At 71.2% G+C, this 46,587-nt stretch carries 46 protein-coding genes and 1 pseudogene; 17 read left to right on the top strand and 30 right to left on the bottom strand.

Annotation, left to right across the window (positions count from 1 at the left end):
* Positions 1–504 (bottom strand): annotated as a pseudogene (locus ADK41_RS43525) (transposase); the annotation flags it as partial.
* A gap of 377 nt (positions 505–881) precedes the next feature.
* Between ADK41_RS43525 and ADK41_RS28650 the strand changes: the two are divergent.
* From ADK41_RS28650 to ADK41_RS28635, 4 genes are all read left to right on the top strand, one after another.
* Entirely contained in the window at positions 882–1,709 is an 828-nt protein-coding gene (locus tag ADK41_RS28650) for a glycoside hydrolase domain-containing protein (protein ID WP_030835032.1), read from the top strand.
* A 551-nt stretch (positions 1,710–2,260) separates the two neighbouring features.
* Positions 2,261–2,347, top strand: coding sequence for a putative leader peptide (locus tag ADK41_RS44130; protein WP_313896904.1), 87 nt, complete (start codon positions 2,261–2,263; stop codon positions 2,345–2,347).
* Between the two features lie 86 nt (positions 2,348–2,433).
* On the top strand, positions 2,434–2,982 hold the full coding sequence (locus ADK41_RS28640) for a cysteine dioxygenase (protein ID WP_051843561.1): 549 nt from the start codon (positions 2,434–2,436) through the stop codon (positions 2,980–2,982).
* A complete protein-coding gene (locus ADK41_RS28635; RefSeq protein ID WP_030835022.1) occupies positions 2,979–3,368 on the top strand; it encodes a rhodanese-like domain-containing protein in 390 nt (129 codons plus the stop codon). Before ADK41_RS28640 ends, ADK41_RS28635 begins: the two co-directional genes overlap by 4 nt.
* Positions 3,369–3,519: 151 nt before the next feature.
* On the opposite strand, the gene ADK41_RS28630 is transcribed toward ADK41_RS28635, so the two are convergent.
* From ADK41_RS28630 to ADK41_RS28580, 13 genes are all read right to left on the bottom strand, one after another.
* On the bottom strand, positions 3,520–4,446 hold the full coding sequence (locus ADK41_RS28630; protein WP_030835020.1) for an ABC transporter permease: 927 nt from the start codon (positions 4,444–4,446) through the stop codon (positions 3,520–3,522).
* Complete coding sequence (locus ADK41_RS28625; protein WP_106979591.1) at positions 4,433–5,239, bottom strand: ABC transporter ATP-binding protein; 807 nt, start codon at positions 5,237–5,239, stop codon at positions 4,433–4,435. The genes ADK41_RS28630 and ADK41_RS28625 overlap by 14 nt, the downstream gene beginning before the upstream one ends.
* A 29-nt stretch (positions 5,240–5,268) precedes the next feature.
* Positions 5,269–6,375, bottom strand: coding sequence for an aliphatic sulfonate ABC transporter substrate-binding protein (locus tag ADK41_RS28620; protein ID WP_030835013.1), 1,107 nt, complete (start codon positions 6,373–6,375; stop codon positions 5,269–5,271).
* 465 nt (positions 6,376–6,840) lie between these two features.
* Complete coding sequence (locus tag ADK41_RS28615) at positions 6,841–7,299, bottom strand: RrF2 family transcriptional regulator (protein ID WP_030835010.1); 459 nt, start codon at positions 7,297–7,299, stop codon at positions 6,841–6,843.
* 82 nt (positions 7,300–7,381) lie between these two features.
* Positions 7,382–8,281: a TauD/TfdA dioxygenase family protein gene (locus tag ADK41_RS28610; RefSeq protein ID WP_030835007.1), complete on the bottom strand. Its 900-nt coding sequence runs from the start codon at positions 8,279–8,281 to the stop codon at positions 7,382–7,384.
* Positions 8,278–8,778, bottom strand: coding sequence for an FAD-binding protein (locus ADK41_RS43520; RefSeq protein WP_234319087.1), 501 nt, complete (start codon positions 8,776–8,778; stop codon positions 8,278–8,280). The genes ADK41_RS28610 and ADK41_RS43520 overlap by 4 nt, the downstream gene beginning before the upstream one ends.
* On the bottom strand, positions 8,775–10,130 hold the full coding sequence (locus ADK41_RS28605; RefSeq protein WP_030835004.1) for an LLM class flavin-dependent oxidoreductase: 1,356 nt from the start codon (positions 10,128–10,130) through the stop codon (positions 8,775–8,777). The genes ADK41_RS43520 and ADK41_RS28605 overlap by 4 nt, the downstream gene beginning before the upstream one ends.
* Positions 10,131–10,256: 126 nt before the next feature.
* On the bottom strand, positions 10,257–11,207 hold the full coding sequence (locus tag ADK41_RS28600) for an ABC transporter permease (RefSeq protein ID WP_030835001.1): 951 nt from the start codon (positions 11,205–11,207) through the stop codon (positions 10,257–10,259).
* Positions 11,204–12,040 carry an ABC transporter ATP-binding protein gene (locus ADK41_RS28595; protein WP_030834999.1) on the bottom strand — a complete coding sequence of 279 codons (837 nt, stop codon included), beginning with the start codon at positions 12,038–12,040 and terminating at the stop codon, positions 11,204–11,206. Before ADK41_RS28595 ends, ADK41_RS28600 begins: the two co-directional genes overlap by 4 nt.
* A gap of 4 nt (positions 12,041–12,044) precedes the next feature.
* The gene (locus ADK41_RS28590; protein WP_030834994.1) at positions 12,045–13,088 is read right to left on the bottom strand and encodes an ABC transporter substrate-binding protein; all 1,044 of its coding nucleotides are present in this window, start codon (positions 13,086–13,088) and stop codon (positions 12,045–12,047) included.
* 270 nt (positions 13,089–13,358) lie between these two features.
* A complete protein-coding gene (locus ADK41_RS44125; RefSeq protein WP_324604920.1) occupies positions 13,359–13,448 on the bottom strand; it encodes a putative leader peptide in 90 nt (29 codons plus the stop codon).
* Positions 13,449–13,660: 212 nt separating this feature from the next.
* Positions 13,661–14,896 carry an acyl-CoA dehydrogenase family protein gene (locus ADK41_RS28585; RefSeq protein WP_030834991.1) on the bottom strand — a complete coding sequence of 412 codons (1,236 nt, stop codon included), beginning with the start codon at positions 14,894–14,896 and terminating at the stop codon, positions 13,661–13,663.
* A gap of 13 nt (positions 14,897–14,909) precedes the next feature.
* Positions 14,910–15,479, bottom strand: a complete 570-nt coding sequence (locus ADK41_RS28580) for a winged helix-turn-helix domain-containing protein (protein ID WP_051843559.1) — start codon at positions 15,477–15,479, stop codon at positions 14,910–14,912.
* A gap of 769 nt (positions 15,480–16,248) precedes the next feature.
* Between ADK41_RS28580 and ADK41_RS28575 the strand changes: the two genes are divergently transcribed.
* From ADK41_RS28575 to ADK41_RS28555, 4 genes are all read left to right on the top strand, one after another.
* Positions 16,249–16,440 (top strand): hypothetical protein, encoded by a 192-nt coding sequence (locus ADK41_RS28575; RefSeq protein WP_051843557.1) that lies wholly within the window; start codon positions 16,249–16,251, stop codon positions 16,438–16,440.
* A 146-nt stretch (positions 16,441–16,586) separates the two neighbouring features.
* Entirely contained in the window at positions 16,587–17,153 is a 567-nt protein-coding gene (ssuE, locus tag ADK41_RS28570) for an NADPH-dependent FMN reductase (RefSeq protein ID WP_030835041.1), read from the top strand.
* A gap of 519 nt (positions 17,154–17,672) precedes the next feature.
* Positions 17,673–18,416, top strand: a complete 744-nt coding sequence (locus ADK41_RS28560) for a sulfite exporter TauE/SafE family protein (protein ID WP_420706786.1) — start codon at positions 17,673–17,675, stop codon at positions 18,414–18,416.
* Between the two features lie 440 nt (positions 18,417–18,856).
* A complete protein-coding gene (locus ADK41_RS28555; RefSeq protein ID WP_030834979.1) occupies positions 18,857–20,542 on the top strand; it encodes a ribonuclease J in 1,686 nt (561 codons plus the stop codon).
* Between the two features lie 74 nt (positions 20,543–20,616).
* Here the strand turns inward: ADK41_RS28555 and ADK41_RS28550 are convergent, their stop codons facing one another.
* Positions 20,617–21,516 (bottom strand): MBL fold metallo-hydrolase, encoded by a 900-nt coding sequence (locus ADK41_RS28550; protein ID WP_030834976.1) that lies wholly within the window; start codon positions 21,514–21,516, stop codon positions 20,617–20,619.
* A 22-nt stretch (positions 21,517–21,538) separates the two neighbouring features.
* Positions 21,539–22,807 (bottom strand): MFS transporter, encoded by a 1,269-nt coding sequence (locus ADK41_RS28545; protein WP_051843554.1) that lies wholly within the window; start codon positions 22,805–22,807, stop codon positions 21,539–21,541.
* A 130-nt stretch (positions 22,808–22,937) separates the two neighbouring features.
* Between ADK41_RS28545 and ADK41_RS28540 the strand changes: the two genes are divergently transcribed.
* Both ADK41_RS28540 and ADK41_RS28535 read left to right on the top strand, forming a co-directional pair.
* Positions 22,938–23,147: a hypothetical protein gene (locus tag ADK41_RS28540; protein ID WP_030834970.1), complete on the top strand. Its 210-nt coding sequence runs from the start codon at positions 22,938–22,940 to the stop codon at positions 23,145–23,147.
* A complete protein-coding gene (locus ADK41_RS28535) occupies positions 23,134–24,525 on the top strand; it encodes an amidase (protein WP_030834967.1) in 1,392 nt (463 codons plus the stop codon). The genes ADK41_RS28540 and ADK41_RS28535 overlap by 14 nt, the downstream gene beginning before the upstream one ends.
* 67 nt (positions 24,526–24,592) lie before the next feature.
* On the opposite strand, the gene ADK41_RS28530 is transcribed toward ADK41_RS28535, so the two are convergent.
* Positions 24,593–24,859: a creatininase family protein gene (locus tag ADK41_RS28530; protein ID WP_030834965.1), complete on the bottom strand. Its 267-nt coding sequence runs from the start codon at positions 24,857–24,859 to the stop codon at positions 24,593–24,595.
* A 171-nt stretch (positions 24,860–25,030) separates the two neighbouring features.
* Here ADK41_RS28530 and ADK41_RS28525 point away from each other — a divergent pair, with 171 nt between their 5' ends.
* A complete protein-coding gene (locus ADK41_RS28525) occupies positions 25,031–25,606 on the top strand; it encodes a TetR/AcrR family transcriptional regulator (protein ID WP_051843553.1) in 576 nt (191 codons plus the stop codon).
* A gap of 339 nt (positions 25,607–25,945) precedes the next feature.
* On the opposite strand, the gene ADK41_RS28520 is transcribed toward ADK41_RS28525, so the two are convergent.
* From ADK41_RS28520 to ADK41_RS28495, 5 genes are all read right to left on the bottom strand, one after another.
* A complete protein-coding gene (locus tag ADK41_RS28520) occupies positions 25,946–27,184 on the bottom strand; it encodes a serine hydrolase domain-containing protein (protein ID WP_030834958.1) in 1,239 nt (412 codons plus the stop codon).
* Positions 27,185–27,454: 270 nt separating this feature from the next.
* A complete protein-coding gene (locus tag ADK41_RS28515; RefSeq protein WP_030834955.1) occupies positions 27,455–28,126 on the bottom strand; it encodes a response regulator in 672 nt (223 codons plus the stop codon).
* Positions 28,113–29,294, bottom strand: a complete 1,182-nt coding sequence (locus tag ADK41_RS28510; RefSeq protein ID WP_030834952.1) for a sensor histidine kinase — start codon at positions 29,292–29,294, stop codon at positions 28,113–28,115. Before ADK41_RS28510 ends, ADK41_RS28515 begins: the two co-directional genes overlap by 14 nt.
* Positions 29,295–29,657: 363 nt before the next feature.
* Positions 29,658–30,467, bottom strand: coding sequence for a sulfite exporter TauE/SafE family protein (locus ADK41_RS28500; protein ID WP_030834949.1), 810 nt, complete (start codon positions 30,465–30,467; stop codon positions 29,658–29,660).
* A gap of 199 nt (positions 30,468–30,666) precedes the next feature.
* Entirely contained in the window at positions 30,667–31,443 is a 777-nt protein-coding gene (locus ADK41_RS28495; RefSeq protein WP_030834946.1) for an alpha/beta fold hydrolase, read from the bottom strand.
* A gap of 111 nt (positions 31,444–31,554) precedes the next feature.
* On the opposite strand from ADK41_RS28495, the gene ADK41_RS28490 reads away from it, so the two are divergent.
* Positions 31,555–32,382, top strand: coding sequence for a helix-turn-helix domain-containing protein (locus ADK41_RS28490; RefSeq protein WP_030834944.1), 828 nt, complete (start codon positions 31,555–31,557; stop codon positions 32,380–32,382).
* A gap of 131 nt (positions 32,383–32,513) precedes the next feature.
* Positions 32,514–33,395, top strand: a complete 882-nt coding sequence (locus tag ADK41_RS28485) for an AraC family transcriptional regulator (RefSeq protein ID WP_078662170.1) — start codon at positions 32,514–32,516, stop codon at positions 33,393–33,395.
* Here ADK41_RS28485 and ADK41_RS28480 read toward each other — a convergent pair.
* The 7 genes from ADK41_RS28480 to ADK41_RS28460 all read right to left on the bottom strand — a co-directional run bounded on the left by ADK41_RS28480 (position 33,302) and on the right by ADK41_RS28460 (position 41,843).
* Positions 33,302–37,849, bottom strand: a complete 4,548-nt coding sequence (locus tag ADK41_RS28480; RefSeq protein ID WP_030834938.1) for a caspase, EACC1-associated type — start codon at positions 37,847–37,849, stop codon at positions 33,302–33,304. The genes ADK41_RS28485 and ADK41_RS28480 overlap by 94 nt on opposite strands.
* A gap of 3 nt (positions 37,850–37,852) precedes the next feature.
* Positions 37,853–38,245, bottom strand: coding sequence for an effector-associated constant component EACC1 (locus ADK41_RS28475; protein WP_051843551.1), 393 nt, complete (start codon positions 38,243–38,245; stop codon positions 37,853–37,855).
* Positions 38,246–38,436: 191 nt separating this feature from the next.
* Positions 38,437–38,598: a BBE domain-containing protein gene (locus ADK41_RS39930; RefSeq protein WP_234319083.1), complete on the bottom strand. Its 162-nt coding sequence runs from the start codon at positions 38,596–38,598 to the stop codon at positions 38,437–38,439.
* A gap of 351 nt (positions 38,599–38,949) precedes the next feature.
* The gene (locus ADK41_RS43985) at positions 38,950–39,078 is read right to left on the bottom strand and encodes a hypothetical protein (protein WP_267883157.1); all 129 of its coding nucleotides are present in this window, start codon (positions 39,076–39,078) and stop codon (positions 38,950–38,952) included.
* Positions 39,079–39,080: 2 nt separating this feature from the next.
* Positions 39,081–39,473, bottom strand: coding sequence for a DUF3159 domain-containing protein (locus ADK41_RS28470; protein WP_234319081.1), 393 nt, complete (start codon positions 39,471–39,473; stop codon positions 39,081–39,083).
* Entirely contained in the window at positions 39,470–41,080 is a 1,611-nt protein-coding gene (locus ADK41_RS28465) for an alpha/beta hydrolase (RefSeq protein ID WP_030834932.1), read from the bottom strand. Before ADK41_RS28465 ends, ADK41_RS28470 begins: the two co-directional genes overlap by 4 nt.
* Before the next feature lie 115 nt (positions 41,081–41,195).
* Positions 41,196–41,843 (bottom strand): hypothetical protein, encoded by a 648-nt coding sequence (locus ADK41_RS28460; RefSeq protein ID WP_030834929.1) that lies wholly within the window; start codon positions 41,841–41,843, stop codon positions 41,196–41,198.
* A gap of 130 nt (positions 41,844–41,973) precedes the next feature.
* Between ADK41_RS28460 and ADK41_RS28455 the strand changes: the two genes are divergently transcribed.
* Positions 41,974–42,585 carry a TetR/AcrR family transcriptional regulator gene (locus ADK41_RS28455; protein ID WP_030834927.1) on the top strand — a complete coding sequence of 204 codons (612 nt, stop codon included), beginning with the start codon at positions 41,974–41,976 and terminating at the stop codon, positions 42,583–42,585.
* A 327-nt stretch (positions 42,586–42,912) separates the two neighbouring features.
* Positions 42,913–43,569 carry a MerR family transcriptional regulator gene (locus ADK41_RS28450; RefSeq protein ID WP_030834924.1) on the top strand — a complete coding sequence of 219 codons (657 nt, stop codon included), beginning with the start codon at positions 42,913–42,915 and terminating at the stop codon, positions 43,567–43,569.
* 16 nt (positions 43,570–43,585) lie between these two features.
* Here the strand turns inward: ADK41_RS28450 and ADK41_RS28445 are convergent, their stop codons facing one another.
* Positions 43,586–44,119, bottom strand: a complete 534-nt coding sequence (locus ADK41_RS28445) for an alpha/beta hydrolase (protein WP_030834920.1) — start codon at positions 44,117–44,119, stop codon at positions 43,586–43,588.
* A 311-nt stretch (positions 44,120–44,430) separates the two neighbouring features.
* Here ADK41_RS28445 and ADK41_RS28440 point away from each other — a divergent pair, with 311 nt between their 5' ends.
* Together ADK41_RS28440 and ADK41_RS28435 are read left to right on the top strand one after the other, a co-directional pair.
* The gene (locus tag ADK41_RS28440; RefSeq protein WP_030834917.1) at positions 44,431–45,000 is read left to right on the top strand and encodes a TetR/AcrR family transcriptional regulator; all 570 of its coding nucleotides are present in this window, start codon (positions 44,431–44,433) and stop codon (positions 44,998–45,000) included.
* Positions 45,001–45,073: 73 nt separating this feature from the next.
* Positions 45,074–46,252, top strand: a complete 1,179-nt coding sequence (locus ADK41_RS28435) for a GDSL-type esterase/lipase family protein (protein WP_030834915.1) — start codon at positions 45,074–45,076, stop codon at positions 46,250–46,252.
* Positions 46,253–46,587: the final 335 nt, after the last annotated feature.

The following is a 46,587-nucleotide window of genomic DNA, read 5'->3' as shown; positions in this document are numbered from 1 at the left end:
CGCCATCGCGCGCGGCGTGGATGGCGCGGATCTCGCTCACGGTCCGCTTCTCCTCGGCCTGGCGCCCGGCGCGGGCCTGCCCGGTGGCCAGATGGCGGTAGTAGCCGGCGCGGGACACACCGAGCACCCGGCAGATCCGCTTGACGCCGAAATCGGCGCGGTTGTCGGAGATGAAGTCCCAGCGGCGAGGGCTCACTTCACCTCCCGAGCGAAATGCGCGGCTGCCCGGGGCAGGATCTCGCGCTCAAGGCGCCACTCTTTCTCAGCCTTCAGCAGCCGGGCGTTCTCCGCCCGCAGCCGGGCCGGCTCATCCACCTCACCGCCCGCGTCACGGCGTCCGGACACGGCCTGGTTCTCATCCTTGCGCACCCACGTCCGCAGCGACTCCGCGGTGATGCCGAGATCCGCGGCCACCGCCGCGTACGTCCGCTTCCCGGCCGCGGCACGGTAGAGCGCGACCGCGTCCTTGCCGAACTCCTCCGGATACGGAGACTTGCCTCCCACTTGGTCATCCCTCCCTGGACCAGCAAGATCCATTGTCAGGGTGTCCACTCCGACGACTCCACCAAACTCAGGACACTCCGTGCTGGCACACCAGGAGTGGGAAGTCAGCGACGCCTTGGACGAATGCTCCGACGAATATCTGGACGCATAAGGAGAATGAGCCGGACTGACGACCCCGTGCAAGATCGAGGGTGGGCTCCACCACCGAGCAGCGGCGGCTTGGGTAGAGTGCGGGAGCGCTCCGACTGCCGGAGCTCAACCGCGCCGCAACAGAACGCGCCGAGCGCTGCAGCCTCACCCCACGGTGTGTCGCCGCGTTCGCAAGCCTTCCGCCGGCGCACGTATGCGGCCGGGGCAGCGATCCGAATGGGGTGGGAATGACCAAGCACAGGTTGTCCAGGAGAGGCCGTCACATCGCGTGGGCCACGACAGGCGTCGTCGTGGTCGCCGGTGCCGGGATCGCGGCGCAGACCTCCATGGCCGCCTCGAGCTGGCCGACGCAGAAGACGTACACGGGCCGGGCCTTCGACACCTGCACGGCGCCCTCCCTCGCCGCGATGAGGGCGTGGAAGACCGGCTTCTACGGCGCCGCCGCGGTCTACATCGGCGGGAAGAACCGCGGCTGCGCCCAGCCCAACCTCACCGCGTCCTGGGTGAAGTCGGTCAGCACCGCCGGATGGAAGCTCATCCCGCTCTACGTCGGCGCCCAGCCGCCCTGCCAGACCAGCAGAAACCCGGAGAGGTTCACGGCGACCACGGCAGCCGCTCTCGGCAAGAGCAACGCCGAGGACGCCGTCGCCAAGGCATCCGCACTCGGCATGAAGCCCGGCAGCCCCATCTACCTCAACATGGAGTCGTACGACACCACGAACAAGGCGTGCAACGACGCCACGCTGACGTACGTGCGCTCCTTCTCGAAGACCCTGCGGGCCAAGACATACCGCGCCGGGCTCTACGGCTTCAGCAGCTCCAGCGCCAAGGCCATCGCCACGGCCACCGACCGGACCGATCTCCCCGGCAACCTCTGGTACGCGCTGTGGGACAACAAGAACACCACCACCGCCGACTGGCCCTGGAATCCCAAGCTCTACACCGACCACAGCCGCGCCCACCAGTACATGGTCAACAGCAAGGAGACCCGCGGCGGCCACACCATCACCGTCGACCGCAACGCCTGGGACGCCCCGGTGGCCATCACCGGATAGAGGCCGGATGGGCCGCGCTGCCCGGGCATCAAGGCGTCTGGGAGTCCTCCTGCGTCGGCAAGCGCAAGGTCCTGCGACTTTCTTGGGTCTTGCAGGTGTGGTCGGTGGTGCTCGACTTGTTTTCCGAAGTCCACCGCGTGTCGTGGGGCCACCGGTCGGCGAGCGCCTGCACGGCCGCCTGTCGCAGTCCCCGGTCGGAGTCGTCGGCGGCCCGTTCCCGAAGCAGCACCTCGGTGACGGGGTCGTGGCGGCGGCGGGGGCGGGTTCGGCCGGCATGACAGGGAACGTACAAGGGGAACCGCTCCGATGGTGTTGCCGCGGTATTGCGCCACCTGATGCGCTCTCCGCACCGCTTTGAGCCGCGGTTTCATCGGCGGAGTGCCGCGATCCGCCACCCTGTCGCCCATAACGCGGACTCCGGTTGCCCACGATGCGGTCGGTGACCTCTCCTTTGCATGTCGCCGACAGAGCCCCGGCACCGGTTGGAGTCGCCCGCCGCCACACGGTGAGATGCGGTTGCCCCGGCGCACGTCCTGCTGTACTCATGGGGCATGAGCGACACTGCCCCGCACCTGTGGCGAAGGGTCCACATGGACCTCCTCCGCTACGCGGGCTGCCTGTGTCGTCCGTCCTGCTGAAATCGCCTTCCCTCCTTGCGCCGCGCCCTGTGCGATGCCCGCGCGCCCCCAGCGAACCCAGGACGGTACCCGTGTCCCTCAGGACGATCACTTCTGCGCCGGTTCAGGCCACCTCTCCCACACAGAGGTCCGCCGACTTCCCGGGCCCCACCCCTGCCCAGCTTCTCGAATTCGTGCGCCGCACCGCAGCGGACGCCGACCTCGTCGCCGCGCTCCCACTCGACCCCGAAGGCCGTACCTGGGTACGCCTTGGGGGCCCGGGTGGCAGCGAGGCATGGCTCATCGGCTGGCCGCCCGGCGCGGGTACCGGCTGGCACGACCACGCTGAATCGATCGGCGCCTTCACCACGGCGGTGGGCGAACTGACGGAGAACGCGCTCGCGGTACGGCTTCCCACCGAGGGGTGGAGGTCCCTGGAGCTGGCCGAAGGCAACGACCGCCGACGGAAGCTGCCACCCGGCGGGAGCCGGGCCTTCGGCCACCACCACGTGCACGAAGTGGTGAACGAGTCCCCTACCGAGCACGCCGTCTCCGTGCATGCCTACTACCCGCCGCTGCCGCTGATGCGCCGTTTCAGCCGGACCGGTTCGGTGCTCCGGCTCGAGCGGGTCGAGAGGCCGGAGGACTGGCAGTGAGCGAAAGGCTGTCCATCGACGAGCACCTGGCGCGGGTCCGCGCCGGGCTCGACCGCGTCGGCCCGCAGGAGGCGTACGCGGCGGCTGCCGACGGGGCGCTGCTGGTCGACATCCGGTACGCCGAACTGCGCGAGCGCGACGGGCTGATTCCCGGGGCTCTCGTGATCGAACGCAACGAGCTGGAGTGGCGGCTGGACCCAGTGGGCTCCCACCGCGTCCCGCAGGCCACGGATCACGATCTGCGGATCGTGGTGGTCTGCAACGAGGGGTACGCCTCGAGCCTGGCCGCCGCATCGCTGCACCGGCTGGGGCTGCACCGCGTGACCGATCTGATCGGTGGCTTCCAGGCGTGGCGTGCGGCGGGCCTGCCTGTCAGCGCACCGTAGGACCGTGCGAGGCGGGAAACGGCCCCTCCGCTCACGGCGGCACCGGCCCCGCTGTGGAATCGTCCACAGCGGGGCCGGTGCCGCCGTGAGCCGGGTGTGTGACTGCGTGGTGGGACGTGTCGGTATCCCGTGTCGACCGGGGGCCGCTCGTTCAGCGGGTGACCAGCAGGCCACGGCTGCGCAGCACCTGCCGCTCCAGCGGGCTGAAGATCAGCAGATCGATGGCGATACCGACGAGCAGGATCAGGAAGATGGCCAGGAACACCTGGGACATGCTGGCGTTGTTCCGCCCGTTCTCCAGCAACTGGCCGAGGCCGACGCCCAGATCGGGCGAGGAGGCGATGATCTCGGCGGCCATGAGAGAACGCCAGGAGAACGCCCAGCCCTGTTTGAGCCCCGCCAGATAGCCGGGAAGTGCGGCCGGCATCACGATGTACCGGGCCTCTCGCAGACCGGTCGCGCCCAGCGTCCGCCCGGCCCGCAGGAACAGAGGCGGGATCTGGTCGATGCCCGCGACGAGGCCGTTGGCGATGGACGGGACCGCGCCGAGCAGGATCACGGCGAACATCATCGAGTCGTCCAGGCCGAGCCAGATCACGGCGGGGGGTACCCAGGCGACCGACGGCAGGGACTGGAGGCCGGACAGGATGGGGCCGATGGCGGCCCGCACGAACCTCACCCGGGCGACGAGCAGGCCGAGTGGGGTACCGATGGCGAGTGCCAGCAGGAAGCCGAGCAGACCGCGTGAGACGGATGTCCAGATGTAGTCGAGGAGGGTGCCCTGCCGCCAGGCAGCGGTCACCTCGTCCCACACCGTGAAGGGCGAGGGCAGCTTGTAGGCGGGGGCGACCTCGGCCCACACCAGCAGCTGCCAGCCCACCAGCACCAGCGCGACGGCGGTGACGGGCGGCAGCACCTTGCGGATCAGGGTCTCGCGCAGGGGTGTACGGCCGACCTCCACCGAATCCAGGGCGTCGAGACCTGCCTCCAGTCCCGCCAGGTCGTGTGGGTCCTGGGGTCCCCCGGCCGCCGGGGAGCTGTGCTTCTTGATGTGGACGCCGGTGTCAGTGCTGGCCATGGCGGCGGATCTCCCCACGCAGTTCTTCGGTGATCCCGACGGACAGTTCGGCGACCGCGGCGTCCTCGATGCGGCGCGGCTGTGGAATGCCGACCGTCCACTCCCGGGCGATCCGCCCTGGCCGTGAGGACAGCAGCACCACCCGCTGGGCCAGCTTCACCGCCTCCCGCACGTTGTGTGTCACGAACAGCACCGACAGTCCCGTCTCCCGCCAGACGCGGGTCAGCTCGTCGTGCAGGACGTCACGGGTGATCGCGTCAAGTGCGGCGAACGGCTCGTCCATCAGCAGCAGCCGACTGTCCTGGGCCAGCGCGCGGGCCAGTGCGACGCGCTGTCGCATCCCGCCCGACAGCTCGTGCACCCGCTTGCCGTATGCGCCCTGGAGCCGGACGAGTTCCAGCAGTCGTTGCGCCTCGTGCCGACGCTCCGGCTTGGCGACCCCACGCAGTTTCAGGGCCAGCTCGATGTTCTTGCCGGCGGTCAGCCACGGGAACAGCGCGTGCTCCTGGAACATCAGGGCGGGCCGGCCGTCCGTGTCGATCGAGCCGGCGGACGGCCGGTCCAGCCCCGCGACCAGGTTGAGCAGGGTGGACTTGCCGCAGCCCGATGCCCCCAGGAGGGTGACGAACTCACCCGGAGCGACGTCAAGCGTGATGTCGTCCAGCACGAGTTGTCGTCCACCGGGCACGCCCGGCGCGGGGAAGGACTTCGAGACATGCCCGATACGGGCGGCATGCGTCACCGCTGTGGCGTCCGCGGCAGCTGTGGCGATCGTCGTGGCCAAGGTCGTCACCTCCTGGGAATCGTGGGGCCGGGTTGTCGTTACCTGGTTCCGAGACCGGCGTCGTCGACCGCGTCCTTGCCCTCGGCCTTGAGGATCTTGTTGAGCGGCGCGAGATCGTAGATACCCTTGAGGCCGGGCTCCTCCAGCAGACCGGCCTTCACCGCGTGCTTCGCCTGGGTGTCGAGGGTGGCGGCCAGCGGGTCGTCGAGGAAGGTGATGGACTCCCAGGCCGGGTCGATGACCTCGGCCGGCAGAGCCTTGCCGGACAGCTTCTTCAGTGCCGCGTTGGCGGAAGCCTTCGCCTCCTCCGGGTGGGCATTGATCCACTCGTTGGTCTTCACGGAGCCGCGCAGCACGGCCTCGACGACGTCCGGGTGCTCCTTGAGGAACTTCTGCGACACGATGATGTTCGTGATCACGAACTTCTCGTCGGGCCACAGGGTGGACTCGTCGAGCAGGACCTTCGCGCCCTCGGCGACCAGCTTGGACGCGGTCGGCTCCGGCACCCACGCACCGTCGATGGAGCCGGACTTGTAAGCGTCCGGGGCGATCTTGTTGTCCGTGCGGACGACGGAGACGTCGCCCTTGCCGCTCTGTGCGTCGGCCTTCCAGCCCTTCTCCGCGATCCAGTTGAGGAACGCGACGTCCTGGGTGTTGCCGAGCTGCGGCGTGGCGATCTTCTTGCCCTTGAGGTCGTCCAGGGACTTGATCCTGGCCGGGTTGACGACGAGTTTCACACCGCCGGAGGCGGAACCGCTGATGATGCGCAGGTTCTCGCCGTTCGACTTGGTGTAGCCGTTGATGGAGGGGGAGGGGCCGATGAAGCCGATGTCGATGGAGCCGGCATTCAGAGCCTCGATCTCGGAGGGGCCCGCGTTGAAGGTGGTCGCCTTGATCCTGGTACCGCCGAGCTCCTTCTGGAGCAGGCCCTCCTGGACGCCCACCAGGGCGGTGGCGTGCGTGAGGTTGGGGAAGTAGCCGATCCCCACTTCGCCGGCGGACAGCTTCTTGGCGCCCGCCGCGACCTCGGCCTGCTTGCCGTCGTCAGTGGACTCGGAACCGTAGCCGCAAGCGGTGAGCAGGAGGGGAAGCGCGGTGATGACGGCGATGGTGCGCAGGGCGGTGAGCGGTCTTGCGGCAGACACGGAGGTGTCCCTTCTGGGGATGGGCGATCAGGGAGGCACGCAAACGCGAGGCGTGCTGCTTCTCGGCACCGCGCCGACACTCCGCTCCCCGGGAAGCTGCGGTCGGCATGCCGTCGCGGGCTGAGGACCGTGGTGCGTGGGTGGCGGAGGACGTCCGGTCCGCGGCAGGCGGAGCGAGAGCAGGAAGCGGCGCTGGTGAGAAGCGAGTGTGCTTCTGCGGCGTCAGAGGGGCCGACAGATGGCGCTGGCCGTGTGGCCGAGGTCGATGTGGCGACGGCGGGTCAGCAGGGGCAGCGACTGGGCTGCACGGTCGAACGTTCCCACGACTCCCCTCCCCAGGATCCCCAGTTTTCCTACCTGATTGATAGGGATCGTGGCAGAAGGCAGCGCCCGCCCCAAGGGGTGTTTCGCATGATGGACGTCGCTATCCCGCCATGTGGGACGAGTGACACGTGGCCCGGTGGGTCAGGGGTTCACCCAGGCTCTGGGGGTATTCGTCAACGCGGTTACGTCCGGCGGTAGTTGGGCCGATGCGACGTCGGCGAGCGATACGCCCTCGAGGATCTCGCGCACGTTGGACCGCAGTGCGATCCACAGGGGGAGCAGTGATTCGGCGGGGCCGGTGTAGGAGAGCTCCGGCGGGCGGACCCCGCGTACCGACACCAGTGGACCGTCCACGACGCGGATGACGTCGGCGATGCTGATGGATTCGGAGGGCTTGGCCAAGCGGTAGCCGCCGTTTCCGCCGCGCCGGCTGAGCACGAGGCCGCCCCGTCGCATGTCGTTGAGGATGCCTTCGAGGAACTTGTGCGGAATGTCCTGAGCCTCGGCGATGGCCTCGGCCTTCAGTGGACCGCCGTCCTGGGACGCGGCGAGCTGCAGTGCGGCACGTACCGCGTAGTCCGCCCTGGCTGAGATCCGCATACGCACATTGTCCCGCACAGCTCGGTCGGTGTCCGGGGCGGGGGCCGCAGGGCAGGGTGCTCCTGCCCTGCGGCCCTGGGGCTCAGACCGCGGCGGGGGTGTAGTGCGAGGCGTCGTCGCCCTCGACGAGGTGGCTGAGGACGCCGTCGACGCCGGCGGGCACGTCGCCGGCGACGGTCACCCGGTGCAGCAGTCGCGGCAGGTCACCGTAGTCGTCGGGGGCGTAGTGCTGAGTGATGCGGTTGTCGAACAGGACGAGGTCGCCCGGCGCCCATGCCACCCGCACGATGTTCTCCGGTCGGGTGACGTACGACTGGAAGATACGCAGCAGGTCCCGGGAGTCGGACGGGCCCAGGCCCACGATGCTCTGGGCGAAGCCGCCGATGAACAGCCCGCGCTCCCCGGTCTCGGGGTGGACGCGGACGACCGGGTGGGCGGTGCGGTACGTGCGGGAGACGAACCGTCTGCGGTACTCGGCCGCCTTCTCGTTCTTCGGGGCGGCGTAGTCGTAGTCGTTGGTGTGCACCGCCCACAGCTTGTCCGCGAGCTCGCGCAGCGGCTCGGGCAGGTCCCGGTAGGCGGCGCCCGAGTTGGCGATGAGGGTGTTGCCGCCGTAGGGCGGGACCACGATGCTGCGCAGTGTGGACGCCTTCGGGGGCGTACGGACGAAGGTGACGTCGGTGTGCCACTGGTTGGCCCGGATGCCCTCGTCGCCGTCGACGGGCAGGATCTGGGGCCGGCCGTCGACGGAGGGGACCGTCGGGTGCGCGGTGGTGAGTTCGCCGAAGAGGGAGGCGAAGCGGAGCTGGCCCTCGTCGTCGAGGTGCTGGTCGCGGAAGACGAGCGCCTTGTGTTCCAGGAGCGCGGAGTTGATCTCGGTGACGACGGCGGGGTCGAGGCCGGTGGTCAGGTCCACGCCGTGGATCTCGGCGCCGATGCGGCCGCCGATCCTGCGGATGTCGAAGCCGGTGCTGGTGGTCATGCGTGGGTGTTCCTTTCGGGGGTGGTGAGCGGGAAGGTGATCGGTCGGGAGGTCGTCAGGAGGTGACGGGCGGGGAGGCTCCCTCGGACCCCGGCGGTCCGGGGGGAGGGCCGACGGCTCGCAGGGAGCCGGGGGTGCGGCCTCGTCCCCAGCCGATGTGCCGGCGGTGGCTGCCGAGCAGGCCGGTACGGTCCAGGTGCTCCTCGTCCCGGGTGGTGGAGTCGTCGGGCCACGGGCGGGCCAGGGGTGCGACGTACAGCGCGTCGGCCGGGCGGTTGGCCCAGGGCCTCCCGGCTCGTCATGGCCGCCTCGCGCGCGGCGGGCTCCGGGAGGACGTACCGGACGCCGACGGAGGCGGTGGCGCCGCTGGTGCCGCAGTAGCCCTTGTCGGCGAGGACGAGGTCCGCCCCGTCCTGGGCTGCCTCGAGCGCGGCCCAGGTGGCGGCGGGGCCGCCGCCGACCACCAGGACGTCCGTGGTGAGGTCGAGACCGGTCATACGGTCACTTCCTCTCCTGTGGCTGTCGCGGTCAGCCGGTTGGCGGGGCGGGCCAGGCCGTAGTTCTCGCGCAGGGTGCGGCCGGTGTACTCGGTGCGGAAGAGGCCGCGGTGCTGCAGGATCGGTACGACGTGGTCGACGAAGTCCTCCAGGCCGCCCGGCAGGTGGGGCGGCATGATGTTGAAGCCGTCGGCGGCACCCTGGGTGAACCACTCCTGGAGCTGGTCGGCTATCTGCTCGGGGGTGCCGGCGAAGACGCGGTGGCCCCGTCCGGCGCCGAGGCGGGCGATGAGCTCACGCAGGGTGAGGCCGTCGCGGCGGGCGAGTTCGGCGACGAGGGTGAAGCGGCTCTTGTTGCCGTTGATGTCCCGTTCCTCGGGAAGTTCGGGCAGCGGACCGTCCAGAGGCAGTCCGGTCAGGTCGGTGCCGAGCATCCCGGACAGCTGGGCGAGCCCGTACTCCGGTACCTGGAGGTCCGTCAATTCCTCCTCCAGCGCGCGGGCCTCGGCCTCGGTCGACCCGATGACGGGCGCGATGCCGGGAAGCACCAGCAGCTGGTCCTCGGAGCGGCCGTAGCGGGTGAGTCGTGACTTGAGGTCCTTGTAGAAGGCTTGTCCGTCGGCGAGGGTCTGCTGGGCGGTGAAGACGGCCTCGGCGTACTGGGCGGCGAACTCCTTGCCGTCCTCCGAGGAACCGGCCTGCACCAGCAGTGGGTATCCCTGCGGGGTGCGCGGTACGTTCAGGGGGCCCCGCACCCCGAAGTGCTCCCCGCGGTGGTTGATCTCCCGCACCTTGTCGGTGTCGGCGTAGACACCGTGCTCACGGTCGAGCAGGATCGCGTCGTCCTCCCAGCTGTCCCACAGTTTGGTGGCGACCTCGACGAACTCCCGCGCCCGCTCGTAGCGCATCCGGTGCTCCAGGTGCTCGTCCTGCCCGAAGTTGCGGGCCTCGTTCACGGTGCCGGAGGTGACGATGTTCCAGCCCGCCCGGCCACCGCTGATGTGGTCCAGGGACGCGAACTTGCGGGCCGTGTGGAATGGCTCGTTGAAAGTCGTCGAGACGGTGGCGATCAGGCCGACGTGCTCGGTGACCGCCGCCAGGGCCGACAACAGGGTGAGCGGTTCGAAGCCGCCGAGCGCGTTGTGCCGGACCTTGCCCCACAGGGCGAGGCCGTCGGCGAGGAAGACCGAGTCGAGCAGGCCGCGTTCGGCGGTCTGCGCGAGCTGCTGGAAGTAGCGCAGTTCGGTGACGCGTTCAGGCTGGGTGCGCGGGTGGCGCCAGGCCGCGTCGTGGTGGCCGGCGTTCATCAGGAAGGCGTTGAGGTGCAGCCGACGGGGGCTGGTCGCGGTCATGGCGTTCCTCGGATCGGGGGAGTGAGAGCAACGGGGCGGGAGACGGCGGGGAGGGAGATGAGCGGGGCAGTGTGACGACACCGGGTGGCGAGGAGACGAGCGCGGCCGTTCAGCCGTTGTCCCGGGTCAGCCGCCGGCTGGTACGCGCCAGGAGCTGAGCCGCCGCTCCACGGCCACCAGGAACTGGTTGAAGGCCACACCGATGGCGGAGATCGTGATGATGCCCGCGTACATCTGCGGGATCGCGAAGTTGTACTGCGAGGCGTTGATCAGATAGCCGAGGCCCGCCTTGGCGCCGATCATCTCGGCGGCGACCAGTACCAGGATCGACACCGCTCCGGCCAGCCGGATACCGGTGAACATCACCGGTACCGCGGACGGCAGGATGACCTTCTGAAAGAGACGGGGTGCGGGCAGATCCATCGACTTGGCCAGCTTCAGCAGGGTGGGGTCGACGTTGCGGACCGCGCTGATGGTGTTGAGCAGGATCGGCCAGGTGCACGCATACACCACGATGGAGATCTTCGAGGTCTCGCCGATCCCCAGCAGCAGCACGAACACCGGCAGCAGGGCCAGTGCCGCCGTGTTGCGGAACACCTCCAGAAGTGGTCCGAGAAGGTCGGCGACCGGCCGGTACCAGCCGATCAGCAGGCCGAGCGGCACGGCGACGGCCACGGCGAGACCGAATCCGCTGAACGAGCGCACCAGGCTGGCACGGGCGTTGTCGGCGAGCTGCCCGTCGGCGGCCAGCTCCCACCAGGCGCGGGCGACCTCGCTGAACGGCGGCAGGAAGGTCCGGTCGACCAGACCCAGTCGCGGTGCGGTCTCCCACAGCAGGACCAGAGTCACGATCGCAGCGGACCTGGTCGCCCCCCTGACCAGCAGGTACGGCAGTCGGCGCACCGCCGGTCGGACGCGGGCCGCCCTGGGGCGGACTGGACGCCGGCTCGACGACGATGCCCCGGGCGGCGCGGACGCGGCGGAGGGAGCAGGGGCAGAGGCTCGGACGGACTCGGCGGCGCTCACCGAGTCCAGCGCCGTGGTCTTCTCGGTGGCCGTGCCGGCTGTGGGGCTCATACGGTGGCCTCCTCCTTCTCCAACCGCTGGGCCCTGGCCACCTCGTCGTGCAGCAGCGACCAGATCTCGTGCCGGTACCGGGCGAAGTCGGGACTGGACCGGAGGTCGTCCGTCGCCGTACGGGAGTCGAAGGCGACCGGCACGATCTGCTTGATGCGGCCCGGCCTTGATGTCATGACGGCGACGCGCTGTCCCAGGTAGACGGCCTCGTCGATGCCGTGCGTGATGAAGACGACGGTCTTGCCGGTGCGTTGCCAGATGCGCAGCAGCTCGTCCTGCAGCGACTCACGGGTCTGGGCGTCCAACGCGGCGAACGGCTCGTCCATCAGGAGCACGTCGGGGTCGTAGGCGAGGCTGCGGGCGATCGCCACCCGCTGCCGCATACCGCCGGACAGCTCATGAGGATGGCGGTCCTCGAACCCGATCAGGCCGACGAGATCCAGGAACTCCCTGGCTCGTGCGGCACGTTCGCGTCGAGGGACGCCGGTGGCCTCCAGGCCGAACTCGACGTTGCCCTGGGCCGTGCGCCACGGCAGCAGCGCGTACTGCTGGAACACGATGCCGCGGTCCAGGCCCGGCCCCGTGATGGGTGTGCCGTCCAGCAGGATCCGTCCGCTGGTGGGTCGGGTGAGGCCGCCGAGCAGGTCCAGCAGCGTCGACTTCCCGCAGCCGCTGGGACCGACCAGGACGACGAACTCGCCGGCCGCGATCTCCAGATCGATGGCGTCGAGGGCGGTGAACCGGGTTGCCTGCCGGCTCCGCTTCCGGTCGTTGACAGTGAAGTCCTTGCTCACGTCCTCGAACGTGATCTTGGGAGTGGTGGATTCCGGCATGGGATCAGCTCCCGCTCTTCGCCGCGGAGGAGGCCTTGTTGTCGTTGAACTCATTGGTGTAGAGGCCCGACAATGTGACCTGGCCCTTCTCGAGGTCGCCGCGATCGGCCAGCCAGTCGATCCACAGCTGGAGTTCCCCACCGGTGATCAGGCCCGCTCTCCCGGCGACGCCGTAGGACCGCCAGTACTTCAACGGTGCGGTGTCCTCGTTGCGGCTCCGCTTCTTCACGATGCCGGTCATCCGGGCGATGACCTCCTCGCGCGGAGTGGAACGGGACCACTCGATGGCCCGCCCCACGGCGGTGACGAAGACGCGGGCAGTGTCGGGGTTCTGCTTCAGGAAGCGGTCCGTCATCACGTACGTGCCGGCGCTGAACGAGCCGAGCAGCCCATGGTCCGTGAACAGCGGGCGGATGCCCCCGGTCGCCAGGGCCTTGTCGCGCAGAATGCCGCCGAGTACGGCCACCTGGATCTGCTTCTGACGCAGCGACTGCTCGGTGTTGACCGGAGGCACCACGAGTGGCTCGACCTCGTCGATCTCCGCCCCTGACAGACCGCCTCGCTGCAGATAGATGTCGAGCATGGCCTCGGAGTGGGCTCCGAGGGTGTTCATCCCGACCTTCTTGCCGAGCAGGTCCCGGGGCGAGCGGATGGGACTGTCCTCGAGGACGTAGAAGCCGTTATAGGCGTGCTTGTCGGAGCCGTAGTAGCTGATGACGGACTTGATGGGGGCTTTGCCCGCGGCGAGTTTGACGACCGCGCCGTTGAAGGCGCCGCCGAAGTCGGTCTGACCCGTGGCCGCCGACTGGATGTCCTGCGGTCCGCTGATGGTGTTGCCGACCCACTCCAACTTCACGTCCTCCAGATAGCCGAGATCCTCGGCAAGCTCGGGCAACGTGACCTGACCCGCCCAGCCCTGGTACCGGAGCGTCTTGGTCTGGCCCTTGCCGGAGGTGACTTCCGTCGCGGTGGTGCCGCAGCTCACGGCCACCGCCGAAAGTCCGAGCAGGGAGAGGAATCGGCGTCGGGTCGATGCCGTAGTGGCCATGGCAAGGTCCTGTTCAAACGAATGCGGACTGAGTGGAATCGACGGATTGCTTCCTGAAACGGAGACAGGCAACGCGTGCAGGGGGTCTTCGGCATGAGGAAGCGCAGCCGGAAATGTTGCCCGAAAGTTGAGCGCGCTGAGGCGGCCACGAAATGGAGAGGAGTCGCGTCAGGAACTCCTGCGAGAAATCAGTGGTCTACGACAGGAGCACCACGGTCGTAGCTGCCGACTTCGACATGGACCGGGAGAGCAAAGCGCCCGTCGGCGGGTTCAGTGGCCGGCGGCACAGATGGCGCTGGCCTGGCGTCGCAGGTCGACGTGCAGGCGAGCGGCGAGGTTCTCGAAGTTGCTCACAGTCATGAGAATCGCAGTGAAATCCGGCCACGTCAATGTCGCGTGCGCGTATGTCTCATATCCTGAGCCATTCGACATGCGGGCGAAGTGCGGCGTTCATAATTACCGGGATGTCTGGGCGGATGGCGAAATCCGATCCCGCTGATTTCACCCCTGAGGTATTCAGCCCGATGGGCTTCGAGGCGGGCGCCTTGTCGTTGGCGCGAAGCTTCGACGCCTCAGGAACGGGCAGGCAGAACGAACGGAGGGTGCGCACCGTTCAGGAAGTAGTCCCCGACGTCGCGGAGCCGGGGGGCGACGGGCTCGTACAAGGCGAGGGTCCGGGCATTGCGCCAGAAGCGGTCGAAGCCCAGACGTGACGACGTGGAGCGGAAGCCGATGATGTCAAGGGCGCGGGAGGTGCACTCCTGCGCAGCCCTGGAAGCCGCGGCTTCGGCCATGGCCACGAGGATGGAGATATCCGCGCACTCGTCGTAGGTGAGGCCTTCGCCGCGCGTCAGCCCGCCGTGCACGGCTTCCCGTGCCTGATCGGCGAGCGCGGAGGCGGAGCGGACCAGGACGGTGAGTTCGCCGTAGACGGTCAGCACCTGCGGGTCCTGGGGCGGGCCGTCCGGCCAGGAGGAGTGCCAGGGCGAATGGCATACCCGGCTGTACTCGCGGGCTTCCGCCAGCACTCCCTCAGCGACGCCGAGAAGGAGTTGCACCGAGAGGAGACGCCCGACCGGTGATGCCAGCGCGGCCAGGGGTGAGGGAACGTCCTCGTCCGCGGCCAGGGAGCCGAGGATGTCGTGGGCAGCCACCGGTACGGCGTCGAACTCCACGCTCCCGCCGGCCGCGAGCCGCTGGCCGAAGGTGTCGGCGTCGCCGTCGACCCTCACGCCGTTGCGGGTGGGACGGACGACGACGGCGAGAGGTTCACCGGTGTCGGCCAACTCGGCTCGCACGGCGAGGTGGTCGGCGACCAGCGCCCCGGTCGCGTAGCTCTGCCGACCGTCGAGGACATAGCCGCCGGCTTTCCTGGCCAGCGTCAGGGGCAGTTCCTGGCAGGCGAAGCCGCCACCCCAGCACCATTGCTCCGCCGCGGACCTCCGTTCGACCTGAGCGGCGAGGGCCGGCTCGCCGAAGAACCGGGCGCTCGACGAAAGGAAGTAGTGACAGCCGAGCAGCTGACCGATCGCGCCGTCGGCGGCGGCGACCTCCCGAACGACGGCGTAGGCGGTGGGCCAGTCCGCGCCGCCTCCCCCGAGCTCCGCCGGTACGAGAAGCGTCAGCAGTCCTGCTTCCCGCAGTCGGGCCACCTCGTCGAAGGGGGCCTTGCCCGCCTGCTCCCTGGCCACCGCGTCCGTGGCCAGGTCGTCAGCGGTTTCGCGGCCCACGCGCAGCCAGTGCGCGCGGCCGGGCCCGGTCCGGTCGGATGCCGGGGCGGGGCCGGACGGCGCGGTGGCAGCACCCATGGTGGTGGTCTCCTCAAGGCCGGTGGCGGGATGTGATGTCGGTGCCCCCTTGCCGGTCGGGCACGTACTTGTAGCCCACACGCCGTACGGTGACGATGCGGTGCCGGTGAGCCCCGCCCAACTTGCGGCGCAGACGCGCGATGTGAACATCCACGGTGCGGCCGTCGCCGATGTGGGCGTAGCCCCAGATGCCGGCCATCAGCTGCTCGCGCGAGTGCACCTGGTGAGGATGCTGAACGAGATGGGACAGCAGCCCGAACTCCAGGTAGGTGAGGTCGAGTTCGCGTCCGTCCAGTTCCGCGGCATGCCGCGCCGGATCGATGCGGACGACGCCGCCTCCCGTCTGTTGCGCGGGAGGTGAGTCCGTGTAGGCGACCGGTCGGATCTCCGGCCGTGTCACGTCCTTGGCGAAGATCTGGGCGGGATCGGTGCCCTCGGGGATGAGCACGAGGTAACCGACGAGGGGAGAGGGGCCGTTTCCCCCGTCGCCGAACTGCGTGGCATCGCCCACAAGGCGGAGGCGGCGCATGTCGGGGGAGGGCGAGTCCGATGGAGCGGCCTGGGCCGGAAGTGCCGTGGTCATGGCGTTCGTCCTTCAGGGGTGTGTCGGGCCATCGGGCACACGGGTGGGTTCGCCTGATGACCCGGGAGGAGAGAGAACGAGCGGAGAGGCACGCGCAAGGTGTGAGCCGCGTGCCCTACACGCGACGGCAGGCGGCGCTGACGACGTGACCAAAGTCGACATGCCGACGACGAACGAGTCGCTGCTGCGTGTGGGCCATGTGCATCATCCTGCGCACCCGTTGGGCGGGGCGTCAATACTTCCCTAGTAATCCAATAGGAAATATAGGGAATGTGGCCCCGCGGGCGGGCTCACCGGCCATCGTCGACCGCCGGAAGGGCCCTGCGCGGGGCCGTGCGCGTAGTCGGGGCTCGACTCGGAACTGTGCACTGAGCACGGTCGTGACGGTGATGCACCCGAGGGCGGCGCGGCCGCGTTTCGGCGTCATCACGCTCGCCGCGACCGGTACGGCTGCCGCGCGAGGGAGCCGGTCCCTCCCTCGACGCAGGGGCGCACCACACGCATGTGTCGACCACACACGGAAACGGGACTCCGCCGGTCCGGCATCCGGGCGGTAGTTGACGAGAAGCGAGATGTACTGCTCAATTGGCCGCATGAACACCGAGCAGCGCCTGGTCACCCGTGACCACATCGACTTCGGTCGCGTGTGGTCCGCCGCGTGTTGCGCCTGACGCGGTAGCGGGCCCTCTGACAGGCCCGCCCTTCCCTCGGTGACCCTGGCGGGCCGAGATTTCTTCTGCGCAGCGCGGTCGTACGCACATGAGCAGCTGTGTCCGAGCCGAGGGTAAGACCCCTGCTGCGGCAACTCGGCGCGGAGCACGCGCACTCCGGTGCGGGCTCCACGCTCCAGGAGCTCACCGCGGCCGTCGCCGCGAAGGACAGCGGCCTGGTCGAGCCGCTCGCCGACGCACTCGACGAGATCATCGACAACGGCGCGTACGCCAAGGTGCTGGAGCGCTGAAGCATGCCCGACGAGGCCGTGACCAGGCCCGGGATCAGTCCGCCCGGACCGTCGTAGACCATCAAGAAGCCGTCGAGGATGCGGGGCGGCAGTACGCGGCCCCGCAACCAGTCCCACGCATACCTCACGCTCCCGAAGGATTCCCCATGGCCACCATCCTGTCCGTCTCCGGAAGCCCCTCCGCCACTTCTCGTACCGCCCAGCTGCTGCGCCACCTGGACACCCGGCTGACGGCCAGGGGGCACGAGGTGATCCCGCTGGACGCCCGCACCATCCCCGCCGAGGCCCTGCTCGGCGCCGACCCCCGGCACCCTGCAATCGTCGAGGTGACCGAACTGTTCGCCCGGGCCGACGGGGTCGTGATCGGCACGCCCGTCTACAAGGCCGCCTACTCCGGATTGCTGAAGTCCCTGCTGGACCTGCTGCCGCAGTACGGCCTGGTCGGCAAGACGGTCCTTCCGCTGGCGACCGGTGGGACCACGACTCACGTCCTGGCGATCGACTACGCGTTGCGCCCGGTGCTGAGTTCCATGGGTGCCGCCCACATCGTCCAGGGCTGGTTCACGCTCGACAAGGACATCGTGGTGGGCGCAGACGGAGCCCTGACCATCGCGCCGGGCCCGGCCGAGGCCCTCGCACAGGTCGTCGACCAGTTCGCCGAAGCCCTCAGCAGCCGTACGGCCCTGCCGGCGGCCGTGGGACGAGCAGCTTGACCGTGACCGCCGACGACCGGTGGAAGGTGTGAGCCTCCGTGGGGCTCACACCTTCCACCGTCCCGTCCGCCAAGGCGACAGCCGTCATGTCGTCGACGGCGGCCACGGCGCCCCGGTCGCCGCGTTCGGCGCTCGGCATCGGCTTCCCCATCCAGATCGCCCGAGCGCCTGAAGTCGCCCGTCGACAGCGCCGGACGGTCGCCTCTCCCGCCGGCCTTCCGCCGCCGCACCGATCTCCTGCGTATCCGCAGAGCGGCGAACCCTCGGCACCGAAGTCGGCGGTTCCCGTCGACTCGCACTCCCGCCGGGTACGGGCAAGCGCCGATGCGGCCGTGCGCCCATCACCCCACGTACGCGGCCCGTCCACAGCTCCGACCGCTGCGGCGCCTTTCTCCCGCTCGTCAGCAGGAGACCTCTTGACGAGGCGCCAGTGCGAGGTGGTGGCACTCCTGTGCCGACGTTCGAATGATCGGAGCCGACGTGTCAGGGGCGGCGGGACTGTACGGGCTGACCATCGGCATGATGATCGCGGTGGTGACCGCGCCCGTGGGGGTCTCGGGTGCGGTGTTCCTGCTGCCCGCGCAGCTGAGCCTGTTCGGTGTGCCCAGTCCGGCGGTCACACCCACCAACCTGTTGTTCAACGTGGTGGCCGGACCTGGAGCACTGCTGCGCTACCGCCGAGCCGGCCTGCTGAACAGCCCACTGACCCGCCGCTTGGTCATCGGCACCCTGCCCGGTGTGGTCATCGGAGCGGTTGTACGGGTCTTCGCCGTCCCCGGCCCCACCGCCTTCCGCCTCCTCGTCGCCGGACTGCTGATGCCACTGGGTCTGTGGCTGATCGCCCGCACCCTCCGGCCCGCCCCTTTGGACCCGGCGGCGGAGATCTCCCCCCGCACCATCACCGGCCTGGCCCTGGCCGTCGGATTCGTCGGCGGGATCTACGGCATCGGCGGCGGCTCCATCATCGGCCCCCTTCTGGTCGGCCGGGGCATGCCCGTGAGCCAGGTCGCCCCGGCAGCCCTCGCCTCCACCTTCACCACTTCCGTGGCCGGTGCCGCGGCCTTCGCGCTGCTGTCCCTGACCGGCTCCGGGGACGTCGCCCCTCACTGGCACCTCGGACTGGCCTGCGGCTTGGGCGGGCTGATCGGCGGCTACTTCGGGGCGTATCTGCAGCCCCGTCTGCCCGAAACCGCCCTGCGTCTGCTGCTCGGCGCCCTTGCCGCAGCCTTCGGGGCCCTCTACGCCGTTCAGTCACTGCGATGACGCGACGGATCCCGGCTCCGGACGGCTTGGCCGTGCCTGCCGAGACCGTCCCGGACCAAGCCATGCGCAGCGACACCTTGAGTGGGGCCCTACAGCTCGTCCGGCGGCCTGCTTCGGCAGGCGCCGCCGGCGCTTCTCCCGGTGGGGTGCGAGGGATCGAGCCTGTCGAGAGGGGCACCAGCCGACGCCCCGAAGAGGAGGAACCGGCTGGTGGTCATGACGCTCGTTTGACGCGCTGGGCGCTCGCGGGCGGGACAGCGAGCCGAGACATTCGCTCTGACCCGGCAGGGGGGGGCGGCTCGCGCTCGACCAGGCGCTTGCGACCACCGCCGGCCCGGCGGGACCGGTTCCGCCATTCCGCCATAACCCGCTGTGGTGCCCCGACCCTGTCGGGAGGGGGTAATGGATCACGTGTCCCGCTCTCCGGGTACCGTCAGGGTATGAGTCATCCGCACCCCGAGCTGAAAGCCGCACCCTCCCTTCCCGAAGGAGGGCTGCGGGTCATCGCCCTGGGCGGCCTGGGTGAGATCGGCCGCAACATGACCGTCTTCGAGCACGCCGGCAAGCTGCTCATCGTCGACTGCGGCGTGCTGTTCCCCGAGGAGACCCAGCCCGGCGTGGACGTGATCCTCCCGGACTTCACCTCGATCCGGGACCGGCTCGACGACGTCGTGGCCGTGGTGCTCACCCACGGTCACGAGGACCACATCGGCGGCGTGCCGTACCTGCTGCGCGAGCGGCGCGACATTCCCGTCGTCGGCTCCAAGCTGACGCTGGCGTTCCTGGAGGCCAAGCTCAAGGAACACGGCATCCGGCCGCGCACGGTGCGGGTGCGGGAGGGCGACCGGCGTGGCTTCGGGCCCTTCGACTGCGAGTTCGTGGCGGTGAACCACTCCATCCCGGACAGCCTCGCGGTCGCGATCCGCACCCGGGCCGGGATGGTGCTGCACACCGGTGACTTCAAGATGGACCAGTTCCCTCTCGACGACCGGATCACCGATCTGCGCGCCTTCGCCCGCCTGGGCGAGGAGGGCGTGGACCTGTTCCTCACCGACTCCACCAACGCCGAGGTACCCGGCTTCACCACCTCCGAGCGGGAGCTGAACCCGGCGATCGAGCAGGTGATGCGCACCGCGCCGCGCCGGGTCATCGTCTCCAGCTTCGCCAGCCATGTGCACCGCATCCAGCAGGTCCTGGACGCCGCCCACCAGCACGGCCGCAAGGTCGCCTTCGTCGGCCGGTCGATGGTCCGCAACATGGGCATCGCCCGTGACCTGGGCTATCTGAAGGTCCCCTCCGGTCTGGTGGTGAGCACGAAGGAACTGGAGAAGCTCCCGGACCACAGGATCACTCTGGTGTGCACCGGATCCCAGGGCGAGCCCATGGCCGCGCTGTCACGGATGGCCAACCGCGACCACCAGATCCGCATCGGCGAGGGCGACACCGTCCTGCTCGCCAGCTCCCTCATCCCCGGCAACGAGAACGCCATCTACCGGGTGATCAACGGACTCACCCGGTGGGGCGCCCACGTGGTCCACAAGGGCAACGCCAAGGTGCACGTCTCCGGGCACGCCAGCGCCGGCGAACTCGTCTACTGCTACAACATCGTCAAGCCCCGCAACGTCATGCCCGTGCACGGCGAGTTCCGTCATCTGCGGGCCAACGCGGACCTGGCGATCCGTACCGGCGTCGACCCCGACCGGGTCGTCATCGCCGAGGACGGCGTCGTCGTCGACCTGGTCGACGGGCGCGCGTCCATCACCGGCAAGGTCCCCGCCGGCAACGTCTACGTGGACGGCATGGAAGTCGGCGGCGCCACCGAAGCGTCCCTCAAGGACCGCCTCACCCTCGCCGCCGAAGGCGTCATCACGGTGGTGGCGATCGTCGACGCGGACACCGGCGCCCTCGCCGAGGCCCCCGACTTCCTGGCCCGCGGCTTCGTCCACGACGACACCACCTTCGAGCCGGTCGTCCCCGTCATCGAGAAGACCCTGGCCACCGCGGCCGAGGAAGGCGTCGGGGACGCGCACCAACTCGAACAGCTCATCGCCCGCGCCGTGGCGAACTGGGCGTTCCGCACGCATCGCCGGAAGCCGCTCATCATCCCCGTCATCATCGACGCCTGAGCCACACCCGGGCAGGTGTCGGCCTGCGGCGCCGTCGAGCCTGCCGGGCCCCGGCGGTCCGGTCGGCTTGCAGGTCAGGTCGCCGGGACGGGCCGCAGCCGGTAGGCGCCCCCGTGCGCGACGACACGGCCGGCTGTGGGCGGGGCGAAGTGGGTGCCGAGGAGGAGGGTGTCCGTGCCGGCGAGGGAAGCGAGCAGTTCACCGCGGGTGGTCTCGGACTGCTGTGGGTCGATGTCCACGCAGGCGCCGATGGCGGGGTGGGCGAGCTGGACCGGGTGGTGAATGCAGTCACCGGTGATCAGCGCCGTTTCACCCCGACTGCTCAGTTCGACCGCGACATGGCCGGGGGTGTGGCCGGGGGTGGGGACCAGGCGCAGGCCCGGAGTGATCCGCACGCCCTCGGCCGGGACGTCGACCAGGTCGAGCAGACCGGCCTGCTCGACCGGGATCACCGAGTCGCGGAACATCTGGCGGCGCGCCTCCTCCATGTCGTACGCGGCCCAGAACTCCCTTTCGGCGCGCGCGGTGAGGTAGCGCGCCTCGGGGAACGTGGGGACCCACTCGCCGTCCGCCTTCCGGGTGTTCCAGCCGACGTGGTCGGCGTGCAGGTGGGTGAGGACCACCAGGTCGACGGAGTCGGGCGGGAAGCCGGCGGCGGTCAGGCGCTCGGGGAAGTCGGTGCGCAGGTCGTGCCAGGCCGGGTTGGCCCGCTCCTTGCCGTTGCCGATGCCGGTGTCGACGAGTACGCGCAGCCCGTCCACGGTGAACGCGAAACTGTGGCTGTCGATGTGGAGGGTGCCGTCATCGCCGGCGAAGTGGGGGCGCAGCCAGTCCTGGCCGGCTACTACCCGAGGAGTGGCGTCGGGCAGCAGCCAGGGTCCGGTCGCGGGCGGCAGCGGTGTTTCGTCGATGCGGTGGACGGTGATGTCGCCCACGCCCCAGGAGGGGACGGGGGTGCCGGAGGGAGTCTGCATGTTCTGTCGTTTCCTTTGCTCTTCAGCGGAGGGGGCGGTTGCGCGGACTGCTGCGGGGCCTCGTTCGGGTTCGTGACACGGCGAGTGCTGTGAGGGCCGCCGCGGCGAGGAGCGCGGCGACGGCGGCGTAGGCGTGCGAGGTGGTCCTGAGCCCGTAGTGCTGGGTGGCGGCCCCCGCGGCGACGGCGGGCAGGCTCATGGAGAGGTAGCTCAGAACGTAGTAGGCGGCCAGCGTCGCGGCGCGGTACCGCTCGTCGAGCGAGGCCAGGAGCATACGAAGTACGCCTTGGGAGACGGCGCCGAAGGCCACTCCGGCCAGGGCCGCGCCGCCGTGGACGGACGGCAGTCCGACGCCGTGCAGACCGCTCAGGGTCAGGACCGCGGCGGGCAGGACGCAGAGGCATCCGCCGATCGCGGTGGTGAGGGGATCGGCGCGGCGCAGGACCCACATGGTGAGTGCGGCCGCGGCGCTGAGGGTGAAGAAGACCATGCCGAGGGCCGCCTGCGGGGCGTTGGGGGCCACCAGGCGCACGAGGGCCGGCCCGAGGGAGGAGTAGAAGCCGCCCAGTGCCCAGATCGCGACGATGGCGGTGCCGGTGGTCAGCAGGGTGCGGCGCACCGCGGGAGGCACACCGAGTCGCGGGCGCAGCGATCGCAGGGCGCCTGCCCGGCGGGCGACTGTCTCCGTGGTGAAGGTGACGGCGATCGCCTGGGCGGCGAACAGGGCTGCCATCAGCGCGTAGACGGTGACCGTGGGGGCCGGGGCGAAGCGGACGAGAAGGGTGGAGACGAGAACGCCCGCGGCCATGCCGGCGACCGGGGCGATGGTGTTGGTCAGGGCGGAGCGACCGGGATGCCGCGGGCTTTCCAGGTCGAGGAGAGCCGCGCCCGCGGCGCTGGTGGCTGCGCCGGTGGCCACTCCTTGCAGGAGGCGGGCCGCTGTCAGGGAACCCGCGCCGTCCGCTGAGGCGAGGAGAACCATGGCGACGGCCTGCGCGCCCAGGGCGCCCGCCAGGACGGGACGCCGTCCCAGGCGGTCGGAGAGCCCTCCGGTGGTGAGAAGGGCCGACAGCAGCGCCAGGGAGTACGCGCTGAAGACCACCGTGACGGCGAGCGCCGAAAGGCCCCACTGGTCCTGATAGAGGGGGTACAGCGGTGTCGGGGCACTGGATGCCGCCAGGAGGGCCACGAGTACGGACGCGTCCAGACCGAAGGAGGCGGCACGGTTCTTCCCGGCGCGGCTGCCCCCGACAGGGCGGTGCGCGAGTGGGCCGGACACGACGTCGGACATGAAACATCCCCCTTAAAGCAATGTGTTTGCCTTAAGGCACGATAGGGCCTACAGTCGAGCTAAAGCAAACCATTAGCTTTTGTCGTGGTGCGCCTCGTCGCTCCATCCAGGCTCGATCAGGGGAGAATCCATGTCCTCCGCCGGACTCACACCGCCCGAGGCCGCCCGCTGGGCCGCCCGTGCCGGGCTTCCGCTGCCCGATGACCGCCACTGCGTGGTCGCGGCCACCGCCGACCACATCCACTCCGTCGTCGGGGTCCTGCGCGAGCTGAACTTCGGTGACACCCCGCCCGCCGGTGCCTTCCGTGCGGAACAGGAGAAGCACGATGCAGCCGTATGAGTTGTCCCTCGCCGCCGCCGCGCAGGAGATCCGGGAGCGACGGCTGTCCCCCGTCGAGCTGGTCGACTCGGTCCTCGACCGCATCGAGCGGGTGGAGCCGCACGTCGCGGCCTACGTCGCGGTTTTTGCCGAGCAGGCCCGCCGGACCGCCCGTGAGGCCGAGCGCGAAGCCGCCCGGGGCTCCTGTCGAGGCCCTCTGCACGGGATCCCGGTGGGCCTCAAGGACCTGATCGATGTCGTCGGCGTGTCCACCACGGCAAGCTCCAGAACCCGGGCCGGTCACCGCGCGGCCTCCGACAGCACGGTCGCCGCGAGTCTGCGGGCGGCCGGCGCGATCCTGATCGGCAAGACGCACACCCACGAGTTCGCCTACGGGCTGACCACCCCGCAGACCAACAACGCCTGGGATCGCGGCAGGGTCGCCGGTGGCTCCAGCGGCGGCTCCGCCGTCGCCGTGGCCTGTGGTGCGGCGACATTCGCCCTCGGCACCGACACCGGCGGATCGATCCGGGTGCCCGCCGCCCTGAACGGGGTGGTCGGACTCAAGCCGACGTACGGACTCGTGCCCCGCCACGGCGTCACGTCGCTGTCCTGGTCGCTCGACCACGTCGGCCCGATCACCCGCACCGTCGACGACGCGGCCCTGGTCCTGACCGCCATCGCCGGGCACGACCCCCGCGACCCCGCCTCGGTGGCCGTCCCCGGCGTCGACTACCGGCCGCGCCCCGACCCGGACCTGACGGGAGTGCGCGTCGGCGTGCCTCGCACCTACTACTTCGAACACGTCGACGCGGAAGTCGCGACCGCCGTCCACCGCGCCATCGCGCAGCTGGAGGCGCTCGGCGCCCGGCTCGTCGAGATCGGCATACCGATGACCCGCTACATCCAGGCCACCCAGTGGGGCCTGATGGTGCCGGAAGCCACCGCGTACCACGAAAGCACCCTGCGTACCGTCCCCGAGCTGTACCAGGCGGATGTCCGGATCCTCCTGGAGGCCGGCGAGCTGATGGGCGCGGGCGACTACCTGCGGGCGCAGCGCGCCCGGACGCTGATGCGCGACGAATGGGCCGGCACCCTGAAGGAAGTCGACGTGATCGCCGCCCCTGCGGTCCCGATGACCGCGGTCCCGTCGGGCCAGGAGACCGTCACCTGGCCCGACGGCACGGTCGAGAGCGTCTCCGACGCCTACGTGCGCCTCTCCTCCCCGGCCAACATCACAGGAGTGCCCGCACTCTCCGTCCCGGTCGGCCAGGACACGGCAGGCATGCCCATCGGCATGCAGTTGCTCGGGCGGCCCTTCGCCGAGCGGACGCTGCTGCTGGTGGGCCACGCCTACGAGCGGACGCAGTCCGCCCGACCGCTCGCCCCCCTCCCGTGAGGGCGGTGTGGGGGCCGGGCCGAAAAGTTCCGGCCCGGCCCCCACACATCGCTCGGCTCCGTCGGGATCAGTACCGGATGCGCGCGACGATGAGATCGGCGGAGCACAGGATCGAGCGGCACACATCCCGCGGGAGCGAGTGGAGGGTCGGCAGCGACAGGGTCACGGTGCCGCCGAAGGGCATGTGGTGCTCGGCCGAGCCGCACCGCACCGACGGGGTGACGGCCATGGGGACAACGGCGGCCTCGCGGCATACCTCCACGGCGAGGAAGTCGTCGACACCGGTCGGCAGGTGTTCACCGTGCAGCTCGTTCGAGCCCACCGGCAGCAGCACGACGGCGTCACGCTGCGCCAGTTCGCGCAGCTCTGAAGCGTTCAGACGGGTTCCAGCGATTCTCGGGCATGGCCAAGAACCCTTCCTGAGCCGTGGAAGCGAATGCTCGGCTTCAGTGAGCCCGGGTATCGAGGCCCGCTAAACGCAAGGACTGTGCTTTAGGCTGGCGCGATGAGCAGTAAGCAAAGGGTCCGCCCCGGCGGGCGCAGCGCACGCGTCCAGGCGTCGGTGCACACCGCTGTACGGGAACTCATGGAGGAAAGGGGCCGCGAGGCGCTGACCGTCCCCCTGGTCGCCCAGCGCGCCGGAGTCACCCCGTCGACCATCTACCGACGCTGGGGAAACCTGCAGGAACTGCTCTCGGACGTCGCGGTGGAGCGGCTGCGACCCGACACCGAACCGGAGGACCACGGCGACCTGCGGTCCGACCTCACGGCGTGGGCCGAACAGTTCCTCGACGAGATGACGTCCGCCTCGGGCCGCGCCTACGTCCGCGACGCCCTGCTCGGCGACCCGGACGGCAGCAACGCCGGCCAGTGCTCGGCCTACGCGGCCGAACAGATCGACGTCATTCTCGCCCGGGCCACCGACCGCGAGGAGAACACTCCCGGCGTCGAGACGGTCATGGACCGCATCGTCGCCCCCATGATGTATCGCATCCTCTTCCGCCCGGCCGGGCTCGACGCCGCGTACGCCCGCCGGCTCGTGACCGAGCTCCTCGGCCTACGCGGGAAGGGCGACGAGTGACCGGGTGACTGTTCCCCGTCGCCTGCGGAAGCGCTCGCGCGGCCCCGTCCCGACGGACGCTCCGGCGACGTCGCCCGTCACCCCGGGAGACGGGCACGAGGGCTCCGGGGTCCGGCAGGCGGCGAACGCGCCGGCGGTCGGCTCGCCACGCGCAGGGCGAAGGGCCACCACGCCGCGTCGGCTGCGACACACCGCTCGACACGGTCTACGGCACGGATGCGCAGGATGTGTTCGCGGGCCGCCGGGGCGGGGGGCGTCGGGTGCTCCTGGGGACGTGCCACCGCGTTGGCGCTTCCCGCAGTGCCGCACCGCCCGTTCCCGGACCGGGTGCGGTGCCCGTCATGCGGTCGTCCTGTTCGAGGGCTGCGGGTTGCCCAGCATCTGACAGGTGGCCGCGTCGACGAGGGCCTTGTTCGCGGTCGCGGCCTTCCTTTCCTTGACGCCGAAGTTCGTGACGGTGAGGACCGCGACGCTACGGGTGCCGGTGGTGTCGGTGTAGATCTCACTGGAGTAGCCGGGCAGGCCGCCGGTGTGCCCCCAGACCGTGCCGCAGGGCGTGTCCACCTTCATCAGGCCCAGACCGTAACCTCCGCCCTCCTCGGGGGCGTCCACGGTGGTGCGCATCTGCTCCATCTGGGCCTCGGGCAGCAACCGGCCGGACGTGAGCGCGGTGAGGAAGCGCTGCCAGTCCTGCGCGGTGGAGACCATACCGCCTGCCGCCCACGCCCAGCTCGGGTCGATGGCGGTGGTGTCGATGTTGTCCCCGGGACGTTCGGGCCCGGCGAATCCGACGCCCTCGGGCAGGTCCACGGTCCCGGAAAGGAGGTCCTTCAGGCGCTTGGCGTCCGGCTCGTAGCCGGTCGCGTGGCGTTTCCCGGCGTGCCAGGCCGCGTCCGTGGCCAGGAACGAGTCCTTCATGCCGAGCGGCTTGGTGATCCTCTGCTCGATCAGCTCTGCCAGGCTGCTCCCGGTGGCCTTCTCCAGGATCAGCCCGAGGGCCTCGTAGTTGGCGTTGCTGTAGGAGTATTTCTCGCCGGGCCCGGTCGGCGGGTCCTGCTCGGGAGTGGTGGCGAGAAGTTCCTCCGGCCTCCATGTGCGCTGCTCCTGACCGGTGAGCGAGGGCAGGAACTCGGGCGTCAGCAGGAAGTCGTCCAGGCCGCTGGTGTGGTTGAGCAGCATCCGCACGGTGATGTGCCCACCGCCCTTGACCAGTCCGGGCAGCCACTCCTCGACCGTGTCGTCGAGGCCGATCCGCTTCTCGGCGACCTGTTGCAGGACGAGCGTCGCGGTGAGCGTCTTGGTGTTGGACCCGACCCGGAACCGGTCGCCGACGGCGAGGCGGTGGTCGTCCTTCGTCCAGGCGGCCTGGCGGGCGATCTCGACGGGCTTCCCGTCGCCGCGGTCGATCCGGACGATGACGCCGAGGGAGCCGGTGTCGGCCGCCTTCTGCGCGAGGACGCTCAGGCGCCCGGCGGCAGCCGTGTGCGCCGTCCCCCGCCCGGCCGCGGGTCCGGCCCCGTCCTGCCCGTCGTCCGAGCAGCCGACGAGCACCGCGCCCATCCAAGTGGCCAACGCCACGGTGAGCGCCCCTCGAAGAACCCGGTGACGGCGAGACGGAGTGTGTGCGGACATGGCAGTTCCCTTCGGCGCGTGGCAGTTGCTCGTGCGTGGAGGGATGTGGCGTTCACCCCGGTGAACGCGTTCGAAGGCTCCGCGCACAGCGACCATTCAGCCAGCGGCGCGCCCCCGGCACATCGCTCGATGGAGGGCTTCCCTCCGGCACGGGGTCACTCCAAGGAATGACCCCGCGGCAGACGGCGCCTCGCCGCCCAGCCCACCGAGGACGGGTCAGGACAAGGTGTTCCTGGCCAGCACCGCAGCCTGCGCCCTGCTCTGACAGCCGGTCTTCGTGAGCACACGGCTGACGTGTGTCTTCACGGTGTGCAGGCTCACCACGAGCCGGTCGGCGATCTCGGCGTTGCTCAGGCCGTCGCGGATCAGACGCAGCACGTCGGCCTCCCGCTCGGTAAGGGTCCTCAGCCGCGCCAGCTCATGGTCGCTGGGGCGCCGCCGGCCACGGAGATGGCCCTCGATGATCCGGTGGGTCACCGCGGGGCTCAGTGTGCTGTGTCCGGCCGCCGCGGCGCGTACGGCCCCGGTCAGCTCCTCGTAGGAACTGTTTTTCAGGAGGAAGCCGGACGCCCCGGCGGCGAGCGCGTCGTCGACGTACTCGTCCACGTCGAACGTGGTCAGCATGATCACCCGGCTGCGCCCCGGCCCGGTCAGTCCGCGGCGCTTGAGCTCGGCCAGTGCCCACAGGCCGTCGCGGCGCGGCATACGGATGTCCATCAGCAGCACATCCGGCCGCAACCGTGCGCACGCCTCGACGGCATTCTCGCCGTCGTCCGCGGTACCCGCCACGGTGATGCCCGGCTGGCTGTCCAGGATGGCGCTCAGCCCGGCGCGGATGACCGGCTCGTCGTCCACCACGAGCACACTGATCTGCTCAGCCACCGGCACACTCCAACGGCATCGTGGCCACCACGCGGAAGCCGCCGTCGCCGGTCGGGCCCGCGGTGAGATCGCCCCCCAGCGCACCCACGCGATCGTCCATGCTCACCAGACCGAGTCCGATGCCCGCATCGGCCGCGCCACGCCGCGCGGCGGGGCCGTTCACCACCTCGCACCGCAACCGTCCCGCGACCGACGCGACCGTCACCCGGACCGGCGCCCCGGGCGCGTGCCGACGAGCATTGACCAGTGCCTCCTGCACGACACGATAACCAGCCAGCTGCACCGCTCCCGGCACAGCCTCCGGCGCGAGATCCATCATCAGCTCGACCCTTCCTCCCAAGGCACGGTGGCCGTCCAGCAACGTGTCCAGTTCGGCGAGGTCCGGCGTCGGCCGGAGCGGGACCGCATCCGAGGGATCGCGCAGCATCCGCAGCAGATCCCGCAGCTCACCGCTGCTCTGTCGGCCCGCCGCCGCCAGCCCGTCGACCTGGGCACGAGCCCAGTCGGGCAACTCGCCACCGCGGGCCCGCAAAGTCTCCGCGTGCACGACAAGCAGGGTCAGCGAGTGCGCGACCACATCGTGCATCTCACCGGCGATCCGCGCCCGCTCCCGCTGCGCGGCCTGCGCCGCCTCCAGAGCCTGCGCCCGGCGTGCGTCGGCGGCCCGCTGCTCCGCCGCGGCCAGCAGCGCCTGCCGCGTCCGTGCGGCGAACCCCATCACCCAGGCCAGCGGCATCGGGGCCAGCGCAGCGAGAACGTCCAGACCGCCCCGGAAGTCACTGGAATCGGTCGTCATCCGGTTCAGCCACAGACCCGCCACGCCCAGCACGGCGACGCCCAGCACCGCCGACACCGTCCGCCTCCAGCTCGCACCGTGATGGCCCAGGCTGTAGAGCAGCACCGCCGGCGGCAGGAAGACCAGCGGTGACAGCTTGGCCCCCTCGCCCGCACTCCACACCAGCGCCGCCAGAAGAGCCCCGAAACCCACGACGAAGGCGGTGGCCGGCAGCCGCCGCCGCAGCAGCAGGACCACCACGCCAACCGCTTCGTACGCAGTGAGCGACGCCCAAGCCGGTCCGGAGACATCCACGTACGGCTGCGACAGAAGCGCGGGCAGGAACGTCAGCACGAGCAACCCGGCGTCGGTGCCCCACCCGTGCCACCTGCGGTCCATCACTCTCATCCGTTCGACACTACTGATCTTCTCGTAAGTTCGAGGCGGAGAGCGCGAGGGCGGTGGGGGCGTGTGCCGAGGCACTGTGCCAACGGGCAGCCACCGAACGCCCGCCCGAGCCGGAGACCGGGCGGACGCAGGACAGGCCCTGACCCACGACGAGGATCAGGGCGGAGTCGAACGCAGGCACCACGACGTCAAGGGCTCGCCCGTGGTCGCCCCGGTCTTCGTTCAGCACGACCGACGCGTCGCCGCCTCGGTCCTGCGCCGGTCGCTCCCCGCACGTGTACGACGATGCTGTTCCTCGCCCTCGGATGCGCACGCGTCCGCAGGCTGCCCCCGAAGACCTCGCGACGGGAGTTCCTAGGTTCCCGTCGCCAGCATGACGAGCAGCACGGTCACCAGCAGGACGACGTAGGCGACGGAGTGCACCCGGTCCGCGACGCGGGCCGCGATGCGGCGGGTGAGGGCGATGGTGGGCAGTGAGCCGCCCAGCAGCGCGGCGCAGGCGAGGAGGTCGACGTAGCCGAGCCGTCCGGCCCGGGCCTGCAGGGCGGGGGCGGCCAGGGCGTAGACGGCGGTGCCGACCACGGCGACGGGCACGCTGAGCGGGTTCGCCATCGCCGTCGCCTCGGCCATCGGCAGGCCCCGGCGGCGCAGGATCGGCACGGTCATCACGCTGCCGCCGACGCCCAGGCAGGCGGCGACCGCGCCGATCCCGACCCCGCCCAGCGTCCTGGCCGGCCGGCTCAGCGGTCGCGGCTCCGAGGTCTGCGGTACGGACAGGAATCCCTTGCGCAGCAGGCTGTCGGCGATCGTCACCAGCAGGTACGCGGCGAACAGCACCCGCAGCGCCGTGTCGCCGATCCGGGTCGCCGCGAACGCCCCGGCCACCGCGCCGGCCGTCACGAACGCCGCCAGCGGCCAGAGGTACTCCCGGCGCAGCCGGCTCTGCCGCCACTGTGTCAGTGTCGCGAAGACCGAGTTGACGACCATGACCGCCGTCGACGTCGCCACCGCCACGTGCATCGCGTCGGCGCCGGAGCGCGCGGTGACGCTCCACAGGCCGTAGACGACGGGGACGGTGACGAAGCCGCCGCCGAACCCGAAGAGCACCGTGGTGACACCGGTCAGGCAGCCGAACAGAAGCAGGATGAAGAAGGAGGTCAGCACCGCATCGACGCTACGGACCCGGCCGTCTGGCGGGCCATCGAATGAGCGCCGGAGATTTGCGCGTATCCGACACCCTCCACGGCGGCAGGCGGACGGGGAGGCGACCGGTGGGTGACGGGCGCCGATCACCACGTCGCCCCGTAACCCCGGGCGGCCGGCTCGGGGCGGGGCGCGGCCCGTCGTCGGGCCGCGGGGACGGTCAGGTCGCCGGCGCGAACGCGGTGATGGCGTCGACGAGGTCGGCCGGGGCTTCCAGCGGGATCAGGTGACCGGTGCGGGGGACCACCACGAAGTCGGGGTGGGAGAGGTAGGGCACCAGGTTGTCGCGGAGCACGCCGGCCGGCTCCACCTGGTCGTGTTCTCCGGCGACGACGAGAGCGGGCACGCCGACCCTGCGCGTGTGTTCGGTGATGTCCTGCGCGATGCCGTGCAGCGGCCACTCGGTGCGGGCGGCGTCGGCGACGGTCCGCGAGTCGGTCACGATCCGTGCCTTGACCGACGCGGGCAGCTCGGTCGCGGTGAGGACGTGATCCCGTGCCCCGGCCACGGACTCGGCGGAGTCGTAGGCGTGCGACAGGGCTTCCTGGTACTCGGGAGTGACCTGTGCGGCGGGCTTCGCCGGTCCGGAACCGACGAGAACCAGGCCCCGCAGGCCGGCGGGCCGGGTGGCCGCGACCAGCTGTGCGACCTTGCCGCCCATCGAATGCCCCACCAGGACGTAGTCGGTGACCCCCGAGTCCGCGAGCACGGCGAGCGTGTCGTCGGCGAGCTGACCGAGCGTGTAGGGACCGGGCAGAGCGCTCGACCGGCTCCACCCGCGGAAGTCGATCGTGAGCACGTCACGGCCCGCCAGGCGGTCGACGACGAGGTCCCAGGTGCGGGCGGAACCGCCCCAGTAGTGCAGGAACACCAGAGTCGGTCCGGTCCCCGGCCGATGGTCGTAAGTGGGCAGTAGCGTCTGCTGCGTCGTATCCACGATGGCTCTTCCAGTCGATGCTCCGGGCGATTGCCCCGTGCATCCATTGAAACTTCCGCACCCGGACGGGGCATCGGCGTGACTGGTCACCCGATGGTGGAAACTGGACACGTGAGCGTGATCCGGCACATGACCCACCAGCCCGCGGGACGTCGCGACGCCTCGGTCGAGACGATGACGTTCGGCCGCCTTCGCGAGCTGAACGACGGCGGCACGCAGCGCGCCGACTTCCACGTCCTCGCCGTCATCGACGCCGGACCCGGCTCGGTCACCGTCGATTTCCGCCGCCACCCGCTCCAGGGCCGGTCCGCGGTGTGGATCCCACCCGGCGCCGTGCACCGGTGGGACGACATCGCCGACGTGGCAGGTCACCTCGTGCTGTTCGTGCCGACCGCGCCGGTCACCCGCGCCACCCGAGAACTGGTCGCCTCTCCTGACCCGGCCGCGCAGTGGATCATCCCCGACGCCGACTGGCCCTTCGTCGACACGGCGCGCAGGCATCTCCTCCTCGAAGCATCCGCCCCGCCCGGTGACTCCCGGACGGAGCTGCCCGACATCCTGCTCTCCGCGCTCATCACCCGACTGCACCCACCGCACGCCGAAGCACGGCTCACCCCTCCGGTGTTCCGGTTGTTCCGCTCCAGCGTCGAAGCGCACTTCCGGCAACACCACGACGCCGGCTACTACGCCCGTGCGCTGGGATACGCGCCCCGCACCCTCTCACGAGCGGTGCAGCAGGCCACCGGCCGCACCGCGAAGGCGTACATCGTCGAACGGATCACCCTGGAAGCCAAACGGCTCCTCGCACACGACCGCGTCACCGCCGCCCGCTGCGCCGACCTGCTCGGCTTCCCCGACGCATCCAACTTCTCGGTGTTCTTCCACAAGGCCACAGGCCAACGCCCGGGCGCGTGGCAGGCGAGGGTGGCCGCCGAGTGAGGAGGCGGCCACAAGAACACTCACCTCTGTGTTACACGGCGTCACACCCCCGTGATCACCGGAACCTCGTGCTCGCCTCCCTGTCCCGGTGTCCCACCGTGAGTACCCGCGTCACCTCTTAGTCTGGCCGTGTGCGCAACGTCCGCGTCGACGAGGTCGACGCCCTCGACCGTGCCGTCCTGGCCATCGGCACCGACTACCCGCCCGGCCATCTGCTGCCCTACCACGAGCACCGCCGGGCCCAGGTCCTGTACGCCGCGACCGGCGTCATGGAGCTGGCGACGGCACAGGGGACGTGGACGGTGCCCACCGACCGCGCGGTGCTGATCCCGGCCGGCACCCGGCACCAGGTCACCATGCTCAAGGTCAGCACCCGCAGCCTCTACATCGAGCCCGCGGCCGTGCCGTGGTTCCCCGGCCACTGTCGGGTCGTCGAGGTCTCGGCACTGCTGCGCGAACTCCTCCTGGCGGCCGTCGACATGGCGCCGCGCTACCCGGAGCACGGCCGCAACGCGGCCCTGGTCGACCTGCTGCTGCACGAACTGGCCCACCTGGCGCCGCTGCCCCTCGACATCCCGCTGCCCGCCGACCCCCGGCTGCGGCGGCTGTGCGAAACCTTCCTGCGCAGCCCCGACATCCACGACCCGCCCGCCCGCTGGGCCGCGGCCCTGAGCGTCAGCGAGCGCACCCTCGGCCGTCGTTTTCGCAGCGCCACCGGCCTGAGCTTCGCCCAGTGGCGGCGGCGCGCCTGCATCGTGCACTCCCTGCGGCACCTGGCCGCGGGCGTACCGGTCACCCGGATCGCGGTCGAGCTCGGCTACGACAGCCCCGCGGCGTTCACCACGGCCTTCCGCGCGCTGCTCGGCCGTCCGCCGAGCGCCTACCGCTCTGAGGCCCTCCCGGTTTCGCGCGAGCCCCGTCAGCAGGAGGGTCGGTGGTCGAGCTGTGGGAAGAGGGACTTCCACTGGTCCGGCTCGACGCCCAGCGGGTGGGTCGCGCAGAGGCGGTCGTAGACCTTTCGCGGATCGCGGTCGAGGAGGTACGTGTACTGCGGGCCGCGGTCGCTCGACCGGGCGTCCGCCACCACCGTCATGAACGGCGTCCGCCCCGGCAGCAGGTCCACCCTCCGCACGCCCTGAAGGGTGGCGAAGGCCGGGATGCGCCAGCTGCCGTCCGCGGCGACGTCCCAGACGCGGTACGGCTCGGCGGTGAGCACGCGGCCGCCGTCGAGGTCGGGCGTGATGGCGGTGACCTCCCGGTCGAGGCGCTGGGCGTGCCGGAGCACCGGGTGGCGCGGGTCGCGGATGTCGTAGAACCGTACGGTGCCGTCCTGGAGGGTCGTCGCGAGCAGACCGCCGCCGACCGGGGTGTAGCCGCCCGAGGCGGCCGGCAGCGTCCCCACGGACTTCGGGTGCCGAATGTCCCGCAGGTCGTACAGCCTGGCGGTCTGGGCGTCGCCGTCGGTGAGCAGCAGCCGCAGGGAGTGGACGTAGGTCGCCCGGGCGACCGCCGCGCCCTTCAGCGGCTCGGGTACGCGGAACGGGTGCACGGGGTCGCTCAGGTCCCACAGGCGCAGGTCGAGGCCCCGGCCGCGGCCCTCGGCCTCCACGGTCGCGAGCGCTCCCGGGCCCATGAAGAGCATGCTCTCGGGCTCGGCCGAGGGCGTCACCGGGATCACCGCGCGCCGCACCGGCCGGAGCGGGTCGCTCAGGTCCCAGATCGCGGCCGTCGGATCCGATGAGGTCCCGACGACCAGCAGCCGGCCGTCCTTCGAGACGGCGGTGCGCACGTTCGGCGAGCGCACCGGGATCTCGGCGCCCGCCACCGGCGGTCCGTCGCCGCCGAGGTCCCAGATCCGGAAGGCGTGCTCGTCGGTGTCCTCGGTCCAGCGGTGCGCGAGCAGCACCGGCCGGTCGCGGCCGGGCAGGAAGTACTGCGCCTCCCACGGCCTGGGCACGGTGAACCGCAGCTTCGGCGACCGCCCGCGCACGGTGTCCGCCCCGCTCATGTCCCAGACGCGCGCCACGCTGTGCGGGGAGCCGACGACCGCCTCGCGGGTGAGGACGAACCGGCCGTCCCGCGTGTAGGGATGGGCCCCCGGGTCCCCGCCGGCGAGGGTCCCCCGGAGGGCGAGCCCGGGCGTGTGCTCGGGCCAGAGGCGTACGTTGCCGCCGACGTCGCCCGCCGCGAGGTAGGCCCCGTCGGGGCTCCAGGCCACCGCCTGGGTGGGCTCGCCGCTCGGCACCGAGCCGCGTTCGTTCACCGAGGACAGCTGCTCCGGTCCGTCGCGTTCGGCGACCCTCCGGATGGTGGCCTTGCCGGGCCGGGCGCCGTACGCGGCGGCGAGGGCGGAGCCGTCGGGGCTGAAGTCGAGCGAGGGCAGGTTGCCGCCGTAACCCCATCCGCCCTCGAACGAGTCCGTCGGTCTGATCCGGGCGAGCCGCCGTCCGCCGTCCCGGACCGTCCACCAGGCCATCGCGCTCTCGCCTCCGGTCGCCACGAGCGTGTCCCGCTTCGGGTGGAAGGCCACCGCCATCACCGAGTCGGCCGTCGCGGTGGTGAGGAGAGCCGGGCGGGCCGGGTCGCGGACGTCCCACAGCCGCACCTCGGCCGGGCGCTCCTTGCCTGCGGCGTCCTCGCTCACACCGTTGCCGGCGGCGAGGAAACGCCCGTCACGGTTGAACGCCACGGCCATCAGGTGGGCCCGGGCGACTTTCCTGTCGTACAGCGGGCGCGGAGCGGACGGCACGGAGAGGTCCCACAGCCGCAGCCGCCCGTTCTCCCCGCCCGCCGCCAGCGTCCGCCCGTCCGGGCTGAAGGCGAGGCTGTACGACTGGTCCTCGGCGAGCTTCAGGCTCCCGAGCCGCTTCGGGTGTACGGGATCGGTCGCGTCCCACAGCGTCAGCGCGTCCGTGCTCAGCGCGGCGAGCAGCGGGGAGCGCGGGGAGAAGGCGAGGGGCGCGGTGCCGTGCAGGCGCTCCAGGGCGGCGCCGCGCACCGGCGCGTTCGGCCGGCCCAGGTCCCAGAGGCGGACGACGCCGGTGCGCTGGCTGGTGGCGAGGACGCGGCCACCGGGCCCGTACGCCAGATCGACCACCGGCTGCCGGACGTCACCGCGTAGGTCGACCTGTGGCCGGGAGAGGTAGGCGGCGTAGAGGCTGGAGCGGGTGGCGCCGGTGTCGGCGGTCCTGTACGCGGCGAGACTCAGGCGCAGCGCGGTCTGCGGGTCGCGCTCGCGCATGGTGTCGGCCTGCGCGGCCAGCTGCTCGGCGACGGCGACGCTCTCGCGGGCCTCGGCGTCGCGCTGGGCGCGGTCGGCCCGCACCGCGAGCAAGGAGGCGAGGACGGCGAGCGCGGCCACGACCGCCCCGACGCCGGTTCGGATCCGGCGGGCGCGGCGCTCGGCCCGGTCGCTGGCGGCGAGGAAGTCCCGCTCCACGGGCCGGAGCCGGGGGCCCTCGCCCCTGAGTTCCTGCCGCGCCGCGGCCAGCTGATCGCCCCGGTACAGGGCGCTCTTCTCGCGGTCCGCCTCCGCCCAGCTGTCGGCCGCGTCGCCCACCCGGCGCAGGACGAGCAACCGCACCCGGTCGTCGCGGATCCAGTCGCGCAGCCGGGGCCACCCGTGGAGCAGCGAGTCGTGGCACAGCTGGGCCTCGCCCCGGTCGAGGACGACCAGGCGGGCGTCCGCGAGCCGGTCGAGCAGCTCGCGGTCCTCCCGCTCGGCCTCGCCCGCCGCCTCCGGGACCGGGAGGCGGCGGCGGGCGGCCCGGCCCTCGGTGTCGACCAACGTCACCATGCGCAGCAGGAGTTCACGCAGCCGCTCGCGGCCCGCCGGCTCCAGCGCGTCGTACAGCTCGTCGGCGACCCGGGCGACCGAGCCGCGGATCCCGCCGGCCGCTTCGTACCCGGCGAAGGTGAGCTGGGTGCCGCGGCGCCGGGCCCAGGTCTGCTGGAGGGCGTGGGCGAGGAACGGCAGCGCGACGGAGTCGGCTTCGCCGCCGGGCGCTTCCCGGCGCAGCTCGTGCAGCAGATGGCCGGCGAGTCCGTCCTCCAGGCGCAGGCCGGCGTGCTCGGCGGGCCGTTCGATCGCGGCGATCAGTTCCTCGTCGGACATGGCGGGGACGGTGAACTGTCCGGCCCGGAGCATGCGGGCGAGCCGCGCGTCGCGCATGCAGAGCCCGTAGAAGTCGGCGCGCAGCCCGAGGACGATCCGCGGCCCGGTCGCCGCTCCGGCGCCGGAGACGGCCCGGACGAACAGCTCCCGCTCCTCCGGGTCCACGCAGTCGGTGAAGAGCTCCTCCAGCTGGTCGATCACCAGGACCTCGGGCCCGCCGGTTCCGAAGCGCCCGGCGCCCACCTCCCGTTCGACCTCTTCGAAGGGCCGGTCCACCGCCCGCGCCCAGCGCTCGACCAGCGTACGGAAGGGCCGCGCGCCCGGCCCCTCGACCAGCAGCACCGGTCCCGTGCCCCGCTCCTCGAGTCCGGCGACGAGCCCGGCCCGCAGGAGCGAGGACTTCCCCGCCCCGGACGCGCCGACGAGCACCACCGGCCCGTCGCCGTGCGCCACCCGGTCGAGCAGCTCGCGGGCCGGCTCCTCGCGCCCGAAGAAGAGATGGCGCTGCTCGGGCAGGAACGGGCGCATGCCGGGGTACGGGCAGGGGCCGCCGCCCGCGGGCACGTCGGCTTCCTCCAAGGGTGCCGGAGAGCACACGTTCCGCGCCACGACGAGATCCGTGGCCCGGCCCACGCCCTCCGCGTATGGGCGGGCGGGGCCGCCCTGGAAGCGCCGGTCGAGGATCCGGTAGACGTCGAGCAGGGTGAGCCAGCGCGGCCCGCTCGGGTCGCCCTCCGCCAGGAGCCGCACCAGCTCGCCGCCGAAGAGGGTGTACGGCTGGTCCACGGGCGCGAAGGAGGCGGCGTAGCCGGACGCCGAGGCGAGCAGGAAGCTGCCGGGCGGACGGGCGGTCGCGTACGGGTCGCGGTGGGCGTCGCTCGGGGCGGCCGCGGCCCGGCCGGAGAAGCAGCAGTCGAGGACGACGACCGCGCGGGCGGACGCGTCGCCGAGCAGATGGCGCACCTCGGCGTACGGCACGGCGGTGACCGTGTCGTCGGGCCGTGCCGTGGCCGCAGTGGCCAGATAGAGCTGCCCGCCCGGGCCGAGCAGGCCGTGCCCGGTGAAGCAGAACAGCACCACGCCGCCCGCCGCCGCCTCGACGGCGTCGCGGAGCGCGGCGAGCACTTCCGTCGGGCCGGCCGGGTCGATGAGCTCGGTGACCCGGCCCGCCGCCATCCCACACCGTTCGCGCAGCACCCGGGCCAGCTCCCGCGCGGTGTGCGCGGCGCTCGGCAGGCCGGCGAGCCGCACGCCGCCGTCCGGGCCGCCGCGCTCACCCGCGCTCTGCTGTCCGGTGCCGACGACGACGGCGCGGCAGTCAGGTCCGGCGAGATCCCCCCATCTCTCCGTCACGGCTCAGGGGTTCTCGGGACCCGAGGGCTGCCGCGCCGGCTCCTCCAGGGCCCGCGCCACCTCCAGCGCCAGCTCTCCGCTGCTCTCCGGCGTGAGGCCGCGCACACCCTGGGAGGTGACGACGACCTGAGTGCCGTCCGGCTTGGTGATCGTCACGGTCTGGCTGCCGCGCCGGGTCTGCAGCCAGGCCACCACGCCGGCCGCCAGCGTCACGGTCAGGCCGCCGGGCTGGAGCAGCAGTTCGATGACCGAGCCGAACGCGCCCATCGATCCGGGCGCAGGCGATGCGGGGACGAGCGGGACGACGGCCGGCCGCAGCTCGGGGTCGCCGCGCAGCCACTGCCGCAGCTCGTAGGCGTCTTCGGAGGTACCGCCGACCTCCAGGGCAATGTGCACGTGCGTTGACCTCCGTAGCGTTCCGTCGAGGCGGAGCCGTACGAGGGTACGTTCGTCACTCCCTTGTCTCCAGGTGGGTTTCGGCCGTCACGTGGTTCCGGGTACGCCGAAGGCCGTGCCTCCGCGCAAGGGCTCCGGCGGCCAGAGGGGAGGAGGCCTCCGACGGCCGGATTGGCGACGTCGCCTGCGCCTCACACGGGCGGGGAACCGGTGTCGGCGGTCCCGAGGGGGAGCGGTGTGGCGGCGAAGACGGAGTCCGGGTCGACCGCGGACTTCACGGCCGGCAGGCGCCGGGTGTTCGGCCCGTAGGAGTGCGCGACCTGGTCGGGAGTCTCCGGCCCCAGGAAATTCACGTAGCCGCCCGGCAACGAGAACGGTTCGAGCGCCGCGTGAAGCTCTTCCAGCCAGCGCAGGTGGGGTGAGCCACCGTCGCTGCCCAGCGGTATCGGGCTCGAGGAGCCCGGCGGTCGACCGAGACGCGAAGCAGCGGGTGCCGTGCCTGCACCTCCCGCAGTGCCCGTGCCGGAGTCAGCTCGGAGACCTTCCGGTCGATCTCGGCGACCAGGGAGAACTGGACGGGGTTCCGGTGCATGCAGAGGTCGATGGTCCTCTCGAAGGCTCCGAGTTCCCGCACCGTCTCCGTGTGCGCATGGCTGATCGACGTCCAGGGGTCCTTCCTCTGCTGATGTGGTGTGACGGCGTCGCTACCCGGACGCGCCCTGGCGAGGCGTCAGGTCGGCCTGCTGCTGAGCGGTCGTCTCGGCCGGCCGGCTCCCCACCAGGTGCTTCGACGTCCTGCGGAAGGCCCAGGCGACGACCAGCGCGGCCACCACGGTCAGGGAGTGCCCATGGCGATCTTCGCGACGGCGAGCCAGCCGGTGGCGTCGTGAACGTAGAGCCACTGCTTCACCACGAACCGGGATCCGAGGACGAGTGCCGCGGCGAGGGTGGCGATGTCGTGTGCCCGCAGAACCTGACGGTCCTCGCGCCAGGCGTGCGTGCCCCCGTGCAGGAGGTTCCACGCCACGCCGGTCAGCGGGCGGCGGAAGAGGACCGAACCGAAGGTGGCGAGGAAACCGGCGAAGGCCACCCAGATGCCCAGCAGGAAGAAGTCCTTGGCGGAACCGGCGCCCGCGCCGTTGCCGGGAGGGAGGCGTCGTCGTGGTCTGCTCGCTCGACGATCATGCCGTGCGCATGCGTACGCGGGTGACGACCGGCTGTGGCTCAACGGTTCGCGGGGACGAGGGGACGGGTGGTGGCGGGCGTGTCCGTCGTGCACACGGTGCCGTCGGCGGGGTGGGCGCCGTGGATGAGGGCGGCGTCGACCGCGCTGTCGACACACGTGTTGGCGCCGTAGGAGCCGTGTCCGACTCCTTCACGCGTGAGCAGGACCGCGGAGTCCAGGGTCCGGGTCATGTTCTCGGCCCAGTGGTGGGGGGTGACCGGGTCCAGTCGGCCCGCGACCACCAGTGCCGGCGGCGCGTCGGCGCCTGTGAGCGGCTTGGTGACGCGGTCCTTGTTCGGCGCGGGCCACCGAGCGCAGTTCAGGGCGGAGTAGGCGGCCCGGGTGCCGATCCGCTCGGCCTCGGTGACGGCCTTGGCGGCTGCGGCCTTGTGCGCGGCGATGCCGGCCGGGGTCCGCCAGTCGGCGCAGCGTACCGCGGTGTGGGCTTCGAACATCGCGGTGGGGACGGGGAAGGGGGATACCGTGACGCTGCTCCACAGGGTGTACAGGGGAGTGCCGTTGCCGCCTTGTGCGGCCAGCAGCGCCGAGGTCAGCAACGGCCAGGTGTGCTGGTCGCCGGCCAGGGCTCGGGTGGCCTCGAGGGCCATGGCGCCGTCGAGTCGGCCGCCCGGGGTGACGCCCTCGAGGGGTGCGATCTTCAGCGGCTTCGCTTCCAGCGTGTCGATCAGTGTGTCGAACGCCGCCTGCGGGTCCCCCGCGCCGAACGGGCACACCGCGGTCCCTTCGGTGCGGCAGGTCTCGAACCAGGCGTCGAGCGTCCGTTCGCTTGCCACGGCGACGTCGTTGAGGAAGGGGAGGGAGTCGCCGAACCACAGGTTGGTGTCGACGGGCGCGTCGAGCACCATCTGGCGGACGCGGTGAGGGAACAGGGTGGCGTACATCGGGCCGACCACGGTGCCGTAGGACAAGCCGTAGTACGTGATCTCGTCCTCGCCGAGCGCGGAGCGAACCTGGTCGATGTCGCGGGCCACGTTGTCGGTGGACAGGCTGGCCAGGAACTTCTTGCTCTGGTGTGTGACGCAGCCGTCGGTGAACGCGGCGGCGTCGCTCAGCAGTTGCGGCAGGGGTTTGCCCCCGGGGACGGCCGGGTCGAAGCCGGTGCCGGCGGCGTCGGCTCGCTGCTCGTCGGTCAGGCAGCGGACGGCCTGTGATCCGCCGACGCCGCGCGGGTCCACCGCGATGACGTCGAATCGGGCGAGCACGGCGGGTGAGAAGGCGCCGGGAGTCCCGGCCGTCCTGGGCAGATTGCGCAGTGTCTCGGTCGCGGAGACTCCGGGCCCGCCCGGGTTGAAGACCAGGCTGCCGATGCGGTGGTCGGGATCAGTGGCCCGGTGCCGCATGACCGCGAGCGGGATCCGCGCGCCATCGGGCTCGGTGTATTCCTGCGGCACCTTGATCGTGGCGCATTCGAGGTCCTTCCCGCACGCGTTCCACCTGAGCGGGTCCGGAGACGGTACGGAGGCCGACGTGACCGCCGCGGATATGCTGCGCGGCCCCGAGGCGCCGGACGAACACCCGGTCAGGACCACGAGGGCCGCGGCGAGCGCCGCGCCGTACCGGGCGGTGGGCCTTGACCTCGACTGGATCATGATGATCTTCCCTTTCTCCGTACGCGTGTCGTTCCGCGCGACCGGGCCGTGCCGGTCGCGCGGGAAGCCGGCCGGGGAGGGCCGGCGTCGGTCGTGCCTTCTCGCTTCGAGGGGGTCAGCGCCCGGCCGCGTCGAGCAGGGAGGAGTACCGCAGGCGGAGCGCGCGCTCCATGCTCGCCAGGACGGCTCCGCCCCCCAGTGCGAGGTTCAGCCAGATCGGCAGGTGCACCGGCGATTCGAACGTTCCGACCCGCTGCGTGACGGGAGGAATGCGGGAGACGGGTTCGGCGAGCTGCAACAGGTTCAGGCCCACACCGATGACGAGCAGCACCACCGATCCGATGCCGATCGCCCGGCTCAGCCCCGGATGGCGGGCGCCGAAGCGCGCCCGCCGCCCCTCCGCCGAGGCCGGGTCGGGCGTGAGCTGACGCGGCTGTCCGCTCAAGGGGCGGTAGTGGCAGCGTCTGATGCCGTAGGCGCTCATCGCCACCTCGATGACGCCCCCGTCGACGGGGAAGGCCGCGGGCAGTTTCGACTCGGCCACATGCCTGCCGTCCAGGAACAGATGCGCCCGGATCCTGCTGTTGTCCAACCGCGCCCAGTGCCGTACGTCCACGGCGTGCAGGCGGGCGTGCCCGTCGGCGCCGGGGAGCCGTAGCCAGAACAGGGAGCGCAGGGGGAGCTGCCACCAGCGGAACCGCTGGAGCTCTCTGCCGTCTCCCGGCTTGAGCCGCTTCGACGCCGCCCACTGCTTCCACGCCATGCTCCGACCCTCCTGTGCACCTCAGCCGCACTCCTGCTGGTACAGCGTGTTAGAGAAACGCTAGCACGCTGTACTAGTACGGCGTGCTAGTACAGTAAGGGGGCTGGGGAGAAACGAAGGAGAGCGGAGCATGGAAACACGCGAGAAGATCCTCCGGGCAGCTGCAGAGATGCTCGCCGAGGACATGGCGGCGAAGCTGAGCGTGCGAGCGGTCGCCGCGCGTGCGGGGGTGAGCACCGGCTCGCTGAGGTTCCACTTCCCCACCCAGCGCGCCCTGCAGGACAGCCTGCTCGCGCGGATCTACGCACACCTGCTGCCCGGCGACCCGATCCGGGACCGGACGCTGCCGCCCCGCGAGCGGCTGCTGAACTGCCTGCGGCAGGTTCTCGCACCGCTCGGCACCAACGAAGACGCGCGAACCGCATGGGGCACGATGTACCGGACCTTCATCGAACCCGAGCCGACCGAAGCGGTACGCACCGCGTACCTCGGCCATGAGCGGGAGGCGGAGCGCCGGGTCGAACACTGGCTGACCGTGCTCGAGGAGGAGGGCGCCCTGCCCCCGGGAGACCACACCCGCAACGTCAGGTTCCTTCTCACCGTCCTCAACGGGCTCTCGGTCGAACGCGCCCTGCCCACCGGCGGATCCGTCCTCGTCGCCGAGACCGAGACCCTCAACGCCGCCGTCGACCACGTCCTCTCCACCCGGCCCGCGCCACCCGCCGGGCCGGCTCGGCCGTGAACCGGACCGACCACCCCTTTGCACCGGTCCCACCCGGCGGGCAGGGACGTGGGAGCACGGTGAGACGTGCACTGACGTGTGCAGGCCGGGGCGGCCGGCGGCGACCCGCCCCATGAGCGCGCCGCCGGCCATGGAGTCCTCGACGACGACCGCGGTGACCTCGATGGTCCGCGCACCCCACCGAGAGGGTGCGGACCGCCCCCTCGTGCGCTCTGCCCCGCGCCGGTCTGCCGTTGCGTCATGGTTTTCAACGAGCCCACGGCGCGACCGCGCCGACGGCGGCGGACGGTGAGGGAGACATCGATCACGGCGTGGAGCACCCGGGAGATGGCGGAGCCGGCCGGCACCAGCCTCAGGGCCGTACGGCACTACCACGACATCGGCCTGCTCGACGAGCCCGAGCGCCGCTCCAACGGATACAAGCAGTACGGCGTCAGCCATCTCGTCCGACTCCTCCGGGTCAAACGCCTCGCCGCTCCGGGCTTCTCCCTCTCCCGGATCGCGGACATGCGTGACGGCCCGGATTGCGCCCCGGACCCGCGCGATCCGCGGGCTCTCGACGATGAGCCGGCCGCCACCGTCGAACGCCTGCAACACGCGCGCGCCGAGGTCGGCGCCCTCATGCGGAGAACGGCCGCCACCGATCTCCCCCTCCGCTTCGCCTCCGTGGACGAAACGGCGGAGCTGCCCGACCCGGACCGCTCTTCCGTCACCGTCCTCGGTACGGTCCTCGGCCCCAAGGGGAGGGACGCCTACGCGGACGAGCAGGCGCGCCAGAGTCCCGCTGAGCGTCTCGTGCCCTACGTCCGAGGCCTGCGGGTCAGGCATCCCGGGCTGAGCGACCTCGCGTCGGACGCCCCGCGCGGCCGGTGGCACACCGCTCGCACCATCGGCAGAGCCGTCACCGATCTCTGCAATCCGGCCCGGATCGACGTGATGCGGCGTCTGCGCACCCTTCTGCCCGATACGGACGATCCATGGTGACGGCCCTCGAGGAAGGTCAGTCCGCGCGGCAGAACACGTCCTTCGCGGGCATCTCGCCCTCGACGAGGTAGCGCGTGGCGGTGTTCAACGCGCAGGAGTTCTCGCCCAGGGCGTACACGCCGTGCCCGCTGTCGTCGACGCTGACCAGCCGGGCGCGGTCGCCGAACTTCTCGCGCAGCATCTTCCCGCCCCGGTGCGGGGTCGACGCGTCCCGCCGGTTCTGCAGGAGCAGCACGTTGCGCGGGCCCTCGGCGTCGATCCTCACCGGCGGTTCGGCGGGGGCGTACGGCCAGAAGGCGCACGGTGTGATGTTGGCGGTGGCGGCGCCGAACAGCGGGTAGCGCTCCCGGTCCTCGGCGACGCCCCGCCGGTAGGTGGACACGTCCTCGGGCCATTCGACGTCGTTGCAGGTGACGGAGAGGAACACGGTCAGGGCGTTGTCGGCCGGCGACAGCGCCTCGTCGCCTTCGAGCAGCGCCTGCCAGGTCTGCGCCCATCCGGACCCGCCCCATGGGTCACGGACGCGGTGGTCCTGCGGCCCTCGCCCCACTCGGTCCCAGCCGGACCGGCGCCGCGGTACGAGAGGTCGCCCGTGTTCGTGCGAGCACGCCCCCTCGGGCGGACCGCGGTCGGGCCGGCGGCTCTCCCGGCATCCCCGGTCCGCCGACCGTGACGCCCGTCCGACGCTCCGGGCGCCCACGCGCGACACGGAGAGTCGAAGAACCCCTTCTGGCGCGTGAAAGAGCGTGGTCGTTCGCCCCGCTCCGCAGAGTGCGCCAAACCTTAAGGGGTGCATCATTTGCCTATAGCTTGTAGGTGAATCTATATTGGCCATAGGCATACCTGAGGTAGGTGATGGTCATGGTTCGGGCAGGACTGAGTCCGGAGCGGCTGACGCTCGCTGGTGCGGAGCTCGCCGATGAGGCCGGTTTCGACCAGGTGACCCTGTCCGCGCTCGCCCGGCGTTTCGACGTGAAGCCGGCGAGCCTGTACGCGCATGTGAAGAACTCCCACGAGCTCAAGACCCGGATCGCGCTGTTCGCGCTGGAGGAACTCGCCGACCGGGTCGCCGACGCCGTGGCCGGGCGCGCAGGCAAGGACGCCCTGACGGCCTTCGCGAACGCCTACCGGGACTACGCCCGGGCGCACCCCGGCCGGTACGAAGCGGCGCGGTTCCGGCTCGATCCGCATACCGCCGCGGCCAGCGCCGGCGTCCGGCACGCGCAGATGACACGGGCGATCCTGCGCGGCTACGACCTGGCCGAGCCGGACCAGACGCACGCGGTCCGCATGCTGGGCAGCGTCTTCCACGGCTACGCCTCCCTGGAGGCAGCCGGCGGCTTCGACCACACCGACGTCGCCGCGCAGCAGTCCTGGGCCTGGACCCTGGACCGCCTCGACACCGCACTGCGGAGCCGATCCACCCCCTGACCGGCCGCGTCACCCGCGACGGCGTCCCCGGACCGACCCGGCACCCCACCCCGGAACGAGAAGACTTGAGGCAATGAGCGCCGAACAGAACCTGATCACCACCCCCATCACCGCCGACTTCCTGCGCGGACACCTCGACGTGGAGGAAACCGCCCAGGGCCTGCTGCCGCACCGGCTGCCTGCCCGGGCGCGCCGCCAGATCCCCGACGACCTGCTGACCGTGGCCGAGGCCCAGCCCTCCGGTGTCCGGCTGGCCTTCCGTACCAGCGCCACCACCATCCGCCTGGACACCCTGCCGACCAAACGCGTCTACCGGGGCTTCCCGTCCCCGCCGGACGGCGTCTACGACCTCCTGGTCGACGGCCGCCTCACCGCCCAGGCCACCGTGGCGGGCGGGAACCTGCGCACCATCACCGACATGCGGACCCAGACCGCGGAATTCACCCCGGGCCCCGTCGGCACGGCCCACTTCACCGACCTCCCCGCCGGCGAGAAGGACATCGAGATCTGGCTCCCCCACGCGGAGATCACGGAGGTCATCGCCCTGCGCACCGACGTCCCCGTCGAGCCGGCCCCGAAGACCGGGCGCCGGGTGTGGTTGCACCACGGCAGCTCCATCAGCCACGGATCCAACGCCGTCTTCCCCAGCACCATCTGGCCCGCCCTGGCCGCCTCCGCAGGCGATGTGGAGCTGATCAACCTCGGATTCGGGGGCAGCGCACTGGTCGACCCGTTCACCGCCCGCGCGATACGCGACACCCCCGCGGACCTGATCAGCCTCAAGCTCGGCATCAACGTCGTCAACAGCGACGCCATGCGCCTGCGCGCCTTCGCCCCCGCCGTCCATGGCTTCCTCGACACCATCCGCGAGGGCCATCCCGCAACCCCCCTGCTCCTGGTCTCCCCTGTCCTGTGCCCGACCCACGAGAACACCCCCGGACCTCTCATGCCGGACCTCTCCGAGGGAACCCTGAAGTTCAAGGCCACCGGTGATCCGGCCGAGACCGCCGCAGGACGGCTGACGCTCACGATCGTCCGTGACGTCCTGGCCGACATCGTCAGGCAGCGGTCCGCCGAAGACCCCAACCTCCACTACCTCGACGGACTCGACCTCTACGGCCAGAGCGACCACGACGAGATCCCCCTGCCGGACGCGATCCATCCCGGTCCCGAAGGACACCGCCGCATCGGCGAGAACTTCGCCGAGCTCGTCTTCGCGGGCAACGGGCCCTTCGCCGTCACGACCGGCTGACCCGTGAGTCCGCCACGGCGACCGGAGAGGTGGCGGGGAACGACCTCGGTCCGGTTGCTGCCGGGGACCTCGGGAGTCGCGCCCACCAGACGGTGTGGCGACCTGCATGGGGGCACATCGACGGATGGCGCCGGTGGAGTCCGGTCGGTCTTCTCGGCCTCCTCGCCGACCGGCTTGAACACGCACGGGCCCGCGCACTGCGAGCGCAGTCGCCAAGGAGTAAGCGCAGGCCGCCGGCCGGTGCCTGCGCCGCCCGCGGCATCCCGGTCACCGTCGTGGACACCGCCTCGCCGCTGGAACGCGTCCTCGGCGGTTGCCTGCCCGCCGCGATCACT

This window comes from Streptomyces caelestis, from assembly GCF_001279005.1.
Classification (GTDB): domain Bacteria; phylum Actinomycetota; class Actinomycetes; order Streptomycetales; family Streptomycetaceae; genus Streptomyces; species Streptomyces heliomycini.
The sequence above is the reverse complement of the archived record's forward strand: the minus strand, read 5'-3'. Positions and strand labels throughout refer to the sequence as shown.

Excerpts from the sequence above, each read along its gene's own strand:
- ADK41_RS28650 (WP_030835032.1), top strand. The coding sequence starts at position 882 with ATGACCAAGCACAGGTTGTCCAGGAGAGGCCGTCACATCGCGTGGGCC.
- ADK41_RS44130 (WP_313896904.1), top strand. The coding sequence starts at position 2,261 with ATGAGCGACACTGCCCCGCACCTGTGGCGAAGGGTCCACATGGACCTC.
- ADK41_RS28630 (WP_030835020.1), bottom strand. The coding sequence starts at position 4,446 with ATGGCCAGCACTGACACCGGCGTCCACATCAAGAAGCACAGCTCCCCG.
- ADK41_RS28615 (WP_030835010.1), bottom strand. The coding sequence starts at position 7,299 with ATGCGGATCTCAGCCAGGGCGGACTACGCGGTACGTGCCGCACTGCAG.
- ADK41_RS28610 (WP_030835007.1), bottom strand. The coding sequence starts at position 8,281 with ATGACCACCAGCACCGGCTTCGACATCCGCAGGATCGGCGGCCGCATC.
- ADK41_RS43520 (WP_234319087.1), bottom strand. The coding sequence starts at position 8,778 with ATGACCGGTCTCGACCTCACCACGGACGTCCTGGTGGTCGGCGGCGGC.
- ADK41_RS28605 (WP_030835004.1), bottom strand. The coding sequence starts at position 10,130 with ATGACCGCGACCAGCCCCCGTCGGCTGCACCTCAACGCCTTCCTGATG.
- ADK41_RS28600 (WP_030835001.1), bottom strand. The coding sequence starts at position 11,207 with ATGAGCCCCACAGCCGGCACGGCCACCGAGAAGACCACGGCGCTGGAC.
- ADK41_RS28595 (WP_030834999.1), bottom strand. The coding sequence starts at position 12,040 with ATGCCGGAATCCACCACTCCCAAGATCACGTTCGAGGACGTGAGCAAG.
- ADK41_RS28590 (WP_030834994.1), bottom strand. The coding sequence starts at position 13,088 with ATGGCCACTACGGCATCGACCCGACGCCGATTCCTCTCCCTGCTCGGA.
- ADK41_RS44125 (WP_324604920.1), bottom strand. The coding sequence starts at position 13,448 with ATGACTGTGAGCAACTTCGAGAACCTCGCCGCTCGCCTGCACGTCGAC.
- ADK41_RS28585 (WP_030834991.1), bottom strand. The coding sequence starts at position 14,896 with ATGGGTGCTGCCACCGCGCCGTCCGGCCCCGCCCCGGCATCCGACCGG.
- ADK41_RS28580 (WP_051843559.1), bottom strand. The coding sequence starts at position 15,479 with ATGACCACGGCACTTCCGGCCCAGGCCGCTCCATCGGACTCGCCCTCC.
- ssuE (WP_030835041.1), top strand. The coding sequence starts at position 16,587 with ATGGCCACCATCCTGTCCGTCTCCGGAAGCCCCTCCGCCACTTCTCGT.
- ADK41_RS28560 (WP_420706786.1), top strand. The coding sequence starts at position 17,673 with ATGATGATCGCGGTGGTGACCGCGCCCGTGGGGGTCTCGGGTGCGGTG.
- ADK41_RS28555 (WP_030834979.1), top strand. The coding sequence starts at position 18,857 with ATGAGTCATCCGCACCCCGAGCTGAAAGCCGCACCCTCCCTTCCCGAA.
- ADK41_RS28550 (WP_030834976.1), bottom strand. The coding sequence starts at position 21,516 with ATGCAGACTCCCTCCGGCACCCCCGTCCCCTCCTGGGGCGTGGGCGAC.
- ADK41_RS28545 (WP_051843554.1), bottom strand. The coding sequence starts at position 22,807 with ATGTCCGACGTCGTGTCCGGCCCACTCGCGCACCGCCCTGTCGGGGGC.
- ADK41_RS28540 (WP_030834970.1), top strand. The coding sequence starts at position 22,938 with ATGTCCTCCGCCGGACTCACACCGCCCGAGGCCGCCCGCTGGGCCGCC.
- ADK41_RS28535 (WP_030834967.1), top strand. The coding sequence starts at position 23,134 with ATGCAGCCGTATGAGTTGTCCCTCGCCGCCGCCGCGCAGGAGATCCGG.
- ADK41_RS28525 (WP_051843553.1), top strand. The coding sequence starts at position 25,031 with ATGAGCAGTAAGCAAAGGGTCCGCCCCGGCGGGCGCAGCGCACGCGTC.
- ADK41_RS28510 (WP_030834952.1), bottom strand. The coding sequence starts at position 29,294 with ATGGACCGCAGGTGGCACGGGTGGGGCACCGACGCCGGGTTGCTCGTG.
- ADK41_RS28465 (WP_030834932.1), bottom strand. The coding sequence starts at position 41,080 with ATGATCCAGTCGAGGTCAAGGCCCACCGCCCGGTACGGCGCGGCGCTC.
- ADK41_RS28460 (WP_030834929.1), bottom strand. The coding sequence starts at position 41,843 with ATGGCGTGGAAGCAGTGGGCGGCGTCGAAGCGGCTCAAGCCGGGAGAC.
- ADK41_RS28455 (WP_030834927.1), top strand. The coding sequence starts at position 41,974 with ATGGAAACACGCGAGAAGATCCTCCGGGCAGCTGCAGAGATGCTCGCC.
- ADK41_RS28450 (WP_030834924.1), top strand. The coding sequence starts at position 42,913 with ATGGCGGAGCCGGCCGGCACCAGCCTCAGGGCCGTACGGCACTACCAC.
- ADK41_RS28440 (WP_030834917.1), top strand. The coding sequence starts at position 44,431 with ATGGTTCGGGCAGGACTGAGTCCGGAGCGGCTGACGCTCGCTGGTGCG.
- ADK41_RS28435 (WP_030834915.1), top strand. The coding sequence starts at position 45,074 with ATGAGCGCCGAACAGAACCTGATCACCACCCCCATCACCGCCGACTTC.